Source organism: Massilia sp. P1_C10, assembly GCF_056406475.1.
The window spans coordinates 279,874-335,255 of record NZ_JBFUAC010000004.1; the positions used below are offsets into that span (position 1 = coordinate 279,874).

The following is a 55,382-nucleotide window of genomic DNA, read 5'->3' on the forward strand; positions in this document are numbered from 1 at the left end:
GCGATGCGCGACAGGTCTTCCAGCGTCAGCCCGCGCGCCAGCCGCAGGCGTTGCAACGTCGCGCCCACCTCAGGCGGAGAATTGGTCGAAACAGGTGTTTTCATCAATGTTCGGCGCTCTTGTTCAAATTGTATGTTCAGGGGAATTCCACGGTGGCACTTGCCAAGTTCAACAGGCTTGGGTAGTATCCATTATATTGAATTTGTGTTCGAGATAGCGGAATTGGCTTTAAGCTATCGAACCGGTGCAAGATACGCAACAACGGTACAGCATACCGAGACAGTCGGTCAAGCCGGCATTCACCCACGACGAGGATAACAATGAGCGACCAAGCGAAGAACGCGTTTTTCAGCGGCCTGCAAACCAACCTGGAGACGCTGCGCGAGCAGGGCCTGTACAAGCCTGAGCGCGTGCTCGCTTCGCGCCAGGGCGCCGAAGTCGATGGCGCCGACGGCAGCCACCTGATTAATATGTGCGCCAACAACTACCTCGGCCTGTCGGGCGACCTGCAGACCCAGGAAGCGGCCGCCGAAGCGCTGAAAAAATACGGCTACGGCCTGTCGTCGGTGCGCTTCATCTGCGGCACCCAGACCGTGCACAAGGAACTCGAGCGGGCGATCTCCGAATTCCTCGGCATGGAAGACACCATCCTGTACGCGGCGGCCTTCGACGCCAACGGCGGCCTGTTCGAGCCGCTGTTCGACGAGAACGACGCGATCATCTCGGACGCGCTGAACCACGCCTCGATCATCGACGGCATCCGCCTGTGCAAGGCCGCGCGCTACCGCTACCAGAACAACGACATGGCCGACCTCGAAGTGCAGCTGCAGGCCGCCACCGCGGCCGGCAAGCGCCACAAGGTCATCGCCACCGACGGCGCGTTCTCGATGGACGGCACCATCGCCAAGCTGAACGAAATCTGCGACCTGGCCGACAAGTACGGCGCGCTGGTGATGATCGATGAGTCGCACGCTTCCGGCTTCATGGGCAAGACCGGCCGCGGCACCCACGAGCACCACAATGTCATGGGCCGCATCGACATCATCACCGGCACCCTCGGCAAGGCCCTGGGCGGCGCGATGGGCGGCTTTACCTCGGCGCGCAAGGAAGTGATCGACACGCTGCGCCAGAAGTCGCGCCCGTACCTGTTCTCGAACACGCTGGCCCCGATGATCGCCGGCGCCTCGCTGTCGGTCCTCAAGCGCATCGCCGGCTCGACCGAGCTGCGCGATCGCCTGGAAGAGAACACCGCCTACTTCCGCAAGGAGATCGAGCGCATCGGCTTTACCATCAAGCCGGGCACGCACCCGGTGGTGCCGGTGATGCTGTTCGACGCGCCGGTGGCGCAGAAATTCGCCGCCCGCATGTACGAACTGGGCGTGCTGCTGTCCGGCTTCTTCTACCCGGTGGTGCCGATGGGCCAGGCGCGCGTGCGTGTCCAGCTGTCGGCGGCGCACACCCGCGAGCAGCTCGACACCGTCCTCAAGGCATTCGAACAGGCCGGCCGCGAACTGGGCATCCTGAAGAACTGATCCACCTCATTTTTACAGTAAAAGAACAAGGCATTTACATGGAACGCATCCTCATCATCGGCGCCAACGGCCAAATCGGCAGTGAACTGGTCGGCGCGCTGGCAGCGCAACACGGCGCGCAGAACGTCATCGCATCGGACATCGGCGCCAGCAACGTCTACCACGCCGAGCGCTACACCCAGCTCGACGTGCTGGACAAGGCTCGCCTGGCGCAACTGGTGGCCGACGAAGGCATCACCCAGGTCTACCAGCTGGCGGCGCTGCTGTCGGCGACCGGCGAACAGGCGCCGCTGAAGGCGTGGACGCTGAACATGGATGGCCTGCTGAACATCCTCGAAGTGGCGCGCGAGCGCGGCGAAGCGGGCAAGCCGCTTCGCATTTTCTGGCCATCGTCGATCGCCGCCTTCGGCCCGAACACCCCGGCCGTCAACACGCCGCAATTCACGGTGATGGATCCGACCACGATCTACGGCATCAGCAAGCTGGCCGGCGAACGACTGTGCGAGTACTACTTCACCAAGTACGGCGTGGACGTGCGCAGCATCCGCTACCCAGGCATCATCAGCTACAAGTCGCCTCCGGGCGGCGGCACCACCGACTACGCGATCGCGATCTTCCATTCGGCGCTCAAGGGCGAGACCTACGAGTGCTTCCTCGAAGCCGAGACCACGCTGCCGATGATCTACATGCCCGACGCGATCCGCGCCACCATCGAACTGATGGAAGCGCCGGCCGACTCGGTGGCGATCCGCTCGTCGTACAATGTGGCGGGCGTGTCGTTCAACCCGCGCGAACTGGCTGCGGCCATCAAGCGCGTGCTGCCTGATTTCGCGATTGCCTACAAGCCGGACAGCCGCCAGGCGATCGCCGCAACGTGGCCGCAAAGCCTGGACGACAGCGTGGCGACGGCCGACTGGGGCTGGAAGCCGCAGGTGGGCATCGAGAAGATGGTCGCCGACATGCTGGAAAATATCGACGTCGGCCAAACCGCCTGATCGTCACATAAAAACTATAAAAGCACCGGAGACAAAAAGATGGACATGAGCGTATTCGATCTGTTCAAGATCGGCATCGGGCCATCGAGCTCCCACACGGTGGGGCCGATGGTCGCCGCGCGCCGCTTTCTGGTCGAATGCGGACCGCTGGACAACGCGGTCGGCGTCGAAGTCGCGCTGTATGGCTCGCTCGCGCTCACCGGCATCGGCCACGCGACCGACAAGGCCGTCATCCTCGGCCTGATGGGCGAGACGCCGCAGGGCGTCAACCCGGACGAGGTGGAAGACAAGCTGGCCGAAGTCGAACTCGATGGCGCCATCAAGCTGCTCGGACAGAAGGAAGTGCCGTTCAGCGCCAGGACCGGGCTCATTTGGAACCGCGCCTCGTCGCTGCCCGAGCACCCGAACGGCATGCGCTTCACGCTGAAGCTGGCCGACGGCAGCGTCATCGAGCGCGTGTTCTATTCGGTGGGCGGTGGATTCATCCATGCCGCCGGCGAATCGCAGGCGCGCCAGGGCGCGGGCACGTCCCACAACCCGGTGCCGTACCCGTTCGACACGATGGACCAGCTGCTCGCCCTTGGCCGCAGCAGCGGGCTGTCGATTCCGCAGATGCTGCGCGCGAATGAAGTGGCGAACATCAGCAACGAAGACCTCGACGCGGGCCTGGACAACATCTGGCAGGTGATGCGCGACTGTATCGCCCACGGCCTGGTCACGGACGGGAAGCTTCCCGGCGGCCTGAATGTGAAGCGTCGCGCCGCAAACCTGTGGCGCCAGGTGCTCGCCGCGAAGAATGGCGACAGCCGCGCCAACGACTTGCCGCACGATGCAGTCCAGCAGGTGACCCTGTATGCGATGGCGGTCAACGAGGAAAATGCCGCCGGCGGGCGCGTCGTTACGGCGCCGACCAACGGCGCGGCCGGCATCATCCCCGCGGTGCTGCGCTACTACGCCGAAGATTGCCGTCCGAGCGATCCGGTCAAGGGCGTGCGCGACTTCATGCTGACATCGGCCGCCATCGGCATGCTGTGCAAGAAGAACGCATCGATTTCCGGCGCCGAAGTGGGCTGCCAGGGCGAAGTCGGCGTGGCGTGCGCGATGGCCGCCGCCGGCCTGGTCGCTGCGCTGGGTGGCTCCAACGAACAGATCGAAAATGCCGCCGAAATCGGCATCGAGCACCACCTCGGCATGACCTGCGATCCGATCGGCGGCCTGGTACAGATTCCGTGCATCGAGCGCAACGGCATGGGCGCGATCAAGGCGATCACCGCGGCTTCGCTGGCCCTGAAGGGCGACGGCACCCACTTCGTCAGCCTCGACTCGGTCATCGAAACGATGCGCCAGACCGGCGCCGACATGCAGGACAAGTACAAGGAAACCTCCTTGGGCGGACTGGCGATCCACGTCGTCACCGTCAACCACGCCGCCTGCTGAAAGCTGTGGTCAGGTCCGCCGGACCTGATCCCATTTTCCACCCGCCGCAAGAAATCGCCGGTCGCACTATAATTAACGCTCGATCGCAGCGTCAACCGGACTTTCCACAGCATGCAATACGTCTCCACCCGCGCCGCCTCGGCGTCCGAATCCCAGCCATTTTCGAAGATCCTGCTCGGCGGGCTCGCGCCGGACGGGGGGTTGTACCTGCCCGCCGAATATCCGCAGGTCACCGGCGAGGAGCTGAACGCCTGGCGCAAGCTGTCGTACGCGGACCTAGCCTATGAGATCCTGAAGAAGTTCGCGACCGACATCCCGGACGCCGACCTGAAGGCGCTGACCGCGAAGACCTACACCGCCGACGTCTACCGCAATGCGCGCGAAGGCGAGTCGACGAAGGAGATCACCCCGCTGCGCACCCTGGAACAGGACGGCGACAAATCGCTGCTGCTGCAGGCGCTGTCGAACGGCCCGACGCTGGCGTTCAAGGACATGGCGATGCAGCTGCTCGGAAACCTGTTCGAGTACGCGCTGGCCAAGGACAAGGCGGAACTGAATATTTTCGGCGCCACCTCGGGCGACACCGGGAGCGCCGCCGAGTACGCGATGCGCGGCAAGCAGGGGATCCGTGTGTTCATGCTGTCGCCGCACAAGAAGATGAGCGCCTTCCAGACCGCGCAGATGTTCAGCCTTCAGGACCCGAACATCTTCAACATCGCCGTCGAAGGCGTGTTCGACGACTGCCAGGACATGGTCAAGGCGGTGTCGAACGATTTGCCGTTCAAGGCGAAGCAGAAGATCGGCACGGTTAACTCCATCAACTGGGCGCGCGTGGTCGCGCAGGTCGTGTACTACTTCCGCGGCTACCTCGCAGCGACGACCGACAACACCCAGAAGGTGTCGTTCACGGTCCCGTCTGGGAACTTCGGCAATATCTGCGCCGGCCACATCGCGCGCATGATGGGGCTGCCGATCGACAAGCTGGTCGCAGCGACGAACGAAAACGACGTGCTCGACGAATTTTTCCGCACCGGCGTCTACCGCGTGCGCAAGTCGGCCGAGACCTATCACACCAGCAGCCCGTCGATGGACATCTCGAAGGCATCGAACTTCGAGCGCTTCGTCTACGACCTGGTCGGCCGCGACCCGGCCCGCGTGCGCGCGCTGTTCCAGAAGGTCGATACCGCCGGTGGCTTCGATTTGTCGGGCAAGCCTGGCAGCGACGGCGACGAGTGGAAGAATGTGGCGCAGTACGGCTTCCTGTCCGGTCGCTCGACCCACAAGGATCGCGTGAACACCATCCGCGACGTGCAGGACGACTACGGCATCACGATCGACACGCACACCGCCGACGGCGTCAAGGTCGCGCGCGAATTTATGGAAGCCGGCGTCCCCATGATCGTGCTGGAAACCGCGCTGGCCGCGAAATTCAACGAGACCATCCTGGAAGCGATCGGCGTTAACGCCGAGCGTCCGGCCGGCTTCGAAGACATCGAATCGCTGCCGCAGAAGTTCGTCGTCATGCCAGCCGACGTCGAGAAGGTGAAAGCTTTCATCGCGCAGAATACGGGCCTGTGACATGAGCGACGCAACCATCAAGCGGCCAATGCTGGCGGTGCGCGAGGCGCTCGACTTCATGATGAGCGCCGCGCGTCCGATCGTCGATTCCGAGATCGTGCCGACGCTGTGCGCCAACGGCCGCGTGCTCGCGGCGCCGCAGGCATCGACCATCGACGTGCCGTCGGCAGACAACACCCACATGGACGGTTATGCGGTGCGCGCGGCCGACTGCGCCAGCGGTGAGGCGAGGCTGAAGGTGACCCAGCGCATCCCGGCCGGCCATGTCGGCGTGCCTCTCGAAGCCGGCTGCGCCGCGCGCATCTTCACCGGCGCGATGATTCCCGAGGGCGCCGACGCCGTCGTGATGCAGGAGCAGTGCGAGGCAAACGACGACGGCACGGTCACGATCAGGCATGCGCCGCCGGCCGGGGAATGGATCCGCCGCGCCGGCGAGGACATCGTCGCGGGCGCCGTCATCCTGCCGGCCGGAACGCGCCTGCGCAGCCAGGAGCTTGGCCTTGCCGCTTCGGTCGGCCTGGCCGCGCTGCCGGTGGTGCGCAAGCTGCGCGTGGCAGTGTTCTTCACCGGCGACGAACTGACCATGCCTGGCGAGGCGCCCGGCGGCCAGCTTGCTCCCGGCGCGATCTACAACTCGAACCGTTTCACCCTGCGCGCGCTGCTGGAAAACCTTGGCTGCACGATCACCGATTACGGCATCGTGCCCGATACGCTCGAAGCCACGCGCTACACTTTGCGTAGCGCCGCGCGCGAGAACGACCTGATCATCACCTCGGGCGGCGTGTCGGTCGGCGAAGAGGATCACATCAAGCCGGCGGTGGAAGCGGAAGGGCGCCTGAACATGTGGCAAATCGCCGTCAAGCCGGGCAAGCCGCTGGCGTTCGGCGAAGTGCGGCGCGAGGGCGGCGACGCGTTCTTCCTCGGCCTGCCGGGCAATCCCGTGTCGAGTTTCATCACCTTCCTGCTGTTCGTGCGGCCGTTCATCCTGCGCTTGCAGGGCGTGCCGGTGCAGGAACCGCGCGGCTTCGCGATGCGCGCCGACTTCGACTGGCCCAAGCCGGACCGGCGCAACGAATTCCTGCGCGCGCGCATCAACGCCGAGGGCGGCCTCGATCTGTTCCCCAACCAGAGCTCGGGCGTGCTGACGTCCACCGTGTGGGGCGACGGCCTGATCGACAATCCACCAAACCAGGCGATCGCGCGTGGAGACAGCGTGCGCTTCATCCCGTTCAGCGAATTACTGCATTAGGCAATCAATGAAAATTAACCTGCGTTTTTTTGCCAGCGTCCGCGAGACGCTCGACCTGTCGCAAGAGTCGCTGGAAGTGCCGGCCGACGTGACGACCGTGGGCGCGGTGCGCACACTCCTGGCCGCGCGCGGCAGCGTGTGGGCCGAGGCCCTGGCGCCCGAGCGTTCGCTGCGCATGGCCTACAACCAGATCATGTGCGGCCCCCAGACCAGGCTGACCGAAGGCTGCGAAGTGGCGTTTTTCCCGCCGGTGACCGGCGGCTAGCGCTTGCGCGACTGGCTGTAGCGCGCGCCGATGAAGATCGCCGCGATGCCGAGCGCGTAGGCCAGCGAGGTCCACACGACGTCGGCGAGCTTCGCTCCGCTGGCGAGGTCGATGACGAGCATGATCGCGAACATTGTGCCTGCGGCCAGCAGGTACTGCATGATCCAATATCGTATCGGGTGCATGGTCGCTCCGGAATGGTGAGGTGCTATCTTAACCCGCGCGGCCGACCCAGGCTACTATGCCGTCGATGCTGCGGAAATCCGCCACCGAGCGGCACGGGATGTGCGGGTGACGCGCTTGAAGCATGCGCGCCAGCGCGGCGCCGGGTCCCAGTTCCAGCGCCACCGTGACGCCGGCTTCGATGGCGGCGTCCATGCACGCGTCCCACACGATGGTCTCCACCAGCTGGCGCGACAGTGCTTCGATCGCGCGCCGCTTGCCGACGATCGATTCGGCGGCGATTCCCGACAGCACTGGACACGTTTGCGAGGCGAAGTTCGCCGCTTCCAGTTCGGCCGCGAACGACGCCACCGCGCCGGCCATCAATGGGGTGTGCGAGGCAATGCCGACTGGAAGCCGCTGCAGTTTCGCGCCGGACTGCGAGACGATTTGTTCGAGGCCTGGAAGCGAGGCTTCAAGACCGCCGGCGATGCAGGTGTCGTGGCCGGTCACGATGGCGACCGCATAACCGTGAGCGCTGGCCACAGCGCGAACACCATCGATGGGGATGCCGGTGATGGCGACGAGTGCCTGGGGTTCGGTAACCGATGCATCCATCAACTCCGCGCGCCGCGCCGCGATCCGGATCGCGTCGGCAGGCGCCAGCGCGCCGGCCACTCCGTAGGCCGACAGCTCGCCGACGCTGTAGCCGGCAACCAGCGAAGGCGCCGGCAAGCGTGTCTTCAGCGCTTCCCACATCGCCAGCGTCGCGCCGACCACCGCAGGCTGCGCAACGCGATTGTCGAACAAGGTATCCGGGTCTGCCTTGGCCAGGCTGTCGATCAGCGCCGCGGCGTTTGCATCGGTTCGGGCCAGCTCGAACATCGAGACGCTTTGCCCGCCCTGGCCGGGACACAGCAGCAGCAAGCGTACGCTCATCGGGCGATGCCGCTCAGGTAGGCGTGGACCAGGCAGGTGGCGGCCAGCAGGTCCGCGGCGCCGCCAGGGGAAATTCGCTCGGCGACGAAGGCCTGGTGGCAGGCGATGGCGTAGCTGCGCCATTCCGGATGCGCGGTGCCGCCCATCTCGATGAAACAGGAGGCGTGCTGGCGCACCGTCGATGCGGCCAGCGCACCGCCGCGATACAGCACGTTGGTGTCGCTGACATGCGCCATCAGCGCGAAAAGGGCGTCGATGCGTGCGAACTGCATGCTGCGGCCCGCGGTCAGCGTTCGGCGCAGCGCCGGCAATCCGATTTCGAAAACAGACGGCAGGCCGAGGGCGCCTTCCTCGCGTGCTCCGCTGGCCGAATGCAGGGCGGCCGCCTGCAATCCATGCGACGTCGCGCCGGCGGGGCGGGTGTGTGCCGCCAGGTCTTCGCCCCAGCGGATCAGCATCACGGCGCGCAGTCCGTTGGCGCTTGGCGCCATGCCTTGCGCATGGGCGCGGCCGATCGACGCGCACAGCATGCCCAGGCTGAAGATCGCGCCGCGGTGCGTGTTGACGCCGCCGGTTGCGCGCATCATGCGCGCTTCGGCGTCGATGCCGAGCTGCTTCAGGATAGAAAAAGGCGCGTCGTCGAATCCAGCGCGGCAGATGCGGGCGAAGTAATGCCGCAGCGCGAACATGCTGCGCACGAAGGTCGCCGCCGTCATGTCGGTGTGGCTGCCATTGTCGACCAGCGACACCAGGCCTGGCTTGGGATACAGGACCAATTCGGCGTGCAGGCAACCGATGGCGATGCGCGCGGTCTCGGCGCAGAATCGGCGTGGATCGAGCTTCGGGCGCGCCACGGGCGCGCGCATGGCGGGGACGGCGAAACTCATGCGTCCTCCAGGGTTGCCAGCAGTTCAGCGACTGGCGCCAGGCGCACCGATGCGACGCTTTTGACCAGCACGCGCTCCGCGCCAGTCCATTCTTTCCATGCCACCGCGTCGCCCGAAGGGAAAACGATTTCGCCGTCCAGCGGCAAAGGGCAAGCCGCCATCGCGGCCAGTCCGGCATCGAGCATGCTTCGGCTGCTGGGATGAAACAGCAGGTCGATATCGGATTTCGCGGTCAGGTAGGATTGTCCGGTGATCGCCTGCAGCGCCAGGGATCCGAAGGCCCGCAACGGGAGCGCTTGCGCCAGCATGTCGAGCGTTGGTCGCCAGTGCGCGGGAGCCGCATCGGCCGCATCGGGAAGCGGCAACGCCGGCGCGCTTTTGGCGATTTCCATTTCAGGTGCGTGCAACGCGATCCTGCGCTTGACGCCGTCGGCGTCGGGAGGCAGCGCCAGGCCCAGGCTGACATTGCCCGGCGCAGCGCCGGCTTCGTCGCGGCGCACCACAACCGGCCAGCCTTGCCGCTGCCACTGTTCGATGGCTTCGTGCTGGCCGGGGAGGGCGCGAGCGAGCGCCGCCTCCCATCCGCGAGGCGTCAGCCAGACCAGGTCATGGCGCGAGTACATCGCTTCCCGAAACGATGGCGTCGATCACGCGTTGCGTGAATTTGCGGCCGCCGCGGGACTGTCCGAGCACGCCGCGCAGGTCGCCGCCGGGCGAGGCATCGAGCGCCTGCTGCAGCTGGACCGCCAGGTCGCCGCTCCAGATTTCCTGGACGCCGCCCATGCGCAGGTAGTTTTCCGGACCCGGCGCGAACACGGGATTGGAGCCCGCGAGTTCGACCAGCCGTTCTTCAGGCACCTTGGTGATGCGCGCCATGGCCGGCAGGCCCATCACACGGATGGTGGCGTCGGGCAGCGCGTAGCACGCGTCTGCCATCAGGCCGCTGGTGATGAAGCCGCCCGACAGCGCCTGGTCGTACACCAGGGCGACGACCTTGTGGCCTTGGCGCCGCGCCAGTTCGACGCATTTGCCGAGGTGCGCCATGTAGCTGTTGATGCCCAACATCTCGTCGCGATGACGCAGCCGCTGGCCCTGGGTATCGACCAGCATGAGGATCGGCCGGCCCGGATGCTCGCGCACCGTCGCCAGCACGAAGCGCGCCTGCGCCAGCGCGATTTCGACGCCGATCGGCGCGTGGCCGGTGGTGCCCACCACCGCAATGGTTTGTTCGCCCACCTGCGCGCTGCCGCTCAGGAAGTTGTCTGCTTCGGTGATCGCGTGACCGCGCGGGAACAGCGCGCCGGCGAGTACTTTCCAGTCCATCAGCGGCCTCCCATGCGGTGCGGGCCGGCGGCGGCCATGAATTCGGCGGCGTCGAGCATCGGGATTGCTGCCGGCTGTTCGACGCCGAGCGCGGCCCAGATATCGAGCGGCTCGGTCATCGCGCCGAATCGCTCGATCCGCTCGCCGAGCATCGCCTGCTCCGCCTCCAGATCCTGCAAGGTCAACCCGGCCGGCTCTGCACGGAAGGCCGCGACCAGGTCGATTGCGGCTTTGCGGAACGCGTCCACGGAGTCGGCCACCACCGCCTGGCAGTCGCCCAGCAGGTAGCGGTGCTTGCCGCCGGTGGTGCGCCACACCAGCGCGCGGTCGCGCGAGTCGAATTCCTCGACGCCGCCGGCGGTTTCGATCACTTCGGGGCCGGACATGGCAAGGCGGCCTTCTTCGGACATGACGATGGCGTTGGTGCAGCGGGCGACGATGCCCATGCCGCCGAACACGCCGTTGCTGCCGCCGGCTAGAGTGATCACCGCGACGCCGGCCGCGCGCGCGTCAAGCACGGCGCGCATCACTTCGGAGACTGCGATCAAGCCGGCATTGGCTTCGTGCAGGCGCACGCCGCCGGTCTCCAACAGCAGCACCACCGCGCCGGTCTTCTCGATGACTGCGCGCTTGAGCAGGCCAACCAGCTTGGCTCCGTGGACTTCGCCCACCGCGCCGCCCATGAAGCCGCCTTCCTGCGCCGCCGCGAATACCGGCTGTCCAGCCAGCAGCGCGCGGCCGACGATGACGCCGTCGTCGAACGACACCGGCGCATCGAGCTGTCCCAGGTGCGGGCTGACGATGCGCGCCGACGGCGGCAGGAATTCGACGAAGCTGCCGGCGTCGAACACGCGGCCGATGCGCTCGCGCGCGGTCAGTTCCAGATAGCTGCTCATGGCGCCGTCCCCAGCATCGTCTCAACCGCCTGGTCCAGGCGCAGGCTCACCACGGCGGGCGTGGCGCCCATGTCGTTGATGGCGATGCGCGTGTCCTTCAGCTGCCAGCGCTGGTGGAAGTCCTGCATCACGGCCTTCCAGGTGGCGCCGAAGCCGATCGCCGCGGTCTTGATCTCGATGGTGCAGGCGCCGGCCAGCGGCGCCGATTCGATCAGCACCTCGAGGTTGCCCGAGCCGACCACGCCGACCACCTTCGGCTGCGGGGGCAAGGCGCGGGTGCCGTGTTCAAACCGATATTCCAGCGTTTCCATTGTTCGATCCTTACCAGTTCCGGAAGCGGCGCGGCGGTGCGTACAGCCCCCCCGACGCGCGCACCAGGTCTTTCATGTTCTTGGCCGCCAGCAGGTCGCGCGAAGCGAGCCGCTTGTCCACGCCGATGTCCTCGGCGCGCTGGATGATGCCGCGGTCGCGCAGGTTCTCGACCATGCGCTTGTCGCGCGCCATGCCCACCGGCGTGTAGCCGGCCACGCCGCGGATCGCCTGCTCGCGCTCCTCGTCGGAGCGGCACAGCAGGAGGTTGGCGATGCCTTCCTCGGTGAGGATGTGGGTAACGTCGTCACCATAGATCATCACCGGCGGGATGTCGAAGCCGGCCTGTTCGGCCAGCTCCCACGCATCGAGCCTGTCGACGAAGGCTGGCTGCATGTGTTCGCGGAAGGTCTCGACGATCTGCACCACCAGCTTCTGGCCGCGCGGAATGGTGTTGCGGCCTTCGCGCGCCTGGCGGCCGGCCTTCAGCCAGGCCTCGCTGGCGTGGCGACGGCCGCGCGCGTCGGCGCCCATGTTCGGTGCGCCGCCGAAGCCGGCGATGCGCCCGGCGGTGGCGGTCGAGGAATTGCCCTGCATGTCGATCTGAAGCGTCGAGCCGATGAACATGTCGCAGGCGTAGTGGCCGGCTGCCTGGCACAGCGCACGGTTGCTGCGCATGCTGCCGTCCAGGCCCACCGCGAAGACGTCGGGCCGCGCGCGGATGTAGTCTTCCATTCCCAGCTCGGAGCCGAAGGAGTGGACCGATTCGACGAAGCCGGCTTCGATCGCCGGGATCAGCGCAGGGTGCGGGTTGAGCGCCCAGTGGCGGCAGATCTTGCCCTTCAGGCCCAGCGACTCGGCGTAGGTGGGCAGCAGCAGCTCGATCGCCGCAGTGTCGAAGCCGATGCCGTGGTTCAGGCGCTGCACGCCGTACTCGGCGTAGATGCCCTTGATGGCCATCATCGCCATCAGCACCTGGATCTCGGAGATCAGGGCCGGGTCGCGCGTGAACAGCGGCTCGATGTAATAGGGATCCGGCGACTGCACCACGAAGTCGACCCAGTCGCCGGGGATGTCGACGCGCGGCAGTTTCTCCATGATGCGGTTCACCTGAACGATCACGATGCCATTCTTGAAGGCGGTGGCCTCGACGATCGGCGGCGTGTCTTCGGTATTCGGGCCGGTGTACAGGTTGCCGTGGCGGTCGGCCGCTTCGGCCGCGACCAGGCAGACGCGCGGCGGCAGGTCGATGAAATAGCGGCTGAACAGCTCGAGGTAGGTATGAATGGCGCCGATATTGAGCTTGCCCGCCGCGACCAGCTTGGCCACGCGGCCGGACTGCGGCCCCGAGAACGAAAAGTCGAGCCGCGAGGCGACGCCGCGCTCGAACACGTCGAGGTGCTCGGGCAGCGCCAGCACCGACTGCAGCATGTGCAGCTGGTTGATACGCGCCGGGTCCAGCGACGCCAGCGCTTTGCCGAGGAAGTCGGCCTGCTTCTGGTTGTTCCCTTCGAGGCAGACCCGGTCGCCGCATTCGAGCACGTTGTGCAGCAGGTCGCCGATGCGCGCCGCCGGGACAGCCTTGCCGTCGAGGGCGTCGCCCAGCACGCTGCGCGCGCGCGCCAACCTGCCGGCGCGGTTGGTCTCGAGGGTGTTCCAGGCTTTCGGCGGCGCGTTCACTACTTCGCTCCCATCAGGATGTTGGGCAGGCCGGTGGCGATGCCGGGGAAGAGGCACAGCAGGATCACGGCGACGAACATCAGGCCGACGAACGGCATCACGCCCCAGATCACGTCCTTGAGCGGTATGTCGGGCGCGATGTTCTTGATGACGAAGATGTTCAGCCCCACCGGCGGGTGAATCAGTCCCATCTCCATCACCACCGTCATGACCACGCCGAACCAGATCAGGTCGAAGCCGGCGGCTTTCAGCGGCGGCAGGATGATCGGCGCCGTCATCAGGATGATCGACACCGGCGGCAGGAAGAAGCCGAACACGATCACCATCAGCAGGATCACCGCCAACAGCAGCCAGCGCGACAGGTGCATGTCGACCACCCACTGGGCGGCGGACTGGCTGATGTGCAGGTAGCTCATGACGTAGGAGTAGAGCAGCGACATGCCGATAATTAGCAGCAGCATCGTCGATTCCTTGATGGTCGACGTGAGGATCGGCGCCAGGTCGCGCGGGCGCCAGACCTGGTAGACGATGGCGATCAGGACCATCGCCAGCATCGCGCCGAGGCCCGCGGTTTCGGACGGGGTGGCGTAGCCGCCGTACAGCGCGATCATCACGCCGATCAGCAGGACGATGAAGGGCAGCACGCGCGGCAGCATTTCGACTTTTTCGCGCAGCGTGAAGTGTTCCACTTCGAGATAGGCCGACTTGGCGCCGCCGCCTTCGTACAGGGCCAGCGCCATCGCGTATTCCTTGCGGGCGCGGTAGACGGCATAGCCGGCGAACAGGATCACCAGCAGCAGGCCGGGGCCGATCCCGGCGAGGAACAGGCGTCCCAGCGACTGTTCCGCCGCGACCGCGTACAGGATCATCGTGATCGACGGCGGCAGCAGGATGCCGAGCGTGCCGCCGGCGGCGATGATGCCGGCTGCGAAGCCGGGCGAGTAGCCGCGCTTGCGCATCTCGGGGATGCCGGCCGAGCCGATCGCCGAGCAGGTGGCCGGCGAGGAGCCGGCCATCGCGGCGAACAGGGCGCAGGCGAACACGTTGGCGATACCGAGGCCGCCGGGAACCTTGTGCAGCCAGGTGTGGATGGCCGAATACAGGTCCTTGCCGGCCGGTGACTTGCCGATCGCCGCTCCCTTCAGGATGAACAAGGGGATCGACAGCAGGGTGATCGACGCCATCTCCTCGTAGACGTTCTGGGTGATCGTGTCGAGCGACGACGCCGGCATGAAGAAGTACATGAAACCGGTCGCGACGACGCCCAGCGCGAACGCGATCGGCATCCCGGAGAACATCACGAGCAGCGTGACGGCGCCGTACAGGGCGCCCAAAGACAAATCGCTCATCGAACGCTCCGCTTGTTGGTGATATGGGTGAGGACCTGCACCAGGATCTGCAGCGCGAGGATCGAGATCCCGGCCGCCATCATCGAGTAAGGGATCCACAGCGGCGGCGCGAAGGTCGACGAGGTGGTCATGCCGTCCACCCAGGCTTCGTGGCACAGGGCCCAGGACTTCCACGCGAAGAACGCGCAGAACACGAAGGAGACCAGGTCGACGATGAACAGGCGCACCGCGTTGACCCGCGGCGACAGCAACGAGGACAGGGCCTCGATGCCGATGTGGCCGCGGTACGACTGCACGTAGGCGGTGCAGAAAAAGGTCACGCCGACCAGCATGAACACTGACGCTTCATCCTGCCAGTCGGTCGGGGTCTTGAAGAAGTAGCGGACCACGACCGAGTAGGTGAGAATGAGGGCGGTCAGGATCATCGCGACCATCGACAGCTTCAGCAGCAGGTTGTTGAAGCGGTCGAGGACGAGCGAGAACCCGGCCAGCGCGGGCAGGTCGGGAACGGCCGGTCCCTTGGCCGGCTCCAGCTCGAACCCATGGCTCATAAGGTCTTCTCAGCCAGGGCCAGCAGCTTGGCGCAGTTGGCGTTCTTGTCGGCGTAGTCCTTCCAGACGTTGGCGCGCGCGATCGCCTGCCATTTCTTGACGATGGCGGGGTTCAGGTCGACCACCTTGGCGCCGGCCTTCTGGTACACGGCGGCCACGGCCTGGTCGTCTTCCATCGCGGCCTTGCGCGCGAACGTTTCGAGTTCGCCGCCGACAGTCAGGATCAGCGCCTGCTGTTCCTTGGTCAGCTTGTCGAACACCGCCTTCGACATCATCAGCGGCTCGAACATAAACCAGTAGGCGCCGCCGCGGCCGGTGGTCAGCGCCTTCGAGACTTCTTCGAGGCGGAACGAGATCAGCGAGGTGGAGGAGGTGAGGGCCGCTTCCATCGCGCCGGTCTGCATCGCGGCGTAGATTTCATTGGACGGCAGGGTGACGACAGCGGCGCCGGCGGCCTTGAGCATCAGGTCCATCTCGCGCGAGCCGCCGCGCACTTTCATGCCCTTGGCGTCTTCCGGCTCGACGATCGGCTTGGTGCGCGAAGCGACGCCGCCGGCCTGCCAGATCCAGCTCACCAGCACGATGCCTTTTTCGAGCAGGATGCGATTGAGCTCCTTGCCCACTTCGGCATTCTTCCAGCCGTAGCCCTGGTCGTAGGAGGTGACCAGGCCGGGCATCAGGCCAATGTTCACTTCCGGGACTTCGCCGCCGGCATACGACAGGGGCACCAGCGACATGTCGAGTGCGCCCTTGCGCATGGCGGAGAACTGGGCATTGGTCTTCATCAGCGACGAACCCGGGTAGATCTCGAATTTCAGGGCGCCCTTGCTGCGCTTTTCGACCTCGGCGGCGAACATGCGGACCAGGCGGTCGCGGAAGTCGCCTTCGGTGACGGTGCCACCCGGGAACTGGTGCGAGATCTTGATTTTGCTGCCTTGTGCCCAGGCGGTGTTCAGCCAGAGCGGGCTGGTGGCGAGTGCGCCCAATACGGTCCTGCGGGTCATTACCGACATGTCATCCTCCAAGATGGTTTTTTGTGAACTTCGGGTGAATCGCGACAGACGCTTGCCGAGGCGCAACGTATGCAGCGTTCTTTCTTATGTATACAAGATTAAACTTAAAAAATACGTTGTCAAGCTCATTTGTGCTTTTATAATGAATCACTATATACAAGTGTATGGAAGATTCAACATGAAAAGCCGTTCCGAAAGCCTGCGCGAAACGATCGAGGAGATGATCGCGGTCGGCACGCTGCAGCCTGGCCAGCATCTCGATGAAACGGAGCTCGCGGCCCAGTTCGGCGTGTCGCGCACGCCGATCAGGGAGACCTTGATCCAGCTGGCGTCGATGGGACTGGTGGTGATCCGGCCGCGGCGCGGCGCGCTGGTGGCCGAACTCGGGCCGCAGCAGCTGGTGGAGATGTTCGAGGTGATGTCGGAGCTTGAGGCGGTGTGCGCGCGGCTCGGCGCCCGCCGCATGGCGCCGGCCGAACAGGCGGCGCTGCTGGCCGCGCACGAAGCGTGCAAGCAGGCCAGCCTGACCAGGGATCCGGACGACTACTATTACAAGAACGAGGAATTTCACTATGCCGTTTATGCCGGCAGCCACAATCAGTTCCTGATCGAGCAGGCGCGCAGCCTGTCGCGCCGGCTGCGGCCATACCGGCGCCTTCAGCTGCGGGTGCGGGACAGGATCGGCACTTCGTTCGACGAACACGATGCGATGGTGCAGGCGATCGTCAAGGGCGATGGCGAGCTGGCCGCGCAGCTGGCGCGCGAACACGTGATGATCCAGGGCGAGCGCTTCGCGGACCTGATGGCGTCGCTGCCGCAGCTGACGGCTGCGGCGGGCTGACGTTGCGGTGATGGCGGCAGTCATGGGATGCCCGGTCAGGCTCGGGACGAGCCTTACTGGTTAGGCATCGGGCAGGCCGTTCGGTTCCGTGGTATCGAGTGAGATTTGCGCTCGATCAGATCAAGATGGGGTAAGGTCCGCAGGACCAGACCCCGGCGCTCCGCTTACAGGGAATTGAGGAAGCCGCGCAGGGTGTCGGCCAGCATGTCGGGCTGGTCGAACATCACGAAATGGCGCGACGGCGCGATCGACACCACCTGGACCTTCGGCGTGCCGGCCATCAGCGAGGTGTAGTAGCCCGTCGCCATGTCGCGCGTGAGGCCGCGCTGCGATCCGTCGGCCTCGAAGTAGGGCGCAACCAGCAGCACCGGCACGGTGATGTCCTTCAGGCCGGGACGGAAATCAGCCGCCAGCAATGCTGCCGCCGCTTCGCCCACCGCGACCTGGTCGCTGCGGGCGGAGAGCTTCGCCAATTCGTCGGCCTTACATGTCCATCACGCCGATGCCGCGCATGTATGACTGCTGGCCGAGGGCGAATTGCTCCTTCGTGCCGCCGGCCATGCGCTCCTTCATCGACGCGCCGAACGCCACCCGCTGCGCTGCCGGCATGTTCTCGGTTCCGGGCATCACGGGCAGGCCGTCGATGGCGACCACGCCGCGGATCAGGTTCGAATCGTGCTCGGCGAAGGCGATCGACAGCGCGCCGCCCAGGCTGTGGCCGACCAGTACCGGCTTGTCCAGCTTGCGCGAGACGATCAGCTGGCGCAGCGACTGGCGCGCATTGTCGATCGGGTTGCCGGCGATCGGGGCGCGGCCGTCGAACCCGGCCAGCGTGACGACGTAGACCGCATGCTCGCCGCTGAACCGGCGCACGGTGTCCTGCCAGGCCCACGCGCCGCTGCCCAGTCCCGGGATCAGGATCAACGGTGTGCCGCGCTGGCCGTGGCGCTCGACTAGCATGCCGTTCACTTCGAAGCGTTCGGCCGGCGCGATGGTCGCTGCATAGCGGCTTTGCGGCGCGGGCGCATCGGTGGCGAATGCGGGCGCGCAGGCGCCGAGGATCATTGCAAACAACAATGCTGCTTTCATGATGACTCCTGGTCAGGGTTAAAAATCGATTCGATCGGTTTGCCGAACAGCCGGGAAATGGCGAAGGCGAGCGGCAGGCTGGGGTCGTAACGGCCCGTCTCCAGCGCATTGACGGTTTGGCGCGACACGTCGAGCAGGTCGGCCAGGTGGGCCTGGCTCCAGCCATGCTCGGCGCGCAACTGGCGGATGATGTTGTTCATCGCTTGAGCAGGGCCCGCACTGCGCCCACCAGGCCCCACGAGGACCCCATCACGATCCACACCGTGAACATCGAGATCTTTGGGAAGCCGGCGGTTTCGAGGAAGCCGTAGGTGAAACTGAGGCCCGCGGTGATCGCCGCGGCGATGGCGAAGGTTTCGAGCATGCGCATGCGCTGGTATTCGTCGATGCGCGACAGGTGGCGCGCCATCGCCCAGATCATCAGGCCGAAGCCGATCATCGGCGTGACCAGGATTGCGGTGCGAAGGACACCGTCGGCCATCGGACGACCGAGCTTGATGGAGCCGAACAGCAGCACCATGTAAACCAGTACCGACGTCCACAGGTCACGGTGATAAGCCCTTCCGACGCGTTTTTCGTGCTGCATGCTGGATCTCCATGTAGTAAAGTATGCTTTACATATTAGGCGCGTCCAAATCGGATGTCAAGTAAGCTTTACATCTATTTTCGCGTGCTGGTATCGACTACAATTCGGCCCTTCCCACGCTCCGATCGAAAGCCCGCATGGCGCCCAGCACTTCAAAGAATCCCCGCGTCGCCGTGATCGGCGGCGGCCCGGCCGGCCTGATGGCGGCCGAGGTGCTGAGCCAGGCCGGCATTCGCGTCGACCTGTACGACGCAATGCCCTCGGTCGGCCGCAAGTTCCTGCTGGCGGGGAAGGGCGGCATGAACATCACGCATTCGGAAGCTGCGGCGGACTTCGTGCGGCGCTACGGCGCGCGCTCGGAGCAGGTCGGCGCATGGCTGGCGCAATTCGACGCGGCGGCGGTGCGCGAATGGGTCCACGGCCTCGGCATCGACACCTTCATCGGCAGCTCGGGCCGCGTGTTCCCGACCGATATGAAGGCGGCGCCGCTGTTGCGCGCCTGGCTGCACCGCCTGCGCGAAGCCGGCGCGCAGTTTCACATGCGCCATCGCTGGCTGGGATGGCGCGGCGAACAGCTGGTGTTTTCGAGTCCCGACGGCGAGCAGCTTGTCACGGCCGACGCGGTGGTGCTCGCGCTGGGCGGCGCGAGCTGGGCGCGGCTCGGATCGGACGGCGCCTGGGTCCCGCTATTGGAAGAGAAATCGGTTGCGGTCGCGCCGCTGGCGCCGTCCAATTGCGGCTTCGACGTCGACTGGAGCGGGCATTTCAGCAGCCGCCATGCCGGCGACCCGCTGCTGACGGTGGCGATCGAATCGACCGGCGCGGACGGCAAGCCGGTGCGCCGCAAGGGCCAGTTCGTCATCACGGCGACCGGCGTTGAAGGCAGCCTGATTTATGCGCTGTCGGCGCCGCTGCGGGACCAGATCGCGGAGCACGGCAGCACCACGATCTGGCTCGACCTGGCGCCGGATTTCAGCGAGGACCGGGTGCACGACGAAGTGACGCATCCGCGCGGCGCGCGCTCGATGTCGAGCCACCTGCAAAGCCGGCTCGGGATCAAGGGCGTGAAATCAGGCTTGCTGCGCGAGTGCCTGGACAAAGAGGAATTCAGCGATCCGGCGCGGCTGGCGGGGGCGATCAAGCGGCTGCCGGTGGTGTTGAAGCGCGCGCGTCCGATCGACGAGGCGATCAGCAGCGCCGGCGGGATTCGCTTCGATGCGCTGGAACCGGACATGCTTATGATGCGCGCCTTGCCTGGCGTGTTCGTGGCGGGCGAGATGATCGACTGGGAAGCGCCGACCGGCGGCTATTTGCTGACGGCGTGCTTTGCGAGCGGCCGCGCGGCTGCGCGTGGCGTACTCGCCTGGCTCAAGGTTTAAACGCGACTTCGCCGGAACCGTTGCGGCTCACATTGCGCTGCGTCGGGCCGCCGTAGACCACCGCGTCGCCGCTGCCGCGCAGCGTCACTTCCACCGCCTTGAGCGCGGTGACGACGGCGTCGCCCGAACCCATCATCTGCAGGTTGACCTCGTCGGCGCTGAGGTGGCGCGCGATGACGTCGCCCGAGCCGGTCTGCTCGGCCTTGAACAGCCTGGTGGAGCCCACCACGGTCATCCGGCCCGAACCGACCAGCGCGACTTCGACCTTGTCGCTGGCGCCGCCGTTCATTTCCAGCTCGCCGCTGCCGTGGATCTCGGCCTTGACCTCCTTGAAGCGGCCATTGAACTTGACGTTGCCGGAGCCGTCCAGGTTGACCTCGATGCGATCGCCGCTGAAGCCGTTGACGGTGCTGTCACCATTGCCGCGCACCGAAATATCTTCGATCGACGGCAGCACCAGCGTGACCTGCAAGGGCTGGCGATGGTGCAGCAGCATGCCGGTGGTGCCGATGTGCAGGGTGCCGTCGGTGCCGCGCGTGGTGTCGATGTTGCCGAGCAGGCGCTGTTCGCCGCGTACGACCAGCGAGGGCACGGCGCCCTGGCGCAGGGTCAGGTCGATCGGTCCGCTCAGGTCGATGCCGCGGACGTCGCCGTTGATCGCGCGCGTTTCGCTTTGCACGGCCCGGCCTGCGCCGCTCGACGGATTGCTGATTCCCTGGGCCCTCAGCATGCTGTAGGACAGGCCGATCAACAGGAAGGCCAGCACCAGCAGGCTGAATCCGACTTTCATTAATGCGCGCATGGGTGTCTCCGGTGCTGTCAGCTGCCCTTGAGCAGCGAGAAATTCATTTGAACGTAACGCTTGATGCCGATGAAGGTGTACTTCGTCACGACGAGGCTAAGCAGGAACAGGATGATGGCGCCTACCACCATCGACAGGCCGAAGAAGGTCTGGGTGGTGCGCGAGCCGGCGTCCATGTCGGTGGAGATGCGGATGCCGCCGCCGGCTACTTCCTCGGCGCGCTTGACGACGTCCCGGGACGCCTCCCCGTCGCTGTCGTCGGCGGCGTGCGCCTGCGGCAGCGGATCCGGCGCCTTTTCCTGGAACACGCGGATGCCGGTGTCGCCGATCGTCACCTTGGTCTGGGCGTCGCCCATGTCCTTGCCGCGGATGAGGAAGTGGCGCAGCGGGCCGTCGAGCACCAGCTCGTTGGCGCCGGACAGGCCGCTCGCGGTAATCGCGATGCCGCCGATGTAAAACGCGAACGAGGCGGCGTACATCGAGGCCAGCAGCGAAGCGTAGACCGCGGCCGGCACGATCATGAAGAGGTTGAAGATCGCCAGCCCGAGTCCCGATACGATCAGGCGCAGCAGGTTGGCCGGGTTGCGCTTTTGTTCGAATGCGGACAGGTGCGAGCTGGCGCGCAAGGTCATCGCGATTTTTTTCGGGTCGTCGAGCTCCTGCGCGATGTCCTGCTCGGTGCGGCCGACCGAGACGCCGTCGACGAAGCGCTGTTCGTAATACGCCAGCGTCTTGGCCTGCAGCTCCGGCGCCAGGCCGGTCATGGCACGCTTTAGCGCGTCGAGAAATTCCAGTTTGCCCATTTCAATTTCCGTGTGGTGCTACAAATGCAATGTAGGCTGCCGTCTTCGTGCCGCCGACCAGTTCCGGCTTGACAATCACAACTGTGCTTGCGGCAACGATTGCCAGCAGCGCCAGGGTGCGAATTCCAAGTTGCAGATTCATGATGGGGGCCGGAGAAACAGCGGTTGTCGATGGTGCTACTGTACCGACCGCGCCCATGCGATACCACCGGCATGCGACAGGCTGCAAGATTCGCGGGGTGGGCGACCATATACCGGGATAATTGCGTGCGGCGGTGACCAGCGCGGCTCATCGGAGAGCACGCGCTGCCGCGACGCCGCTGCGCACGGCAGTTTCCAATGTTGCCGGATAGTCACTGGCGGTGTAGTCGCCGGCCAGCACCAGGCCGGGTAATCCGGTCTGCGTCGACAGCCGCTGAAGGCCGGGCGTGCAGGAAAACGTTGCGCGCTTTTCGGTGATCACCTGGGTCCATTGCGGGTTGGACAAGCCGAATACCGCTGTCATTTGCTGGGCAATCGCCTGCGCCAGCACGGCCTGGTCGAGCGCCGCCGCGTCGAGCGAGGCGCTGACCACCACCGACAGCAGGCCCGCCTGGCCGGCGTCGAGCTGGCCACGGTCGAACACGAACTGGCCCCAGTGGCCGGATTCGGGATCGTCGATCAGCGCGCAGAACGGCAGGTCCAGTTTTACTTCCTGTCCGTACTGGAGGTAGCAGGTGGTGATCGGCTCATAGTCGAACGCCGACAGCTGTGGCGCCAGCGCGGGCACCAGGGCTGCTGCGGCGGGCGGCGCCGCCGCCAGAACCACGGCATCGAAGCGCTCGCTGCTGGCGCCGCCGACCGCGGCGCCGGTCGCGTCCACCCGCCAGCCACCGTCGTGCCCAGAGATCGCGCCGACTTTTGCGCCGCAGCGGACCACGCCGCCGTGCTGTTCGACGAAGCGTGCGGCCGCGCGCGGGAACAAGGTTTGCAGGTCGAGTCGCGGCAGCAGCATGTCCGACGCCGCGCGCCGCGCGCCCAGGCTGTCGCGCAGCACGGCAAGGAAGACGCGGGCCGAGGCGCGCTCGGGTGGCGTGTTGAGCGCGGCGAGGCACAGCGGGCGCCACATCAGCCGGATCAGCCGCGGGGTCTGGTCAAAGCGCTCCAACAATTCAGTGACGCTGCAATCGACGTTCAGCTGCCAGCCCATCCAGCGCGCGGTGGACGAGAAGCGCGCCAGCGCCATCTTGTCGGCGAAGGCGAGGCCTTTTGCCCGCAGCAGCGCCACCGCCATGTGCCATGGCGCGGGGACGCGCGGCGCAACGAAATCCATGCCGCCGCTGGCCGGCGGGTAGCGCATTTGCAGTGGGAGGTTCAGCAGCGCGGACTTCGGATCGACGCCTACCCGGTTCAGCAGCCGCAGCGTGTCGTGGTAGGCGCCGAGCAGGATGTGCTGGCCGTTGTCGAGCATCCGTCCATGCAGTTCGACCGCGCGGGCGCGTCCGCCGAGGGTGCGCGCGGCCTCGAACAGCGTGACGGCGCAGCCGGCGCCGGCCAGCTCCACCGCCGCCGCGCAGCCCGCCCAGCCGCCGCCGACGACGGCGACGCGTTTGCCCTTGTCAGCCACGGATGTAGGTTTTCCACGCCAGCCAGAGCTTGCGCAGCGGTGTCAGCGAAGTGCGCTGGGCCAGCACCTTGAAATCGTCGCGCTCGATCTCGTCGAGCACCGCGCGGTAGATCGCGGCCATCATCAGGCCGGGACGCTGGGCGCGCCGGTCTTCATTGGGCAGCAGCGCGAACGCTTCGTCGTAGGTCGCCTGCGCGCGCTCCGACTGGAACTTCATCAGCGCTTCAAACTTGTCGCTGTGGCGCGCGTTGAGCAGGTCGGCCGCGGTCACGCCGAACTGCTGCAGTTCGCTGATCGGAAGATAGATGCGGCCCTTGCGCGCGTCTTCGCCGACGTCGCGGATGATGTTCGTCAGCTGGAACGCGAGGCCGAGCCTCTCGGCGTATTCCAGCGTGCGCGGATTGGTCACGCCGAAGATGCTGGCCGACAGGATGCCAACCACGCTGGCCACGTGCCAGCAGTATTTTTTGAGGGCGGGGTAGTCGAGGTAGCGCGACTGGTTCAGGTCCATCTCCATGCCGTCGATGATGGCCTGGATGTGCTGCTCCTGCAGGTTGTAGGTCGACAGGTGCGGCTGCAGCGCCAGCATCACCGGATGGGTGCCGCCGCCTTTGTACATCGCCGACACTTCGGTGCGCCACCAGGCCAGCTTGATGCGCGCGATCGATTCGTCGGTGCACTCGTCCACCGTGTCGTCGACTTCCCGGCAGAACGCGTACAGCGCGGTGATGGCGCGGCGCCGTTCGACAGGGAGGAACAGGAAACTGTAGTAGAAACTGGAGCCGCTCTGGACGGTTTTTTGTTGGCAGTATTCGTCGGGGGACATGGATAAAAGTGCAATGATTGGCGAATCGAAGCCGCTATTCTATAGGTCCGGCGGGCAATGCGGGCTGTGCGGCCATGGTTTTTTGCTACCGAGCGGTCAGCGCATCCACATCGCGCGCCACCCGAGGATCAGCCAGTCGAGCGGGCCGAGTTTCGGCCGGCGCGTAAAGACGTCGTAATCGACGCGCTCGATGGCGTCGAGGATGCGCAGGCCGCCTTGCACCACCAGCCGCAGTTCCCAGCCGATGCGGCCCGGCAGGCGCAGCGCCAGCGGGGCGCCGGACAGCATCAGCGCGCGCGCCCGCGCCACTTCGAACGCCATCAGTTCGCGAAAGCGGGCATCGGCGCGCCACTCGGCCAGCTTTTCGTGATCGACGCCGAAACGCGCCAGGTCATCGAGCGGGATGTAGATGCGGTCCTTTTCGCGGTCGATGGCGACATCCTGCAAGAAGTTGATGAGTTGTAAGGAAGAGCAGATGGCGTCGGATTGACGTACATTATGCGCATCGGCTGCGCCGTACAGGGTCAGCATCAGCAGGCCGACCGGGTTGGCCGATCGCCGGCAATAGTCGAGAAGGGCGTCGAAATCGGGGTAGCGCCGCACGGCGACGTCCTGCTTGAAGGCCGACAGCAAGTCGCGAAACGGCTGCAGCGGCAGCTGGTACTGGACAATCACGGCGGCCAGGCGCGCAAACATGGGGTCGTCGGCCGGCTCGCCACGGGCGATTGCGTCAAGCGCCTGCTCGTAGCGCGCAAGCGCGACCAGCCGTTCGGCCGGCGCGGCGTCGCCCTCATCGGCGAGGTCGTCGGCGCTGCGGGCGAACGCGTAGATCGCCTCGACCGCCGGGACCAGCCGTTTCGGCAGCAGAAACGACGCAACCGGGAAATTTTCGTAGTGATCGACGGGCATGAATGTTAAATGACGCGAAAGTCATTTGGAGTGTGATAACGGTTATAATATTTCATTATAGAAAGCTTGTCGCAGCTGCCGCATAATAAAGGAAATAATCGTGTCCGCTTCCAGATTCTCGCTCCGGGGCTTCGCCCTCGTTGTTAGTGCGTGCCTGTTGTCCGCCTGTTCCAAAGCACCCGACAAGACCGAAGAAATCCGCCCAGTGCGGACCATGACGCTGGCCGCCGGCAATGTCGGCGTCAACGCCGAGTTCTCGGGCGAGGTCAAGCCGCGCTTCGAGTCGCGGCTCGGTTTCCGTGTCGGCGGCAAGATCACGGCGCGCAAGGTGGACGTCGGCAGCGTGGTCAAGCGCGGCACGGTGCTGATGCAGCTCGATCCGCAGGACCTGAAACTGTCGGCGGCGCAGGGCCTGGCCAACCTGCGCGCGGCCGAAACCAGCCGCGACCTCGCGCGCGCCGAGATGAAACGCTACCAGGAACTGCGCAGCAAGAACTTCGTCAGCGAGGCGGTGATCGACGCGAAGGTGTCGGCGTACAAGGCGGCGCAGGCCAGCGTCGACGCGGCGCAGGCGGGCTACCGCGGCCAGTCGAACCAGGCCGGCTACGCCACGCTGGTGTCCGACATCGATGGGGTGGTGACGGCGATCGACGCCGAAGTCGGCCAGGTGGTCACGCCCGGCGCGCCGGTGGTGCGGGTGGCGCGGCTGGACGAAAAGGAAATCGTCATCGGCGTCCCCGAAGACAAGGTCGACACCTTGCGCAAGGTGTCCGACGTGACGGTGCGCCTGTGGGCCAATCCGGGCGCGGTCATTCCCGGCAAGGTGCGTGAAGTGTCGCCGGTGGCCGATCCGGCCACGCGCACCTACCAGATCAAGGTGTCGATTCCGGCGGCCGCGAAAGACGTCAAGCTGGGCATGACGGCGCAGGTGCAGTTCTCGTCGAGCACCGCGACGCCCCGCATCGTCGTGCCTTTGAGCGCGCTGGTGCAGGAGAAGGGCGTCACGTCGGTGTGGGTGGTCGAAAACGGCGCGGTGCGCATGGCGCCGGTGCAAATCGGCGGCGTCACCGGCAACGACATCGTCCTGGTGTCGGGCGCCGCGCCCGGCCAGGTGGTGGTGACCGCGGGCGCCAACCTGCTCAAGGCCGGCCAGAAAGTCAAGCTGATGCCCGCCGAGGGCGCGAAATGAAAGGCTTCAATCTCTCGCGCTGGGCGCTCGAGCACATTCCGCTGACCCGCTACCTGATCGCCGCGCTGCTGATCGGCGGGATCGTCAGCTACGCCAGCCTGGGCCAGGACGAGGATCCGCCGTTCACCTTCCGGAACATGATCGTGCGCGCCGTGTGGCCGGGCGCCACGGCGGTGCAGATGGCCGAGCAGGTCACGGACAAGCTTGAACGCAAACTGCAGGAAACGCCGTACATCGACAAGATCAAGAGCTACTCCAAGCCGGGCGAGACGCTGATCATCCTGCAGCTGCGCGAGTCGACGCCGCCGAAAGAGACCGCGGCCTCGTGGTACCAGGTGCGCAAGAAGCTGGGCGACATCGCCGGCACTTTGCCCGCAGGCGTGCGCGGGCCGTTCTTCAACGACGAATTCGGCGATACCTACGGTTCGATCGTCGCGCTGTCGGGCGAGGGCTTCAGCTATAAGGAAGTAAAGGATTACGCCGACTTCGTGCGCCAGCAGCTGTTGCGGGTGCCGCTGGTGGCCAAGGTCGAACAGTTCGGCGTGCAGGAAGAGAGGATCAATATCCTGCTGTCGCACAAAAAGTTCGCCCAGTTAGGGTTGCCGTTCGATGCGATCGTCAGCCAGATCGCGACCCAGAATGCGGTGGAGTCGACCGGCGTGCTGGTGACGCCGACCGACAACCTGCAGGTGCGCGTCACCGGCGCGCTGAAAACGGTCAAAGAGCTGGAAGACCTGGAGCTGCGCGCCGGCGCCTCCAGCGTGAGGCTCGGCGACATCGCCACCATCAAGCGCGAATACCAGGATCCGCCGCAGGACAAGATGCGCTTCAACGGCCAGGAAGTGATCGGGCTCGGCGTGTCGATGGAGAAGGGCGGGAACATCATCGACATGGGCAAGGGCCTCGACGCGACGCTGGCGCGGATCAAGTCGCAGCTGCCGGTCGGGATCGAGCTGCACCGCGTGTCGAACCAGCCGCGCGCGGTCACCGAGTCGGTCAGCGAATTCATACATACGCTGATCGAGGCGGTGCTGATCGTGCTGGCGGTGAGCTTCGTCGCGCTCGGCCTGCACACCAAGCCGCTGCGCCTCGACGTGCGCCCCGGCCTGGTGGTGGCGCTGACCATCCCCCTGGTGCTGGCGATCACCTTCCTGTTCATGAACGTGCTGTCGATCGACCTGCACAAAATTTCCCTCGGCGCCCTGATCATCGCGCTCGGCCTGCTGGTCGACGACGCCATCATCGCGGTCGAGATGATGGTGCGGAAAATGGAGGAGGGCCTGTCGCGCTTCGAGGCGGCGACCTTTGCCTTCACGTCGACCGCGATGCCGATGCTGACCGGGACCCTGATCACCGCAGCTGGATTCCTGCCGATCGGGCTGGCCAAGTCGGCCGCCGGCGAGTACACCTTCACGATGTTCTCGGTGAACGCGATCGCGCTGCTGGTGTCGTGGGTGGCCGCGGTGATGTTCACGCCCTACATCGGTTTTTTGCTGCTGAAGGTGAAGCCGCATTCGCACGGCGAGAGCGAGCATGACGTCTTCGATACCGAGAATTACCGCCGGTTCCGGCGCCTGGTGGGCCGCTGCGTCGAGTGGCGCAAGAGCACCATCGCGTTGACCTTGCTGGTGTTCGCGCTGGGCGTGTTCGGCTTTAACTTCATCGAGAAGCAGTTCTTCCCCGATTCGAGCCGGCGCGAGCTGATGGTCGAGATGTGGCTGCCGGAAGGCGCGGCATTCCAGGCCAATGAGGCGCAGGCGAAGAAGTTCGAGGCCTTCATTCGCAAGCAGCCGGGCGTGGAAAGCGTGACCAGTTATGTGGGCACGGGCAGCCCGCGCTTCTACCTGCCGCTGGACCAGATTTTCCCGCAGACGAACGTGTCGCAGATCGTGGTGCTGCCGACCGACCTGGCGGCGCGCGAGACGCTGCGCAAGAAGATCGTCGAAGTGTTCAAGACCGATTTCCCGGAAGTGCGCGGGCGCGTGAAGCTGCTGCCGAACGGACCGCCGGTGCCGTATCCGGTGCAGTTCCTGGTGGCCGGACCGGAAGTGGCGACCGTGCGCAAGCTGGCCGACCAGGTCAAGGACATCATGCGCGCCAATCCGAATGCGATAGGCGTCAACGACAACTGGAACGAATCGGTGAAGGTGCTGCGGCTGGAACTGGACCAGGACAAGCTGCGCGCGCTGGGCGTGTCGTCGCAAAGCGTGATGCGCACGGCGAACACGATCCTGTCCGGCACGCCGATCGGCCAGTTCCGCGAAGAGAACCGGCTGATCGACATCGTGGTGCGGGCGCCGCTGGACGAGCGCGCGACGATGGAGCTGCTGAACGATTCGACCATCGCGACGGCGTCCGGCAAGACCATCACGATTTCGCAGATTGCCCGCCCGCGCTTCGTCTGGGAGCCGGGCGTGGTGTGGCGCGAAGGGCGCGAATGGGCGATCACGGTGCAGTCGGACGTGGTGGACGGCATCCAGGGCCCGACCGTTTCGGCCCAGGTCGGCGAGAAGCTGACGGGCCTGCGCGCCAGCCTGCCGCCGGGTTACACCATCAAGCTGGCCGGCGCCGCGGCCGACAGCAAGGCCGCCGAAGCGTCGATCACGGCCAATGTGCCGCTGGTGCTGTTCATTGTGTTTACCCTGCTGATGCTTCAGCTGCACAGCTTCTCGCGCGCGGTGATGGTGTTCCTGACCGGGCCGCTGGGCATTGCCGGCGCCGCGATGGCGCTGCTGATATTGCACCGTCCGTTCGGCTTTGTCGCCAATCTCGGCGTGATCGCGCTGTTCGGCATGATCATCCGGAATTCGGTGATCCTGGTCGACCAGATCGAGAAGGACATCGCCAGCGGCGCCGAGGCGTGGGACGCGATCGTCGAAGCGGCGGTGCGGCGCTGCCGGCCGATCATCCTCACGGCGGCCGCGGCGGCGCTGGCGATGATCCCGCTGTCGCGCTCCGTGTTCTGGGGGCCGATGGCGGTGGCGATCATGGGCGGGCTCGTGGTGGCGACGGCGCTGACCTTGCTGTTCCTGCCGGCGCTGTACGCGGCCTGGTTCCGCGTCAAGAAGCCGACGCGCTAAACGCCTGTCGTTCCTGCGCAGGCAGGAACCCATGCCGAGTAACTCAAGCTCAGTATAGGTTCCTGCCTGCGCAGGAACGACACCCTCGAAAAAAGCCCTGTCGTGTCAGAAAATACAGTAAAATACCGGGTTGAAGTTGTAGCCCCTAACCAAGGCAGTGCAGGGCGGCCGGTTTCATCGTCGGGCGCCCTTTGTATTTTCCGGCAGCTGGTAACGGCCGGCTGACCAGGTGCATCCGGTACAATCCGGCTGCGATCCCGCGAGGATGGCGAAATTGGTAGACGCACCAGGTTTAGGTCCTGACGCCAGCAATGGTGTGGGGGTTCGAGTCCCCCTCCTCGCACCACGAATGATATTGACACTTTTTTTGGACGATTTTTACAATGGCAACTGCAGTCGAAACCCTGGGTAAACTCGAGCGTCGCATGACGATCTCTTTTCCGCTGGCTGACGTCCGTACGGAAGTTGAAAAGCGCTTGAAGCAGCAGGCCAAAACGGCCAAGGCGCCGGGCTTCCGCCCAGGCAAGGTGCCGCTGAAGATGGTCGCGGCCCAATACGGCTACCAGATCGAATCCGACGTGCTGAACGACAAAGTCGGCCGCGCCTTTAACCAGGCCGCCAACGAGAACGAACTGCGCGTTGCCGGTTTCCCGAAAATCGAGCCAAAAGAAGACAGCGCCGACGGCGTGCTGAGCTTTGACGCGACCTTCGAAGTCTATCCGGACGTGGTCGTCGGCGACCTGTCGCAAGTCGAAATCGAGACCGTCAAGGCCGACGTGTCGGACGCCGAGATCGACAAGACCATCGACATCCTGCGCAAGCAGCGCGTGCACTATCACACCAAGGGCGAAGCCGGCGAACACGGCGACGGCGGCGAGCCAGTCGCCGCCAAGGGCGACCGGGTCACCGTCGACTTCGTCGGCGTCATCGACGGCGTCGAATTCCCGGGCGGCAAAGCCGAAGACTACGCATTCGTGCTCGGCGAAGGCCGCATGCTGCCGGAATTCGAAGCGGCGACCGTCGGCCTCAAAGTAGGCGAGTCGAAGACCTTCGACCTGGCCTTCCCGGCGGACTACCATGGCAAGGACGTGGCCGGCAAGACCGCCCAGTTCACGATCACCCTGAAGGCGCTCGAATGGGCCCACCTGCCGGAAGTCGATGCTGAATTCGCCAAGTCGCTGGGCATCGAAGACGGCGACGCCGCCAAGATGCGCGCCGACATCAAGACCAACCTCGAGCGCGAAGTCGCCGGCCGCGTCAAGGCCCGCAACAAGGAAGCCGTGATGGACGCCCTGGTCAAGGTCACCGACATGGAAGTGCCGAAAGTCATGATCGCCCAGGATACCGAGCGCCTGGCCGAAATGACCCGCCAGGACATGGCGCAGCGCGGCATGGACGTCAAGAATATGCCATTCCCGCCGGAACTGTTCGCCGAAAAGGCAGAGCGCCGCGTGCGCCTCGGCCTGATCCTGTCGAGCCTGGTCGCGGAGAACAAGCTGCAAGCGACGCAAGAGCAGGTCAAGGCCCAGATCGAAGATTTTGCGCAGAGCTACGAAGATCCGAAGGAAGTGCTGAAGTACTACTACAGCGATCGTCGCCGCCTGGCCGAAGTCGAAGCCCTTGTATTGGAAGAAAACGTCGTCAACTACGTGCTGGGCAAGGCGAAAGTCACGGCCAAGGACGTCGCTTTCGACGAATTGATGGGCAGCAACGCACAAGCTTAAACTTGCTTTAAGCTTCTGTCAGACAACGAGGAAAGATTAGCCATGAATCACAATCCGGCATTGGACACACAAGCACTCGGCCTGGTGCCGATGGTCGTCGAGCAGAGTGGGCGCGGCGAGCGCGCCTACGACATTTACTCGCGCCTGCTGAAGGAACGCGTGATTTTCCTGGTGGGCCCGGTCAATGACCAGATGGCGAACCTGATCGTGGCGCAGCTGCTGTTCCTGGAGAGCGAGAATCCCGACAAGGACATCTCGCTGTACATCAACTCGCCTGGCGGCTCGGTGTCGGCCGGACTGGCGATCTTCGATACCATGAACTTCATCAAGCCCGACGTCTCGACGCTGTGCACCGGCATGGCCGCCTCGATGGGCGCGTTCCTGCTGGCCGCCGGCGCCAAGGGCAAGCGTTTCTCGTTGCCGAACTCGCGCATCATGATTCACCAGCCGTCGGGCGGCTCGCAAGGGCAGGCCTCGGACATCGAAATCCAGGCCAAGGAAATCCTGTACCTGCGCGAGCGCCTGAACAAGATCCTCGCCGACCGCACCGGCAAGACGATGGAACAGATCCACAAGGATACCGACCGCGATCGTTTCATGTCCGGCGAAGAAGCCGCCGACTATGGCCTGATCGACAAGGTATTGACCAGCCGAGCATGATGCACGCCGGGGTCAGGCTTCTGGTCGGGCCCCGGGTGGTGTTGCTGAAAACGCCCGAGCGCTTCAACGTTCGGGCGTTTCGTTTTTATTTCGGGTAGCATGGCGTTTATCGGCACCTTGTTGCGCTCCCGTATTAGCGTTATATTCACAGCAATCTTTTAGAAATCTGCCCCATGTCAGACAAAAAATCCTCCAGCGGCGAAAAACTCCTGTACTGCTCGTTCTGCGGCAAGAGCCAGCACGAGGTGAAAAAGCTCATCGCCGGCCCGTCCGTGTTCATTTGCGACGAGTGCATCGATTTGTGCAACGACATCATCCGCGACGAGACCACCAGCGTCGAGGCGGTCACGGGCGCCAAGTCCGACCTGCCGACCCCGCACGAGATCGCCGAGTTGCTCGACCAGTACGTGATCGGCCAGCAGACTGCCAAGCGCATCCTGTCGGTGGCGGTCTACAACCATTACAAGCGCCTCAAGCACCTGGGCAAGAAGGATGACGTCGAGCTGGCCAAGTCGAACATCCTGCTGGTGGGCCCGACCGGCTCCGGCAAGACCCTGCTGGCCCAGACCCTGGCGCGCATGCTCAACGTGCCGTTCGTGATCGCCGACGCGACCACGCTGACCGAAGCCGGCTATGTCGGCGAGGACGTCGAGAACATCATCCAGAAGCTGCTGCAAAGCTGCAACTACGAAGTCGAGAAGGCCCAGCGCGGCATCGTCTACATCGACGAGATCGACAAGATTTCGCGCAAGTCGGACAATCCGTCGATCACCCGCGACGTGTCGGGCGAGGGCGTGCAGCAGGCGCTGCTCAAGCTGATCGAAGGCACGATGGCGTCGGTGCCGCCGCAGGGCGGGCGCAAGCATCCGAACCAGGACTTCGTCCAGATCGACACGACCAACATCATGTTCATCTGCGGCGGCGCTTTCGACGGCCTGGTCAAGATCATCCAGAACCGTTCGGAAAAGAGCGGCATCGGCTTTTCGGCCAGCGTCAAGAGCCAGACCCAGCGCGCCAACAGCGAAATCCTGCTCGAAGCCGAGCCCGAAGACCTGATCAAGTTCGGCCTGATTCCGGAACTGGTCGGCCGCCTGCCGGTGGTCGCCACGCTGAACGAATTGACCGAAGACGCGCTGATCCAGATTCTGGTCGAGCCGAAAAACGCGCTGATCAAGCAATATTCCAAATTGCTGGAAATGGAAGGCGCCGAGCTGGAAATTCGCCCGGCCGCGATGCACGCAATTGCTCGAAAAGCATTGGCGCGCAAGACCGGCGCGCGCGGTTTGCGTTCGATCCTGGAACACGCTTTGCTCGATGTAATGTACGAATTGCCGAATCAGCAAAACGTCATCAAGGTCGTGATTGATGAAAATACGATCACGAACGGTGCAAAACCTTTACTGATTTACAGCGAACCGGCCAAAGTATCGGGCGAAAACTGAAATTTCCCCGCACAAAAGCGACAAAATCACTGTGCGGGCTAATTCTTGGCGGTACAATTTATCTCAATAAAAGAAGCAGGCTTCAATCGAAAAGCCACTCGCGGATCGCTCCGCGTGGTGGCTTTTTTCTTTAGTGTTCAATAAACCTTTCGGACCGTGCCGGTAATTCACGTAATAATCGTCGACATGCAATAGAATTACTTGTCGAAAATATTTTTGCAGACCGGCCTTGTTTTCAGGCAGCGAGTGCCAACATCGTAATCACGCTTTCTATAAGGTATGCCATGACAACTTCGAAATTAACCGAGCAAACGACGCTGCCCTTACTGCCGTTGCGCGACGTCGTCGTGTTTCCGCATATGGTCATACCCCTGTTTGTCGGCCGCCCTAAATCGATCAAGGCCCTCGAGGCCGCGATGGAGCAGGGCAAGAGCATCATGCTGGCCGCCCAGAAGGCCGCCGCCAAGGACGAGCCGTCGGCGTCCGACATCTACGAAATCGGCTGCGTGGCCAACATCCTGCAGATGCTGAAGCTGCCGGACGGCACCGTCAAGGTGCTGGTCGAAGGATCCCAGCGCGCCCGCATCAACCACATCAGCGATTCGCCGACCCATTTCATCGCCGACCTGACCCCGATCAACTCGGAAATCGGCGACGATTCCGAAGTCGAGGCGATGCGCCGCGCGATCGTCCAGCAGTTCGACCAGTACGTCAAACTGAACAAGAAGATCCCGCCCGAGATCCTGGCTTCGCTGGCCGGCATCGACGACGCCGGCCGCCTGGCCGACACCGTGGCCGCCCACCTGCCGCTGAAACTCGAGCAGAAACAGGTCATCCTCGAAATCTTCAACGTCGCCAAGCGCCTCGAGCACCTGCTCGGCCAGCTGGAAGGCGAACTCGACATCCTGCAGGTCGAAAAGCGCATCCGCGGCCGCGTCAAGCGCCAGATGGAAAAGTCGCAGCGCGAGTACTACCTGAACGAGCAGGTCAAGGCGATCCAGAAGGAACTGGGCGAAGGCGAAGACGGCGCCGACATCGACGAGCTCGAGAAGAAGGTGATCGCCGCCAAGATGCCGAAAGAGGCGCTCGACAAGGCCACCAACGAACTCAAGAAGCTCAAGCTGATGTCGCCGATGTCGGCCGAAGCGACGGTGGTGCGCAACTACATCGACACCCTGGTCGGCCTGCCGTGGAAGAAGAAGTCCAAGGTCAACAACGACCTGTCGAATGCCGAGAAGGTGCTCGAGGGCGACCACTACGGCCTCGACAAGGTCAAGGAACGCATCCTGGAATACCTCGCGGTCCAGCAGCGCGTCGACAAGCTGAAGGCCCCGATCCTGTGCTTCGTCGGCCCTCCGGGCGTCGGCAAGACCTCGCTCGGCCAGTCGATCGCGCGCGCCACGAACCGCAAGTTCGTGCGCATGGCGCTGGGCGGCGTGCGCGACGAAGCCGAGATCCGCGGCCACCGCCGCACCTACATCGGCTCGATGCCGGGCAAGGTGCTGCAGTCGCTGTCGAAGGTCGGCGTGCGCAACCCGCTGTTCCTGCTCGACGAAATCGACAAGATGGGCGCGGACTTCCGCGGCGATCCGTCGTCGGCGCTGCTCGAGGTGCTCGATCCGGAGCAGAACCACACGTTCTCGGACCACTACATCGAAGTCGACTTCGACCTGTCGGACGTGATGTTCGTGGCGACCTCGAACTCGTACAACATCCCGCCGGCGCTGCTCGACCGCATGGAAGTCATTCGCCTGTCCGGTTACACGGAAGACGAGAAGACCAGCATCGCCCAGCGCTACCTGCTGCCGAAGCAGGTCAAGGCGAACGGCCTGAAAGAGGACGAGATCAGCGTCGCTGAATCGGCGATCCGCGACATCATCCGCTACTACACCCGCGAAGCTGGCGTGCGTTCGCTCGAGCGCGAAATCTCGAAGATCTGCCGCAAGGTCGTCAAGATGCTGCTGCTGAAGAAGTCCGACAAGAAGGTCATCGTCAGCAACAAGAACCTCGACAAATTCCTCGGCGTGCGGCGCTACGATTTCGGCGTCGCCGAAAAGGAAAACCAGGTCGGCCAGGTGGTCGGCCTGGCGTGGACCGAAGTGGGCGGCGATTTGCTGACCATCGAAGCGGTGCAGATCCCGGGCAAGGGCGCCGTCGTGCGCACCGGTACCCTGGGCGACGTGATGAAGGAGTCGATCGAAGCGGCCCGCACGGTGGTGCGTTCGCGCGCCAACCGCCTCGGCATCAAGAACGAAGTGTTCGAGAAGAGCGACATTCACATCCACGTGCCGGAAGGCGCGACGCCGAAGGATGGTCCGTCGGCCGGCATCGCGATGACGACTGCGCTCGTGTCGGTATTTACCGGCATTCCGGTGCGCGCCGATGTGGCGATGACGGGCGAGATCACGCTGCGCGGCGAAGTGCTGCCGATCGGCGGCCTGAAAGAGAAGCTGCTGGCGGCTCAGCGCGGCGGCATCAAGACGGTCCTGATCCCGGAGCAGAACGTCAAGGACCTCGCCGAGATCCCTGACACGGTGAAGAACAAGCTCGAAATCGTGCCGGTGCGCTGGATCGACAAGGTGCTCGAGATCGCGCTGGAGCGTCGTCCCGAGGCGATCGTCGAAGCGGCGCCGGTGGCCGCGGTGCCGGCGGCCGCGCAGGCCGACGGCCAGACCGGGGTCGTCAAGCACTAAGCGGCTTTTCAAGCTGTCGAACAGGCGCCTTCGTGGCGCCTGTTTTTTTGGGGTGTCGGCGATCGCGCTTGACACATGCGGTGGCGGCTTGTTTAATACGCCCTGCGGATTTTTTCCGCCGTGCGAAAATCGCGCGAAATTAAAAATGGATGGGGAATCGAGTGAACAAGACAGAACTAATCGAAGAAATCGCGAAGTCGGCGGACATCACCAAGGCCTCCGCCACGCGCGCACTCGACGCCATGATGGAAGCGGTCACGACCAGCCTGAAGAACAACGACAGCGTCACGCTGGTCGGCTTCGGCACCTTCACCGTGGGCGAGCGCGCCGCGCGCACCGGCCGCAATCCGCGCACCAATGAAGCGATCAAGATCGCCGCCGCCAAAGTTCCTAAATTTAAAGCTGGCAAAGCACTCAAAGATGCAGTAAACTAATTGCCTTTGGCGAGGTGACAATCGCCAGAAGCAGCCGGGAGTGACATCCTGGTTGGCAGTACCATGTGTTTAACGGAGCGGTAGTTCAGTTGGTTAGAATACCGGCCTGTCACGTCGGGGGTCGCGGGTTCGAGTCCCGTCCGCTCCGCCATCAAACACACCGAATTAGGAGTGGTAGTTCAGTTGGTTAGAATACCGGCCTGTCACGTCGGGGGTCGCGGGTTCGAGTCCCGTCCGCTCCGCCAGCATTAAGAAAGAAAGGCGAACGTGAGTTCGTCTTTTTTTTTGTCTGAAATTTAATCGCATTCTCTCGACAAGAATTGGTTGACCATGTTTGAATTTATTCGTACCCACAAGCGTCTGATGCAGCTTTTGCTGGCCTTGCTGATCCTGCCGTCGTTCGTGCTGGTCGGCGTCTCCAGCTACCAGGACAAGGGCGGCCGCGCCAACGCCGTCGCCAACGTCGATGGCCTGCCCGTCACGCAGCAGGAGTGGGAATCGGCGCAGCGCAGCCAGATCGACCGCTATCGCCAGGCGATGGGCGCGCAATTCGACCAGAAGTTGTTCGACACGCCGGAAGCCAAGCGCGCCACGCTCGACAACCTGATCGCCCAGCGCGCGCTGACCGGCGAAGTGGCACGCAATCACCTGACCATCACCGACGCCATGCTGGCCGGGTTTTACACCGAACAGTTTCAGGGCGACGTCGAGCGCTACAAGGCGGTCGCCGCCGCGCAGGGCCTGACCACGCTGGGCCTCGACGCCCGCGTGCGCCGCGACCTGGCGATGCAGCAGCTGACCAGCGCCGTCGAAGCGACCGCGTTCGCGCCGCGCTCGATCGCCACGCGCCTGTCCGACATCAACGACCAGGAACGCGAAGTGCAGGAGCTGGTATTCCCGGCCGCCGAGTACGCGTCGCAGGTCAAGGTCACCGACGAGATGGTCAAGGCGTTCTACGACAAGAACGCCGCGATGTTCGCGATCCCCGAGCAGGTGAAGGCCGAATACGTGCTGTTCACGCCGGAATCGCTGGAAGGCCAGGTCGCCGTCAGCGACGCCGAAATCGCCGACTTCTATTCCAAGAACCAGCCGCGCTTCGCCACCAAGGAAGAGCGCAAGGCCAGCCACATCCTGATCACGGTGAAGAAGGACGCGCCGGCCGCCGAGAAAGCCGCCGCCAAGGCCAAGGCCGAGGCGCTGCTCGCGCAACTGAAAAAGGCTCCGGGCGATTTCGCCAGGCTGGCCAAGGAAAACTCGCAGGACCCGGGTTCGGCTGAACTGGGCGGCGACCTGGGCGTGGTGGAGAAGGGCGCCTTCGTCAAGTCGGTCGAAGACGCGATCTACCAGCTCAAGCAGGGCGAGATCAGCGGCGTGGTGCCGTCGGAGTACGGTTTCCACATCATCACCGTCACCTCGCTCAAGCCGGCGACGCAGAAGCCGCTCGAGCAGGCCAAGGACGAAATCGCCGCAGAGCTGAAGAAGCAGAAGATGTCGAAGAAGTACTCGGAACTGGCGGAGCAGTTCAGCAACACGCTGTACGAGCAGTCGGACAGCTTGAAGCCGGCCGCCGACAAGCTGAAGCTGAAGATCGAAACGATCGACAACCTGACCCGTACGCCAGCGCCGGCCCTGGCCTCGGCGCCGTACAACAACGCGAAGTTCATCGCCGCGATCTTCGGCGACGACGCCGTCAAGAACAAGCGCAATACCGAAGCGGTGCAGGCCGGCCCGAACACCCTGATCGCCGGCCGCGTGGTTGAATTCAAACCGGCGAGCAAGCGTCCGCTGGCTGAAGTCGAGGCGGTGATTCGCCAGCGCGTGATGGTGGAAGAAGCCGTCAAGTTGGCGCACAAGGCCGGCGAAGCCAAGCTGGCAGCGGCCAGGGCATCGGGCGACGCGGCCGGTTTCGGCGAAGCGAAGATCGTCAGCCGCACCAAGCAGCCGACCATCAATCCGGTCGCCGCGATGGCGGTGCTGAAGGCAGACGTGTCCAAGCTGCCGGCGTATGTGGGCGTGGACCTGCCGGGCCAGGGTTATGGCGTGTACCGCATCGGCAAGGTGAGCCAGGCCGCGGCGCCGGATGCCGCGCGCCGCAAGTTGGAGCAGGAGCAGATCACCGGCGCGCTGGGCCAGCAGGACATGTACAACTACACCGAAGCGATCAAGGTCAAGGCTAAAGCCAAAGTGCTGCACCAGCCGGTGGACAGCGCCGCCAAGTAAAGCAGGCATGCCACAAAAAGCCCGGACGCGACAGCGGACCGGGCTTTTTCATTTGGAACCGACCCCAATCCCCATCCGTTCGCGCGCGCACAGAGTCTGTCCATGACAGCGGCTATGATCGACCTTCGCTACACTGATCCCACAACCGAGTGAAGGAAATACCATGTCCGCATACGACCATTCCGCCCATGTCGCCGAGCTGCGCGACAAGATCAAGCCGGTGCGCTTCGCCATGTTCACCACCGTCGACCAGCACGGGCACCTGACGAGCCAGCCGATGACCAACCAGGAAGTCGACGCCGACGGCGGGCTGTGGTTCTACACCTCGACCGCAACCGACCTGTGGGAGAACATCGCCGCCAATCCGAAGGTCAACCTGAGCTTCGCCGAACCGGCCGACAGCCTGTACGTATCGATCAGCGGCACCGCCGAACGGGTGGTCGACCGCGAGCGGATCAGGGCCTTGTGGAATCCGATGGTGGCCGCCTGGTTCCCGAACGGCGTCGAAGACCCTCACGTGGTGCTGGTCCGGGTCGCCGCGCGGACGGTGCACTTCTGGGACTCGAACGACAACAAGGTGACGCAGATGTTCGAGATGGCCAAGGCGGCCATCACCGGCACGCGCCCGGAGATCGAGCCGGGCGAGCACGGCAAGATCAGGCTGTAGCCGCTCAGCGCACCAGCTGCCCCACGCGCGGGTGCAGTGCGACGAAGCGCGCTGCTGCGCCGCACACCAGCGCGAAGCCGACGATGATGGCCAGTTCCACGGCGGCCACGCACAGCGCAAGCTGGAGCGCGCCGGGCTGGTGGCCGCGGATTAACTGCAACAGCGCTGCCGCGACAGCGGACACTGTCGCCAGCAGGATGGCCTGCGCCAGCACGTCGGTGGCCAGCCATCGCGCCAGCGCCCGCGCCGGCATGCCGATGCAGGCGCGCAGCGAGGTCTCGCGCCGCACCGCGCCGTAGACCCCGTGCACGTACAGGCCGATGCCCGCAAGCAGGCTCGCCGCGGCGAACCATCCCGACAGCCGCGACACCGACATCAGGCGCGACGCCTGGCCCTGCACCTGCAGGCCGACGGGTTGCACTTTCAGGTCGAGCCGGTACTTGGTGCGCGCCCGCTCCGACAGGACGCGCAGTTCATCGGGATCATTAAAACTGAGCCATACAGTTTCGATTTTGCCGAGCGCGCCGCTGCCGGCAATGTCCGACAGCGCGGCCAGCGGCATCGCCAGCGTGCCGCGCGCGCCTTCGTGGTCTAGCAGGTGCAGGCCGGCGGGGAAGGGCGCCACCAGGCAGCGCCAGTTCGGCGGCAGGTACAGCAGGCGTCCCGGCCCATAGGACGCATCATCGGCGTGCAGCAGGGCGCAGGACGGGAAGGACGCCGCGGGTTCGCCGTCGCTTGCCTCGATGCGGTAGAACAGGGCGTCGACCAGCGTGGTGCGGGCATCGCGCGAGCCGCGGATCGCGAAGCTGCCGCGGATCTTCAGGATGCTCGCGGCCGAATTGAGCAGGGCGAATTCGACGAACTCGCGCGGGAACAGCGACACGTGCTTCCTGCCGTCGGCCTGCCAGGATTTCTCGATCGAGATCCGGTACGCCTGGTGGCCGCCGAGCCGGCCGGCCTGGGCCTGCATCGATTCGAGCAACTGGCGCTGCGCGGCGGCGTCGAACAGGGCCAGCCAGGCCAGCATGCATGCGGCAATCGCAATCGCCGAGCGCGCCGGCACGCGCCAGGCGCGCCGCAAGGCGTGACGCACCTGGCCGTTCACAGCGCCAGGTCGGCCGTTGCGCTGATCCGTCCGCCGTCGACGTGAATGGTGCGCGCCATCGCCTGCTGGACCTGCTGGCTGTGGGTCACCACCACAATGGTCGTGCCTTCGCGGGCGAGTGAGTTGAGCAGCGACAGCACCTCGGCGGCGCTGTCGTCGTCAAGGCTGCCGGTCGGTTCGTCCGCGAGGATCAGCGGCGGCGCGCGCATCATCGCGCGGGCGATCGCCGCTCGTTGCGCCTGTCCGCCCGACACTTCGCCCGGAAACCGGTCGGCCAGCTCCAGGATGCCGACCCGGTCGAGCAGGGCGTGCGCGCGCGGAATCGCATCGCGCGCCTTGCCCGGCAGATGCTCGACCGGCACCAGCAGGTTCTCGGTCAGGGTCAGGTGCGGCAGCAGGGAGAAGTTCTGGAAGACGAATCCGACCTGTTCGCCGCGGTAGGCCGCCAGTTCGGCCGGCGACTTCCGCGCCAGGTCCATGCCGCGAAACAGGCAGGAGCCGCTATTGGGCCGCATCAAGCCGCCGATCACCGACAACAGCGTGGATTTGCCGCTGCCGCTTGGGCCCATGATTGCGACACGGTCGTTTTCGGCGATCGCCAGGCTGATGTTGGCGAGCGCCGGCCAGCGGGTCTGCCGTCCGTAAAATACCGACAGGTCGCGTATTTCGATTAAGTCCATCAAGCTCTCCACGTCATCGTCATTTGAGGGTGAACGCGGTTGGCGTGTCGATCACCACTTCCGCATTCATCCCGGGCAGCAGGCCACCCTTCATGGCGCCTTTCAGCCCCACCTGGAATTCGCGCCGCGAGATGCCGCCGTCGGCGGCGATCACCGGCGAGATCGACGTGATCTTCGCGTCGACCGAGTTATTCAGGACGCCGTTCACCTGCAGGCTGACCGGGCTGCCGATCGAGAGAAGCAGCGCATCGCTTTCCTTGACCGCGCAGCTGGCGACGAGGCGCGAGGGATCGGCGATCTCGAACAGCACGTCGCCGCCGCCCATGCCTTCGCTGCCGGACCCGATCACCATGCCCGCTTCGACAGAGCGCGACAGGACGATGCCGTCGAACGGCGACAGCACCAGCGATTTGCGCAGCTGTTCGTCGAGCGTTTTCAGGTCCAGCTGGCTGAGCGACTGGCTCAATTCGTTGTCGCGCAAATCCGAGCGCCGCTCCGCCAGGCTGGCCATCTCCTTGCCGTATTTGGGCAGGAAGGGCGATTTGACGCCGGCCAGGTCCTGCACCACCGAGAACTCCTTTTCGGCGCGGGTGATTTGGAAACGCAGCAATTCGGCCTTGCCGGCGAGGCGCCGCAATTCGATCTGGGCGCGTGCCTTTTTGAGGTTGAGGTCCGCGATGTTAATCGACGCCAGCACGTCGCCTTTCTTGACGCGCGCGCCTTGTTCGACTTTCACTTCCTTGACCTCGCCGCCGATCTGCGACTTGAGCCGCACCACGCGCGAGGGCTTGATCACGCACGTCCCCTGGACGTGATACGTGGACAGCTGGCGCGGCGACGCGTCCGGATCCGGGCCGCGCGCCTTTTCGTCCGAGCGGGTATTGCAGCCCGAGACGACGGCGAACGTAGCGGCGATGCCGAGGCAGGCGATGGCGTGAATGCGCATGGCGTCAGGCGTTGAGTTGGGCGAGCAGCCGATTGCGCGCGCCGTATCCCGTGATCCCCATCAGGAGCAGGTTGGCCGCCATCGCAATCGCGATCAGGCAGGCCACGACGGGAGCCAGGGACGCGGGGTGGACGCGGGACGACCCGGCGATTATCACCAGCATGCCGACTGCGCATCCCGCCGCCAGTCCGAGCGAGATTGCCGATACCGCGGGACGGATGCTGATCCAGACCGCATGGCGCGCCGAGGCGCCCACCGCGACGCGCAACGCGCACTCATGGCGCATGCGCGCCTGCAGGGTGAAGGCGAGCATCGTCAGAAGCAGGGCCGATATTCCCGCCAGCGCGAGCAGCAGGCGCCGGGCCCAATCGGCGAGCACACTCAAGCCCAGTTCCTCGGCAAAATGATCGGACAGCAGCGCCACGGACAATGTGGTTTTCGGCCTTGCTGGTTGCGCGTTCGCGACGAATTCCTTCATCGATTTCATGGCGCCGGCGATATCCTCGTCATCCCTTATTCTGACAAACAGATTTACCGAGGGGATCAGGAATATCCCCGGTATCGAGAATTTCGGCTCGCGGCCGGTGGTAAACAGGGCGTCGTCGAAAATATGCGCGCCACGCGGAAGTTCATAGGCGGCGCCAGGCAGGCGGATCGCGTATTTCGCCTTGGACCAGTCGATCGCATCGCGCAGTTCCGCCGGCAAGGCGTCGACCATTTCGCCGGGCAGGCCGAGCGTCGCGGCACTGGATTCGGTGCCGGTATGCAGCCGTTCTTTCAGCCGCGCGGACGGAATATATTCACCCTGGCGCAAAAGTTTCGGATTGCCGAGGCCGAATAAATTCACAAATTCGGGCGCCACATTAAACACGGTGACGTCCGCCGACAGCCCGCCGGCCAGCTGCAGTTTCCCATTGCTTTTACCCACGGCCATAATCGCCGCGACTCCGGGCATATGCGCCAGGCGCGCCAGCGATTCATCCGCCAGCACCGCGCGCGGCCCCTCCGCGGCGCTCGGCTTGTTCGCGATCAGGCTCCTGGCATCGGCGCCGCTTGTTTCGGCCTGGCCGTTTTCGGCCGATATCACGATGGTGCGATCGAATCCCCATTGGGTCAATTCTCCTTCGATGGCGCCGCGCTGGTGACTGACCAGGCCCATGAATATGATTGCGGCCATCGACAAGGCGCCGGTGGTTAACAGAATTGACTTTTCGCGCAACAGAGCCATGGCTAGCCGGTCAAGAAAAGGAGAGAGGGGCAGAAACGGATCGATGGACCGACCGCCTCCGATCAATGTCAAGCCAGAAGAATGGGGGAGTTTACTTTCACACCGGAGACGTAGGGTGGACGGGGCGGTAAGGCGCCGCCAAAACAGCGGCAGAAATGTCCGCCAATACGCTCCGGTGAAAAATGACTAGGGTCGGCCCCGATCTGGCGCCGACATTATCTGCACACGGTACACGCGCACAGTTGCGTGCCCTTGACTTTCACACAGCTGCAGCCGGAGCAGGATTGGGCCGCGATCGCGGCTGCCGAGAGGCACAGCAATGCGATAGTCGCGATCAGTTTCTTATTGAGAATCATGATTTCTCCTTCGTCGAGTGGGCGCCGAATACCAAAGTCCGTGGCGCAATTGCCGTTGTTGAGTTCGGCACGAGGAAATCATACCGTCGCATCAGATCCATCGATTGCCTGTTTGCTCAAGCCATGTGCTTGGTTTACGCAGCGAACAGCAAGGGAAGGTCGATGGAGGGTGTTGCTTTGAGATTGTTGGTCGACGGCGGTGCTGATGGCCGGGGAAAAAATGTGGGAGCTAAATTTCTGAATGGACCGCGCCAACAATTTAGCTACTTGCCACGGTCGCCCGTTCATCCACACCTGGAATGGACCAATACCAATTGCTATTCGGTCCCTGTTGCCCATAATGAGTTAAGGCGGCACATTTTTCCGACAACGTTCCTAAGGAAATCCGGCACAAAAAGGAGAATCGGCCATGCGCATTGCGAAAGAAGACGTCGACGTGAAAATGGAAATTCCAGGTGCGTTGATCTGTCAGCGGACGGAGTTCGGTGACGCAACGGGATTAGGCAAGATGAGCGGCGAGTATTTCAAACTATCCGCCGGCGTTGACACGACGCCGCTGTTTCAAGGGCTGGAAGGCAACTTGTGCCAGTGTCCGCATTGGGGGTTCGTCTTGCGCGGCGAGCTGACTACCACCGACGCGGATGGTGAGCATGAGACCGTGAAGGCGAACGATCTCTTTTACTGGCCACCCGGGCATAACGTGAAGGTCGACGCCGATGCGGAAATCATCATGTTCAGCCCTCAGCGCGAACACAGCCATGTCATCAACCACATGATCGATAAGGTAAAAGGTTAGTGTGGAAGATCGGGCTGCTGTCCATCCAGTAGTACAAGGCCTCGAACAGCTGTAGCCATGGGATCATCGCAAAAACGCTATTTGACATAATATAAATTATGCGAAATACGGCCATACTGAAAAGAAGCGGGGTTCCTGGCCAAATATCGCCTCAGCGTGCGTCCAAGCCGCACGCTGACGAAAGTCGACCAATACCGATACGCGGCTTGCCGGGGGTGTTAGCTGGAAGCGGCTGCCACTTTTGCGCGCGCGACGTGCAATTTCCTGTAGCTGTCAATCAGGCGCTCGTGCCTGTCGAGCCCCTCCAGCTTCATGCTCGTTGGCGTCAAGCCGAAAAAGCGCACGCTGCCGTCGACAGAGCCGATCACCGCGTCCATCCGGGGATTCCCAAACATCCGGCGGAAATTGACCACGTAATCTTCGAGCTCCAGATCGTCGTCCAGAATGACTTCCAGCACCACATTCATCGCTTGGTAAAACAATCGACGCTCGACGGTGTTGTCGTTGTACTGCAGGAAGGCGCCGACAAGATCATGAGCCTCCTCGAATTGCTGTAGCGCGAGATTTATCAGCAGCTTCAACTCGAGCACGGTTAACTGGCCCCAATCCGTGTTCTCGTCAAATTCGACGCCGATCAGCGTGGCGATGTCGCCGTAATCGTCGAGCTCATTGTTCTCCAGACGCTCAAGCAGCGCCTCCAGGCTGGCATCGTCCAACTGATGCAGGTTCAGGATATCGGACCGGAACAACAGCGCTTTGTTGGTGTTATCCCAGACTAAATCGTCTACCGGGTAAATTTCAGAGTAACCGGGCACCAGAATCCGGCACGCCGTGGCGCCCAGATCGTCGTACACCGCTTGGTACACCTCTTTGCCCATTTCTTCGAGAATGCCGAACAAGGTCGCGGCTTCCTGGGCATTGGAGTCTTCGCCATGGCCGGAAAAATCCCATTCAACGAAATCGTGGTCGGCTTTGGCGCTGAAAAAGCGCCACGACACGATGCCGCTGGAATCGATGAAATGTTCGACAAAGTTGTTTGGCTCCGTCACGGCGTGGCTGGTAAAGGTCGGCGGCGGCAGATCATTTAGGCCTTCGAAGCTGCGGCCCTGCAGCAATTCCGTCAGGCTGCGTTCCAGCGCCACCTCGAAACTTGGGTGCGCTCCGAACGAAGCGAACACGCCGCCTGTGCGCGGATTCATCAATGTCACGCACATCACCGGGTACAGGCCTCCCAGCGATGCATCCTTGACCAGTACCGGAAAGCCTTGCTCTTCCAATCCCTGAATGCCCGCGACGATGCCAGGGTATTTCGCCAGAACTTCCTGCGGCACGTCCGGCAAGGCGATTTCACCTTCCAGAATTTCGCGTTTGACCGCCCTTTCGAAAATCTCCGACAGGCATTGCACCTGAGCTTCGACCAGCGTATTACCCGCACTCATGCCATTGCTGACGTACAGGTTTTCGATCAGGTTGGACGGAAAATAAACGATCTCGCCGTCCGATTTCCGCTCGAACGGCAACGAGCAAATGCCCCGCTTCACATTGCCGGAGTTGGTGTCGACCAGGTGCGAACCGCGCAATTCACCGTCGGGATTGTAAATTTCGAGGCAATATTCATCCAGAATTTCAGCCGGCAGCGCATCTTTACGGCCCGGCTTGAACCAACGCTCGTTCGGATAATGGACGAAGGCCGCGTTGGCGATGTCCTCACCCCAAAACGAACCGGCGTAGAAATGGTTGTTGTTCAGTCGCTCGATATATTCTCCCAGCGCCGACGCCAATGCGCTTTCTTTGGTAGCGCCCTTCCCGTTGGTAAAACACATTGGCGAATGCGCATCGCGGATATGCAGCGACCACACGTTGGGAACGATATTGCGCCACGAGGCGATTTCGATCTTGATGCCCAGGTCCGCCAGCACACCCGACATATTGGCGATGGTTTGCTCCAGCGGCAGATCCTTGCCGGCGATATAGGTGCTCGAGTCAGAGTCAGGATTCACCATCAGCAAGGCCTGCGCATCCGCATCGAGATTATCAACCTGCTCGATCACGAACTCCGGCCCGGCTTGCACCACTTTTTTCACCGTACAGCGGTCGATCGAACGCAGGATACCTTCGCGATCCTTGTCGGAGATATCCGCTGGCAGCTCGACCTGGATCTTGAAAATCTGCTGATACCGGTTTTCGGGATCCACGATATTGTTTTGCGACAGGCGGATATTTTCGGTCGGAATATTGCGAGTTACGCAATACAGCTTGACGAAATACGCCGCGCACAAGGCCGACGAGGCGAGGAAATAGTCGAACGGGCCGGGCGCGGAGCCGTCGCCCTTGTAGCGGATCGGCTGGTCGGCGACGACCGTGAAATCATCGAACTTGGCTTCGAGACGTAGCTTGTCGAGAAAGTTGACCTTAATTTCCATGGGAGAATTCCAAAAACAGTGCTCAAAATGGCGTGGCAGCTATTATCGGTTGTTTCCTCCCCCGGGGCCATGGCGATTTCACCGCGCGGCGCCTACGCTTTCTTCCTGCGCGCCGCTGCCGCGTCTGCGTTCAATGCAACGGCCGAGCGCACGAGCGCTTTAAATGCGGTTTCATTCATGTCGTCGGCTTCATGGATGTCGATCGCGCGCCGCGTGTTACCGTCGAGGCTGGAATTGAACAGCCCCGCGGGATCCTCCAGCGCCGCGCCCTTGGCGAACGTCAGCTTGACGGCGGTCTTGTAGGTCTCGCCGGTGCAGATGATGCCGTCGCGCTCCCACACCGGAACACCGCGCCATTTCACCGTTTCGACGGCGTCGGGAACGGCTTGCCTGATCAGCGCCCGCACGCGCGCCAGCGTCTCGCCGCGCCAGTCGCCCAGCGCCTTGATTTTCGCGTCGATTAATTGCGATGCGGATTCCTCTGACTGCGATTCGCTCGAAGCGGCTGTCCTGGTGGCCATGCGCGGTGTCCTTCATGGTGATGTGGTAGCGATAGTCTACCTCGTCAGGAAGGCTCCGGCCCGAAAAAGCAATCAGCCGGCGCCCGATGAACGGGGGCCGGCTGACGGGAGCGAGCGACGCGTAGTGTTTAATGCAGCGAAGTGACTGCGTAGCCTTTTTCAGCAATTTGCTCGGACACGTGATTGATCTCGTAATCTTCCAGGTGCTCGGCGCCGTCTTCGACTTCGATCGCCCTCGCCTCGACTTGCCAATCGGTATTGGTGGCTTCTTCGGGAATATTGCGGGTTTCCGGGACGGCCAAATAGGAGAACTTGCCGTCGTTCTCGGCCCTGCGGTAGATGTCCAAGCGCATGATGATTTTTCCTATAGTCAAGACAGACCGACGCATTCGGGGTGAAAGTCGGGTCCGAGTCTTACCTTAGGCCGGTGACGACGCTCCGTCTGTTAGATGCAGCACACTGGAGCACTAGCGGCCGGGACTGCCGCGCAAGATCCGCGCAGGCAACATGACGATCGCGCGCAGCAGCTCGAAGACGGCTTCGACGCCGACGCCGATGATGCGGAACGGCAGCAAGATCAGCCAAGCCAACGGATACAGCACCAGCGCGAGCAAGGCCAGCGGCCAGCACAGGAACAGCAGCACCAACCACACCAGAAAACTCATCACGGCGATCTCCTTTCGGGAAGACGATTTACGTGAGGCTACTGTAAGGCGCGCCCAGCAGGCATGCAAACCGCATGCGACGAACTGCATGCTGGCGCGAATGGGGGGCGAAATCCGGCGACGAACGGGAGCCTATTGCCCCAGGCAGATGATCTTGGTGGCGTACTCCTTCGAATTGGGCTTCTTGCTCAGCGCCCAGTCGATTGCCTCCTGTGCCTCGGCAACCGTCATCACGGTCGCCTTTTCCTTGTTTTTGATAAAGGAAACGCCCTCGAACTTTCCGTCCTTGCCGCGCATGACCTTGGCGAACACGGGCGGCCTGGTCTCGCCGTCGGCGACCTTATTTTGTTGAACGAGATAGCGCTGGTCGATGTTTTCCATGGGAGAAGCTCAAAAATGTAGATCCGAAGACCCACATTTTACGGCCTGACGGCCGCCGGTGTCGGGAAAAACGGTCGGGCCGCGCAGGCCGGACCGTCACATGCAGAAAAGTCAGGCAAATTCGGCGGTGCGCGGCGCCGCTTGCGCGACCGCCTGCGTGACCACTTCGGCGCGCATGGTCGCCTCGAGCGAAGGCAGAGAGCCGCCGGCGCGGTAATGGAAGCTCACCTGCAGCACGTCGCCCGCCAGCACCGCGACCGGCGTTGCCAGCGGCATCGCCATGTAATGGTTGAGCCAGTCGATCGTGCCTGATTCCTCCGGCACCACCGCCAGGATGTTCTTGGTGATGAAGCGCAGCGCATTCAGCGTGCCGGCTTTCTCGACCAGGAACTGGCCTTCGAACGCGATCAGCGAATCGGTCGGCTGGCTGAAGTCCATGACGCTGTACACCGCCGGCGCCGACAGCTCGACCGTGCCCGGATAGATGACGGCGGTTTCCTGGAACTGCACGATCGGCGCGTAGAAGCCTTCGAAATCATATTCCAGCTGCAGCGGCTGGACCGCCATGATGACCGCTTCCGGCATGAAGATCGGCAGCGGGCCGCCGAAGCGCGCCAGGTAGCGGCGCTTGAACGATTCCATCACTTCGACCTGCTTTTCGCGCAACATGCCGACATGGATCATCTCGCAGATGACGACATCGACCGGCTCCGGCGGCAGGTACTCGAAGGCGTCGGCATGGATCACCTCGACCTTGTGGCCGTTCGGATTCATCGCCATGAACTTGCGCGCTTCCTTGACCATGTCCGGGTTGAACTCGACGCAATACACTTTGTCGGCCTTGGCCGCGGCGAACCACGACAGCACGCCGGTGCCGCCGCCTAGCTCGAGGACCTTGGCGCCCGGCTTGACCGCGTAATTGATCGCCGACTTGAAACCGTGCATCCGGTTCTGGTCCATCAGCATGTTGTGATGGTAATGGACGGGGATGAATTGCCCCAGGTAGCAGCTTTCGATTTCGCGTTCGTTCAACATGGTTTTCCTTTTGACGCCTGTTATCGGTTCGACATAGTCATTATCGGCAATCGGAAGGAAGTACCATGCGGCAAGGTCAGTTGCTTTTCCCCGCCAGTTCGGCGTTTGGATCAGCGCTTCGCCAGGTGGGACTCGATGTCGGCGGCGATGCGCGGCTTGTCGGCGCGCAGCGCGATCTGCGCCGCCGTCAGCGCTTCGCTGTTCTTGCGGGTGGCGTCGGCGCCCTCTTCCAGCAGCAGCCGGACCGTCGATTCCTGGCCTTCGCGGGCGGCGATCATCAGCGGCGTGAACTTCGCCGGCGCCTCCGCGTCGATTTTTGCGCCATGCCGCAGCAGGAGTTGGGCGATCTCGTCGTCGCCGCTGGCCGCCGCGTAATGCAGCGCGGTCCAGCCCGGCCGGTTGACGACCGCGCCCTTGACCAGCATGGCGACCACGGCCGGCTTGTTGTGCTTGAACGCGGCCATCATCAGCGCCGTGTTGGTGTTGGGGGCGTTGAGTTCGAGGTCGATCGCCGGTTCGGCCAGCAAGGCGTCGATCACCCGGTTCGAGCCTTCGCGCAGCGCCAGGATCAGCGCCGGCTCGCCGCTGCGCGGATCGATCGCGTTGGGCCCGAGGGTGCGGGCGGCGATCATCCGCTTGACCGTGGTGGCGTCGTCCATCTGCACCGCGCGGAAAAAGCTGGTGACGTCGTCGGACCGGTCAGCCGATGCCGCGGCGGCCGATCCGATACAGCCCAGCAATACGATACACAGGAAATGGCGCAAGCGGCGGATCAGTATCGACATGAGCTTGTCACCGTACCACGTTGAAAAGATTGAAGAAATTGTCGGTCGTCTGCTTCGCGACCTGCTCCAGCGGCACGTCCTTGAGCGTGGCGATGTATTCGGCCACATGGCGCACGTAGCCCGGCTCGTTCATGCGGCCGCGGAACGGCACCGGCGCCAGGTAGGGCGAATCGGTCTCGATCAGCATGCGCTCGAGCGGCACCTCGCGCGCCACCGCCTGCAAGTCCTTCGCGCTCTTGAAGGTCACGATGCCGGAAAACGAAATGTAGAAGCCCATCGCCAGCGCCGCCTGCGCGACTTCCAGCGACTCGGTGAAGCAGTGCATCACGCCGGCGACGCCGCCCTTGTCGGTGCCGGCGCCCTCTTCCTGCATGATGCGGATCGTGTCTTCGCTTGCCGCTCTTGTGTGAATAATCAAGGGCTTACGGGTGATTCTTGATGCTTTGATGTGAGTCCGGAAGCGCTCGCGTTGCCACTCGAGGTCGCCCTCGAGGCGATAATAATCGAGGCCGGTCTCGCCGATCGCGATGATTTTCGGGTGGTCCGCCAGTTTGACCAGCATTTCGACCGATGGTTCCGGCGTGTCCTCGTAATCGGGATGCACGCCGACCGAGGCGTAAATGTGGTGGTACTGCTCGGCCAGGGCAAGAACGCTGGGGAAATCCGGCAGGTCGACCGAGACGCACAAGGCGTGGGTGACCTTGTTCTCATCCATCTTGGCCAGCAGCTCCGGCATGCGAGCGGCCAGCTCGGGGAAATTGATGTGGCAGTGGGAGTCGATAAACATCCCGCGATTGTAGCCGGATGCCGGGCGACGCGCTTGCCCGGATCAGAGGGTGTGGGTGGCACGCGCCGACCGCAGCGCGGCGCCGAGGATTTCTTCGATGCGCAGCTTAGCGCGCTGGCCGGTTTCGTCGTCGGGGAAATGCACGCCGATGCCCTGCGCCTTGTTGTTGTTGGCGGCCGGCGGCGTGATCCAGGCGACCTTGCCGGCGATCGGGTACTTGTTCGGGTCGTCCATCAGGGCCAGGATCAGGTAGATCTCGTCGCCGATCTTGTACGGCTTGGCGGTGGGCACGAACATGCCGCCGTTCTTGAGGAACGGCATATACGCGGCGTACAGCGCCGCCTTTTCCTTGATGGCAAGCGACAGCACCGATGGCCGAGGAATGCTCGGTGCGCTCGGGTCGGTTGGGTTGCCAGTCATTCCTATCCTTTCATGCGAACCGCGTAGGGGCCCCGCTCAGGGCGCAGGGGCGCAACATCCAGTGTAATCAAGCAGCATCGCTTCGACAAACAGTTTTGGCGACAGCGGATGGTCCGCCGTCGCCCGCCGGTCGTTGGTATTCTTGATTGCCAGCAACAATTTAGCAGTGTGCACGGACTCGGCCAAAGCTGCAAGTTCCCTTTTGTAGCGGGGGTAATAGCGGATGCTGCCGGACAGCTTGTACGAAAACACGTCGTACAGCCACCGCTGCTGCCACGACACCAGCGCGGCGAGCGGGGTCTTGCTCAATTTTTCGGCCGTGCGCAGGGCGCTTTCCACATTCGGGCGCGCCAGCATTTGCAGCAGGATGTCCATTTCCTCCCGGTTACCCGCTTCCGACTGGGCCAGCGCGGCCAGCGGCGCGCCACCCTGCTCGCGCAGCCAGCTGTCGGCGTCGGCCAGCCCCTGCTCCTTGAGCCAGCCGAGTGCGGCGGCCTGGTCCGGCATCGGCAGCGCGAACTTGCGGCAGCGCGACAGGATGGTCGGCAGCAGCCGGTCCAGGCTGTTCGACGACAGCAGGAACACGGTGCCCGGCGGCGGTTCTTCCAGCGTCTTCAGCAGCGCGTTCGAAGCGGGCGTGTTGAGCGCCTCGGCCGGATACAGCACCACCACGCGCAAGCCCTGGCGGTGGGTGGAAATGTTCATGAAATCAGCCAGCTGGCGGATTTGCTCGATCTTGATTTCCTTCGACGGCGCCTTGGTCGACTTGGCCTTCTTGCCGGCGTCGGCGTCGGCGCCCTCCTCGCCTTCGGCCGGCGGCTCGTCTTCCAGCGCTTCCGGGCGCACGCGGCGGTAGTCGGGATGATTGTGCTGCGAAAACCAGCCACAGGACACGCAGGCGCCGCAGGCGAAGCCGTCGGCCTGGACGTTTTCGCACAGCAGCGACTGGGCGAAGGCTTCGATGAAATCGGCCTTGCCGGTGCCGGCTTCGCCGTAGAACAGGATCGCATGCGGCATGCGGGCGCGCAGCTCCTGCAACTGCTGCCAGGCGCCGGTTTGCCACGGGTAGATCGGATTATTCATCAATTAATCGGTCGCTTGAAGACGCACGCATTGTATCGTGCCGCGGCAAACGAACGGGACATATAAATAAATCGCCGGGGCCGAATTTATCCCGGCGCGCGCAGTCCAACCTTGCGCAATGCCGGGATCCAGCCACGCCCAGGGGATTAGTCCTTCGAACAAGAACGAAAATGGTGGCAGCACAATGGCTTGTGGCACCACGAAAGGAGAATCAGTGATGGACGACGCGACCACGATCGAAGCGCCCGCCGCGCTGAAAGCGTCCGGCGGCGGCATCCGGATGGAGAAGATTATCGTTGCTATCCACGGGGTGGGCAGCCAGATACGCAGCAGCACAATCCGCTCGGTCGCGCGCCGCTTTGGCGCACGCAGCGAGCCGCCGCTGCCGGTGATGCCACTTGGGTACTTCAATAATGCGGAAGGCAGCAATATCCGCTGGAGCCGGCTCGACGCCAAACCATCGGACCCGCTGGCCAAAATCGGCTTTGCGGAAGTGTATTGGGCCGACATCCCCAGGAAGGTGGTCAGCTCCAATGACACGCTTGAAGAAACCAAGGCCTGGGCCCGCACCGTGGTCAGCCGCGCCGAGGCCGTTTATCGGCAAGCCAGGGTGCCCGACCCGCAACTGACGCGCCAGGACTTCGCTCTGGGCATCGGCGTCGTCGAGGAAATCACGGAAACGGTCAGCGTCCTCGAAAACCTTCTTTTCCTGGCCAACAAGGCCGGCCTGTTCAAATTTGAACTTGGCGAGCTGCTGCGCGATTACGTCGGCGATGTGCAGGTCGTGACCGATTTCGCGTATTACCGGAACAAGATCCTGTTCAAGTTCCATAGCGCCTTGGCGGCGGTCGTCGCCACATATCAGGAAACCTACCCCGGCAAGGCGCCCGAAATTTACCTGGTAGCGCACAGCGAAGGGTCCGTTATCAGCTTCCTGGGGCTGCTGCAGGCGCTGGCCGGCCAGCCCATTGCCGACCCCGACGATCCCGGCACGGTGGTGAACGGATCGTGGATTAGCTTCGTGCGCGGCTTCATGACGATCGGGTCGCCCATCGACAAGCACATCGCCTTGTGGCCGAAATTGTGGGAAGGATTTTCGTACAAGAGCAATGTCGACCAGGCCGGTGCGGTGACCATCGCGCCGAAGGGCGGCGGCGCCGCGATAGTCAAGCTCCCAAGCAAAATCGAGTGGCGCAACTATTTCGATTACGGCGATCCGATCGGCTTCAGGCTGGAATCGGCGGTCCGGCTTCTGCAAGACCGGGGCTGTGACGCGTTCGAATTCAAAACGGCGGACCATGATTTTGGCTTCAGCCGCTACTGGCTGCCGGGGAAGGCCCACAACGACTATTGGGATGACGGCGAAGTCTTCGGTCATTTCATCGATGACGTGATGCTCCGTTCCGCCAGGGCCGCGGTTCCGCCCGCCAGTTCCCTGTTGGTCCAGTATGCGTCCAAGACGGCACTCTACTCGGTGACGTTCCTGCTGCACCTGGCCGCCGTGTTCTTGCTATACTGGGCACTGACCGATCCGGGGCCGGGCTTTCCCTCGCTGTTCGGCCCCAAGACCGTGCTGGCCATGATCGCGCTCGGTGGCGTGTTGATGAGCATCACCGTGGCGACCCGCATCCCTCGGCTGGTCAAACTGCGCGGCGTGCGATGGGAGCTGGCGTCCCTGGCCGCTTTCCTGGTGGGCGCCGGCCTGATCTGGATACTGCCGGATGACGTGGCCAATTTCCTCGGGGGAAAGCTGCCCGTGCTGCCGATGCTGTCCGGCCTCGACGCCGACGCCCAGGTCCGCGCCTTGCTGATCGGCGCCAGCTTCGCGGTGGTGCTCCTTGCCGGATGGATGGTGCCGCGCCGGCCGAAGTGGAGCCGCCGGACACTGATCGGCGCCGGCGTATTCGCGGTGGGCGCCATCATCATCGGCCGATTGACCGGCGTGGAACACCCTCCTCCCGTCTGGCCGGTTGTCCTGGCGAGCCTGATATTCATCTACCTGTGGTGGCTGGGCATCCTGTTGTTCGACCTGACCTTCATCTGGCACCGGTACGTCCGCGAGGCGGTGTTCGTCCAGGTGCTGCGATGCTGGGGCCGTGGCCAGGACGCGAAGCCGCGTCCGCTGATGGGAATTGGGCCGGATGAGTTCGCGCAGCAGAAGAAGTCGGCTGCGGGAAGCCGCCGGCCTGCCGGTGCGAAGGTATGAAGATCGTACCAGGGGCAAAATCACGCCCCGCTATTGAATGCGCCCGGCTTACAGCAGCGTTTCCAGAATCGCGATGAGCGTCGCGCGGGTTTCCTCGATCGATTTGGTCGAATCGACGACCACGATGCGCTCCGGGAACTGGGCGGCGCGGCGCAGGTACTCGTTGCGGCAGGCGGCAAAGAAATCGGCCTGCTCCTGCTCGAACTTGTCGAGGGTGCGGGTGGCGTCGAGGCGCGCGCGCGCGACGTCCAGCGGCACGTCGAACAGGAAGGTCAGCGCCGGCTGCAGGTGCGGATGCACCCATTGCTCCAGCGCCTCCATCTTGGCGCGGTCCAGGCCGCGGCCGCCGCCCTGGTAGGCGAAGCTGGCGTCGGTGAAGCGGTCCGAAATCACCCACTCGCCGCGCGCCAGGGCCGGCTCGATGACCTGCGCCATGTGCTCGCGGCGGCTGGCGAACATCAGCAAGGCTTCGGTTTCCAGGTGCATCTTCTCGTGCAGCAGCATGTCGCGCAGCTTTTCGCCGACGGAGGTGCCGCCCGGCTCGCGCGACGACACCACGGCCTTGCCGCGCGACTTCAGGAAGTCGGCCACGAAGGCGATGTGGGTCGATTTTCCGGCGCCGTCGATGCCTTCGAAACTGATGAACTTGCCGGGTGCTGCGGTGCTGTCGTGGGTCATGAAACGCTTATCGTTGAAATTGATTGACTGCTTTGTTGTGGTCGCTCAGGTTGCCGGAAAACTTGCTGGTGCCGTCGCCGCGCGAGACGAAATACAGCGCGTCGGTCTTGGCCGGTCCCAGCGCCGCGTCGAGCGACTGCACGCCCGGCAAGGCGATCGGCGTCGGCGGCAG

The 55,382-nt window shown here is 63.8% G+C and carries 57 protein-coding genes and 3 tRNA genes (2 of these 60 only partly in view); 22 read left to right on the forward strand and 38 right to left on the reverse strand.

Going from position 1 to position 55,382, the window contains the following annotated elements; translation table 11 throughout:
* Positions 1-104 carry the 5' end (the start) of a helix-turn-helix domain-containing protein gene (locus AC1D02_RS11305; protein ID WP_477316774.1) on the reverse strand. The gene continues 472 nt to the left of window position 1, outside the view, so the window shows 104 of its 576 coding nt (coding positions 1-104); its start codon is at positions 102-104; its stop codon lies off the left edge, out of view.
* Positions 105-320: 216 nt separating this feature from the next.
* On the opposite strand from AC1D02_RS11305, the gene kbl reads away from it, so the two are divergent.
* From kbl to moaD, 6 genes are all read left to right on the forward strand, one after another.
* Positions 321-1,532 (forward strand): glycine C-acetyltransferase, encoded by a 1,212-nt coding sequence (kbl, locus tag AC1D02_RS11310; RefSeq protein WP_477316776.1) that lies wholly within the window; start codon positions 321-323, stop codon positions 1,530-1,532.
* Between the two features lie 38 nt (positions 1,533-1,570).
* Entirely contained in the window at positions 1,571-2,527 is a 957-nt protein-coding gene (locus AC1D02_RS11315; protein WP_477316778.1) for an NAD-dependent epimerase/dehydratase family protein, read from the forward strand.
* A gap of 39 nt (positions 2,528-2,566) precedes the next feature.
* Complete coding sequence (locus AC1D02_RS11320) at positions 2,567-3,964, forward strand: L-serine ammonia-lyase (protein WP_477316780.1); 1,398 nt, start codon at positions 2,567-2,569, stop codon at positions 3,962-3,964.
* A gap of 111 nt (positions 3,965-4,075) precedes the next feature.
* Positions 4,076-5,542 (forward strand): threonine synthase, encoded by a 1,467-nt coding sequence (gene thrC, locus AC1D02_RS11325; RefSeq protein WP_477316782.1) that lies wholly within the window; start codon positions 4,076-4,078, stop codon positions 5,540-5,542.
* A gap of 1 nt (position 5,543) precedes the next feature.
* Positions 5,544-6,791 carry a molybdopterin molybdotransferase MoeA gene (locus tag AC1D02_RS11330; RefSeq protein ID WP_477316784.1) on the forward strand — a complete coding sequence of 416 codons (1,248 nt, stop codon included), beginning with the start codon at positions 5,544-5,546 and terminating at the stop codon, positions 6,789-6,791.
* A gap of 7 nt (positions 6,792-6,798) precedes the next feature.
* Positions 6,799-7,056 (forward strand): molybdopterin converting factor subunit 1, encoded by a 258-nt coding sequence (gene moaD / locus AC1D02_RS11335; protein ID WP_477316786.1) that lies wholly within the window; start codon positions 6,799-6,801, stop codon positions 7,054-7,056.
* On the opposite strand, the gene AC1D02_RS11340 is transcribed toward moaD, so the two are convergent.
* From AC1D02_RS11340 to AC1D02_RS11390, 11 genes are read right to left on the reverse strand one after another with little or no spacing between them, the layout of a single operon-like run.
* Positions 7,053-7,241 (reverse strand): hypothetical protein, encoded by a 189-nt coding sequence (locus AC1D02_RS11340; protein ID WP_477316788.1) that lies wholly within the window; start codon positions 7,239-7,241, stop codon positions 7,053-7,055. The two genes, moaD and AC1D02_RS11340, sit on opposite strands and share 4 nt — an antisense overlap.
* 28 nt (positions 7,242-7,269) lie before the next feature.
* The gene (locus AC1D02_RS11345; protein ID WP_477316790.1) at positions 7,270-8,157 is read right to left on the reverse strand and encodes an ACP S-malonyltransferase; all 888 of its coding nucleotides are present in this window, start codon (positions 8,155-8,157) and stop codon (positions 7,270-7,272) included.
* A complete protein-coding gene (gene mdcB / locus AC1D02_RS11350) occupies positions 8,154-9,044 on the reverse strand; it encodes a triphosphoribosyl-dephospho-CoA synthase MdcB (protein WP_477316792.1) in 891 nt (296 codons plus the stop codon). The genes AC1D02_RS11345 and mdcB overlap by 4 nt, the downstream gene beginning before the upstream one ends.
* Positions 9,041-9,667 (reverse strand): malonate decarboxylase holo-[acyl-carrier-protein] synthase, encoded by a 627-nt coding sequence (gene mdcG / locus AC1D02_RS11355; RefSeq protein ID WP_477316794.1) that lies wholly within the window; start codon positions 9,665-9,667, stop codon positions 9,041-9,043. Before mdcG ends, mdcB begins: the two co-directional genes overlap by 4 nt.
* Positions 9,651-10,367, reverse strand: a complete 717-nt coding sequence (gene mdcE, locus AC1D02_RS11360; RefSeq protein WP_477316796.1) for a biotin-independent malonate decarboxylase subunit gamma — start codon at positions 10,365-10,367, stop codon at positions 9,651-9,653. The genes mdcG and mdcE overlap by 17 nt, the downstream gene beginning before the upstream one ends.
* Positions 10,367-11,263 (reverse strand): biotin-independent malonate decarboxylase subunit beta, encoded by an 897-nt coding sequence (locus AC1D02_RS11365; RefSeq protein ID WP_477316798.1) that lies wholly within the window; start codon positions 11,261-11,263, stop codon positions 10,367-10,369. The genes mdcE and AC1D02_RS11365 overlap by 1 nt, the downstream gene beginning before the upstream one ends.
* The gene (gene mdcC / locus AC1D02_RS11370) at positions 11,260-11,574 is read right to left on the reverse strand and encodes a malonate decarboxylase acyl carrier protein (RefSeq protein ID WP_477316800.1); all 315 of its coding nucleotides are present in this window, start codon (positions 11,572-11,574) and stop codon (positions 11,260-11,262) included. Before mdcC ends, AC1D02_RS11365 begins: the two co-directional genes overlap by 4 nt.
* Before the next feature lie 10 nt (positions 11,575-11,584).
* Positions 11,585-13,252 (reverse strand): malonate decarboxylase subunit alpha, encoded by a 1,668-nt coding sequence (mdcA, locus tag AC1D02_RS11375; RefSeq protein WP_477316802.1) that lies wholly within the window; start codon positions 13,250-13,252, stop codon positions 11,585-11,587.
* The gene (locus AC1D02_RS11380; protein ID WP_477316804.1) at positions 13,252-14,601 is read right to left on the reverse strand and encodes a TRAP transporter large permease; all 1,350 of its coding nucleotides are present in this window, start codon (positions 14,599-14,601) and stop codon (positions 13,252-13,254) included. The genes mdcA and AC1D02_RS11380 overlap by 1 nt, the downstream gene beginning before the upstream one ends.
* Complete coding sequence (locus AC1D02_RS11385) at positions 14,598-15,152, reverse strand: TRAP transporter small permease (RefSeq protein WP_477316806.1); 555 nt, start codon at positions 15,150-15,152, stop codon at positions 14,598-14,600. Before AC1D02_RS11385 ends, AC1D02_RS11380 begins: the two co-directional genes overlap by 4 nt.
* Positions 15,149-16,165 (reverse strand): TRAP transporter substrate-binding protein, encoded by a 1,017-nt coding sequence (locus tag AC1D02_RS11390; RefSeq protein ID WP_477316808.1) that lies wholly within the window; start codon positions 16,163-16,165, stop codon positions 15,149-15,151. The genes AC1D02_RS11385 and AC1D02_RS11390 overlap by 4 nt, the downstream gene beginning before the upstream one ends.
* A 178-nt stretch (positions 16,166-16,343) precedes the next feature.
* Here AC1D02_RS11390 and AC1D02_RS11395 point away from each other — a divergent pair, with 178 nt between their 5' ends.
* Positions 16,344-17,006, forward strand: a complete 663-nt coding sequence (locus AC1D02_RS11395) for a GntR family transcriptional regulator (protein ID WP_477316810.1) — start codon at positions 16,344-16,346, stop codon at positions 17,004-17,006.
* Positions 17,007-17,170: 164 nt separating this feature from the next.
* On the opposite strand, the gene AC1D02_RS11400 is transcribed toward AC1D02_RS11395, so the two are convergent.
* Genes AC1D02_RS11400 through AC1D02_RS11415 form a run of 4 tightly spaced genes read right to left on the reverse strand, consistent with a single transcriptional unit; the run spans position 17,171 to position 18,681 of the window.
* Positions 17,171-17,479, reverse strand: a complete 309-nt coding sequence (locus AC1D02_RS11400) for an alpha/beta fold hydrolase (RefSeq protein ID WP_477316812.1) — start codon at positions 17,477-17,479, stop codon at positions 17,171-17,173.
* A 10-nt stretch (positions 17,480-17,489) separates the two neighbouring features.
* On the reverse strand, positions 17,490-18,095 hold the full coding sequence (locus AC1D02_RS11405; RefSeq protein ID WP_477316814.1) for an alpha/beta fold hydrolase: 606 nt from the start codon (positions 18,093-18,095) through the stop codon (positions 17,490-17,492).
* Positions 18,092-18,295 carry a helix-turn-helix transcriptional regulator gene (locus tag AC1D02_RS11410; protein ID WP_305511094.1) on the reverse strand — a complete coding sequence of 68 codons (204 nt, stop codon included), beginning with the start codon at positions 18,293-18,295 and terminating at the stop codon, positions 18,092-18,094. Before AC1D02_RS11410 ends, AC1D02_RS11405 begins: the two co-directional genes overlap by 4 nt.
* On the reverse strand, positions 18,292-18,681 hold the full coding sequence (locus AC1D02_RS11415) for a hypothetical protein (RefSeq protein WP_477316816.1): 390 nt from the start codon (positions 18,679-18,681) through the stop codon (positions 18,292-18,294). Before AC1D02_RS11415 ends, AC1D02_RS11410 begins: the two co-directional genes overlap by 4 nt.
* Positions 18,682-18,818: 137 nt before the next feature.
* On the opposite strand from AC1D02_RS11415, the gene AC1D02_RS11420 reads away from it, so the two are divergent.
* Positions 18,819-20,060: a TIGR03862 family flavoprotein gene (locus AC1D02_RS11420; protein WP_477316818.1), complete on the forward strand. Its 1,242-nt coding sequence runs from the start codon at positions 18,819-18,821 to the stop codon at positions 20,058-20,060.
* Here the strand turns inward: AC1D02_RS11420 and AC1D02_RS11425 are convergent.
* The 6 genes from AC1D02_RS11425 to hpnC form a co-directional block, all read right to left on the reverse strand.
* On the reverse strand, positions 20,050-20,862 hold the full coding sequence (locus AC1D02_RS11425) for a GIN domain-containing protein (protein WP_477316820.1): 813 nt from the start codon (positions 20,860-20,862) through the stop codon (positions 20,050-20,052). The two genes, AC1D02_RS11420 and AC1D02_RS11425, sit on opposite strands and share 11 nt — an antisense overlap.
* A 17-nt stretch (positions 20,863-20,879) precedes the next feature.
* On the reverse strand, positions 20,880-21,665 hold the full coding sequence (locus AC1D02_RS11430) for a DUF1700 domain-containing protein (protein WP_477316822.1): 786 nt from the start codon (positions 21,663-21,665) through the stop codon (positions 20,880-20,882).
* A gap of 1 nt (position 21,666) precedes the next feature.
* Positions 21,667-21,807: a hypothetical protein gene (locus AC1D02_RS11435; RefSeq protein WP_477316824.1), complete on the reverse strand. Its 141-nt coding sequence runs from the start codon at positions 21,805-21,807 to the stop codon at positions 21,667-21,669.
* A 147-nt stretch (positions 21,808-21,954) separates the two neighbouring features.
* Complete coding sequence (gene hpnE, locus AC1D02_RS11440) at positions 21,955-23,271, reverse strand: hydroxysqualene dehydroxylase HpnE (protein ID WP_477316826.1); 1,317 nt, start codon at positions 23,269-23,271, stop codon at positions 21,955-21,957.
* Positions 23,264-24,097 (reverse strand): presqualene diphosphate synthase HpnD, encoded by an 834-nt coding sequence (gene hpnD / locus AC1D02_RS11445; RefSeq protein ID WP_477316828.1) that lies wholly within the window; start codon positions 24,095-24,097, stop codon positions 23,264-23,266. Before hpnD ends, hpnE begins: the two co-directional genes overlap by 8 nt.
* Positions 24,098-24,193: 96 nt before the next feature.
* Entirely contained in the window at positions 24,194-25,006 is an 813-nt protein-coding gene (gene hpnC, locus AC1D02_RS11450; protein WP_477316830.1) for a squalene synthase HpnC, read from the reverse strand.
* Between the two features lie 100 nt (positions 25,007-25,106).
* Here hpnC and AC1D02_RS11455 point away from each other — a divergent pair, with 100 nt between their 5' ends.
* The 12 genes from AC1D02_RS11455 (at position 25,107) to AC1D02_RS11510 (ending at position 39,115) form a co-directional block, all read left to right on the forward strand.
* Positions 25,107-26,195 (forward strand): efflux RND transporter periplasmic adaptor subunit, encoded by a 1,089-nt coding sequence (locus tag AC1D02_RS11455; RefSeq protein WP_477316832.1) that lies wholly within the window; start codon positions 25,107-25,109, stop codon positions 26,193-26,195.
* A complete protein-coding gene (locus AC1D02_RS11460; protein ID WP_477316834.1) occupies positions 26,192-29,275 on the forward strand; it encodes an efflux RND transporter permease subunit in 3,084 nt (1,027 codons plus the stop codon). The genes AC1D02_RS11455 and AC1D02_RS11460 overlap by 4 nt, the downstream gene beginning before the upstream one ends.
* A gap of 259 nt (positions 29,276-29,534) precedes the next feature.
* A tRNA-Leu gene (locus tag AC1D02_RS11465) sits at positions 29,535-29,621 on the forward strand.
* A gap of 37 nt (positions 29,622-29,658) precedes the next feature.
* Complete coding sequence (gene tig / locus AC1D02_RS11470) at positions 29,659-30,999, forward strand: trigger factor (protein ID WP_477316836.1); 1,341 nt, start codon at positions 29,659-29,661, stop codon at positions 30,997-30,999.
* Positions 31,000-31,041: 42 nt separating this feature from the next.
* Positions 31,042-31,659 carry an ATP-dependent Clp endopeptidase proteolytic subunit ClpP gene (gene clpP / locus AC1D02_RS11475; RefSeq protein WP_305511116.1) on the forward strand — a complete coding sequence of 206 codons (618 nt, stop codon included), beginning with the start codon at positions 31,042-31,044 and terminating at the stop codon, positions 31,657-31,659.
* A 173-nt stretch (positions 31,660-31,832) separates the two neighbouring features.
* On the forward strand, positions 31,833-33,101 hold the full coding sequence (gene clpX, locus AC1D02_RS11480) for an ATP-dependent Clp protease ATP-binding subunit ClpX (RefSeq protein WP_477316839.1): 1,269 nt from the start codon (positions 31,833-31,835) through the stop codon (positions 33,099-33,101).
* A 284-nt stretch (positions 33,102-33,385) separates the two neighbouring features.
* Complete coding sequence (gene lon / locus AC1D02_RS11485) at positions 33,386-35,794, forward strand: endopeptidase La (protein WP_477316841.1); 2,409 nt, start codon at positions 33,386-33,388, stop codon at positions 35,792-35,794.
* A gap of 161 nt (positions 35,795-35,955) precedes the next feature.
* Positions 35,956-36,228, forward strand: coding sequence for an HU family DNA-binding protein (locus AC1D02_RS11490; protein WP_305511121.1), 273 nt, complete (start codon positions 35,956-35,958; stop codon positions 36,226-36,228).
* Positions 36,229-36,302: 74 nt separating this feature from the next.
* Positions 36,303-36,379: transfer RNA gene (locus AC1D02_RS11495), tRNA-Asp, on the forward strand.
* A 17-nt stretch (positions 36,380-36,396) separates the two neighbouring features.
* Positions 36,397-36,473: transfer RNA gene (locus tag AC1D02_RS11500), tRNA-Asp, on the forward strand.
* A gap of 118 nt (positions 36,474-36,591) precedes the next feature.
* Positions 36,592-38,448 carry a peptidylprolyl isomerase gene (locus AC1D02_RS11505; RefSeq protein ID WP_477316844.1) on the forward strand — a complete coding sequence of 619 codons (1,857 nt, stop codon included), beginning with the start codon at positions 36,592-36,594 and terminating at the stop codon, positions 38,446-38,448.
* Positions 38,449-38,611: 163 nt separating this feature from the next.
* Positions 38,612-39,115 (forward strand): pyridoxamine 5'-phosphate oxidase family protein, encoded by a 504-nt coding sequence (locus AC1D02_RS11510; protein ID WP_477316846.1) that lies wholly within the window; start codon positions 38,612-38,614, stop codon positions 39,113-39,115.
* Positions 39,116-39,119: 4 nt separating this feature from the next.
* Here the strand turns inward: AC1D02_RS11510 and AC1D02_RS11515 are convergent, their stop codons facing one another.
* Genes AC1D02_RS11515 through AC1D02_RS11530 form a run of 4 tightly spaced genes read right to left on the reverse strand, consistent with a single transcriptional unit; the run spans position 39,120 to position 43,074 of the window.
* Positions 39,120-40,208 (reverse strand): hypothetical protein, encoded by a 1,089-nt coding sequence (locus AC1D02_RS11515; protein WP_477316848.1) that lies wholly within the window; start codon positions 40,206-40,208, stop codon positions 39,120-39,122.
* An 8-nt stretch (positions 40,209-40,216) separates the two neighbouring features.
* Complete coding sequence (locus tag AC1D02_RS11520) at positions 40,217-40,900, reverse strand: ABC transporter ATP-binding protein (protein WP_477316850.1); 684 nt, start codon at positions 40,898-40,900, stop codon at positions 40,217-40,219.
* A gap of 19 nt (positions 40,901-40,919) precedes the next feature.
* Positions 40,920-41,846, reverse strand: coding sequence for an efflux RND transporter periplasmic adaptor subunit (locus AC1D02_RS11525; protein ID WP_477316852.1), 927 nt, complete (start codon positions 41,844-41,846; stop codon positions 40,920-40,922).
* Between the two features lie 4 nt (positions 41,847-41,850).
* Positions 41,851-43,074 (reverse strand): hypothetical protein, encoded by a 1,224-nt coding sequence (locus tag AC1D02_RS11530; RefSeq protein WP_477316854.1) that lies wholly within the window; start codon positions 43,072-43,074, stop codon positions 41,851-41,853.
* A gap of 765 nt (positions 43,075-43,839) precedes the next feature.
* On the opposite strand from AC1D02_RS11530, the gene AC1D02_RS11535 reads away from it, so the two are divergent.
* Positions 43,840-44,226 carry a hypothetical protein gene (locus AC1D02_RS11535; protein WP_477316856.1) on the forward strand — a complete coding sequence of 129 codons (387 nt, stop codon included), beginning with the start codon at positions 43,840-43,842 and terminating at the stop codon, positions 44,224-44,226.
* A 218-nt stretch (positions 44,227-44,444) separates the two neighbouring features.
* On the opposite strand, the gene AC1D02_RS11540 is transcribed toward AC1D02_RS11535, so the two are convergent.
* The 10 genes from AC1D02_RS11540 to AC1D02_RS11585 all read right to left on the reverse strand — a co-directional run bounded on the left by AC1D02_RS11540 (position 44,445) and on the right by AC1D02_RS11585 (position 52,326).
* A complete protein-coding gene (locus AC1D02_RS11540) occupies positions 44,445-46,649 on the reverse strand; it encodes an OsmC domain/YcaO domain-containing protein (RefSeq protein ID WP_477316858.1) in 2,205 nt (734 codons plus the stop codon).
* 92 nt (positions 46,650-46,741) lie between these two features.
* Complete coding sequence (locus tag AC1D02_RS11545) at positions 46,742-47,170, reverse strand: DUF1801 domain-containing protein (RefSeq protein ID WP_477316860.1); 429 nt, start codon at positions 47,168-47,170, stop codon at positions 46,742-46,744.
* Positions 47,171-47,298: 128 nt separating this feature from the next.
* A complete protein-coding gene (locus tag AC1D02_RS11550) occupies positions 47,299-47,523 on the reverse strand; it encodes a DUF6139 family protein (protein ID WP_477316862.1) in 225 nt (74 codons plus the stop codon).
* Between the two features lie 114 nt (positions 47,524-47,637).
* A complete protein-coding gene (locus tag AC1D02_RS11555) occupies positions 47,638-47,838 on the reverse strand; it encodes a hypothetical protein (protein ID WP_477316864.1) in 201 nt (66 codons plus the stop codon).
* Between the two features lie 129 nt (positions 47,839-47,967).
* Entirely contained in the window at positions 47,968-48,216 is a 249-nt protein-coding gene (locus AC1D02_RS11560; protein WP_477316866.1) for a hypothetical protein, read from the reverse strand.
* 111 nt (positions 48,217-48,327) lie between these two features.
* Entirely contained in the window at positions 48,328-49,251 is a 924-nt protein-coding gene (locus AC1D02_RS11565; protein ID WP_477316868.1) for a class I SAM-dependent methyltransferase, read from the reverse strand.
* Positions 49,252-49,361: 110 nt separating this feature from the next.
* Positions 49,362-50,036, reverse strand: coding sequence for an ankyrin repeat domain-containing protein (locus tag AC1D02_RS11570; RefSeq protein ID WP_477316870.1), 675 nt, complete (start codon positions 50,034-50,036; stop codon positions 49,362-49,364).
* A 7-nt stretch (positions 50,037-50,043) separates the two neighbouring features.
* Positions 50,044-50,823, reverse strand: a complete 780-nt coding sequence (locus AC1D02_RS11575; protein WP_477316872.1) for a TatD family hydrolase — start codon at positions 50,821-50,823, stop codon at positions 50,044-50,046.
* 42 nt (positions 50,824-50,865) lie between these two features.
* Positions 50,866-51,243: a PilZ domain-containing protein gene (locus AC1D02_RS11580; RefSeq protein ID WP_305511136.1), complete on the reverse strand. Its 378-nt coding sequence runs from the start codon at positions 51,241-51,243 to the stop codon at positions 50,866-50,868.
* A 36-nt stretch (positions 51,244-51,279) separates the two neighbouring features.
* Positions 51,280-52,326 (reverse strand): DNA polymerase III subunit delta', encoded by a 1,047-nt coding sequence (locus AC1D02_RS11585; RefSeq protein WP_477316874.1) that lies wholly within the window; start codon positions 52,324-52,326, stop codon positions 51,280-51,282.
* Positions 52,327-52,543: 217 nt separating this feature from the next.
* Here AC1D02_RS11585 and AC1D02_RS11590 point away from each other — a divergent pair, with 217 nt between their 5' ends.
* Entirely contained in the window at positions 52,544-54,532 is a 1,989-nt protein-coding gene (locus AC1D02_RS11590; protein ID WP_477316876.1) for an MFS transporter, read from the forward strand.
* Between the two features lie 48 nt (positions 54,533-54,580).
* Here AC1D02_RS11590 and tmk read toward each other — a convergent pair whose 3' ends face one another.
* Positions 54,581-55,210, reverse strand: a complete 630-nt coding sequence (gene tmk / locus AC1D02_RS11595) for a dTMP kinase (RefSeq protein ID WP_477316878.1) — start codon at positions 55,208-55,210, stop codon at positions 54,581-54,583.
* A 7-nt stretch (positions 55,211-55,217) separates the two neighbouring features.
* Positions 55,218-55,382: the 3' portion of an endolytic transglycosylase MltG gene (gene mltG / locus AC1D02_RS11600; RefSeq protein ID WP_477316880.1), read on the reverse strand. 822 nt of this gene lie beyond the right edge of the window; the window shows 165 of its 987 coding nt (coding positions 823-987); its start codon lies beyond the right edge, outside the window; its stop codon occupies positions 55,218-55,220.

Coding starts and splice junctions, on each gene's coding strand:
- kbl (WP_477316776.1), top strand. CDS start 321: ATGAGCGACCAAGCGAAGAACGCGTTTTTCAGCGGCCTGCAAACCAAC.
- AC1D02_RS11315 (WP_477316778.1), top strand. CDS start 1,571: ATGGAACGCATCCTCATCATCGGCGCCAACGGCCAAATCGGCAGTGAA.
- AC1D02_RS11320 (WP_477316780.1), top strand. CDS start 2,567: ATGGACATGAGCGTATTCGATCTGTTCAAGATCGGCATCGGGCCATCG.
- thrC (WP_477316782.1), top strand. CDS start 4,076: ATGCAATACGTCTCCACCCGCGCCGCCTCGGCGTCCGAATCCCAGCCA.
- AC1D02_RS11330 (WP_477316784.1), top strand. CDS start 5,544: ATGAGCGACGCAACCATCAAGCGGCCAATGCTGGCGGTGCGCGAGGCG.
- moaD (WP_477316786.1), top strand. CDS start 6,799: ATGAAAATTAACCTGCGTTTTTTTGCCAGCGTCCGCGAGACGCTCGAC.
- AC1D02_RS11340 (WP_477316788.1), bottom strand. CDS start 7,241: ATGCACCCGATACGATATTGGATCATGCAGTACCTGCTGGCCGCAGGC.
- AC1D02_RS11345 (WP_477316790.1), bottom strand. CDS start 8,157: ATGAGCGTACGCTTGCTGCTGCTGTGTCCCGGCCAGGGCGGGCAAAGC.
- mdcB (WP_477316792.1), bottom strand. CDS start 9,044: ATGAGTTTCGCCGTCCCCGCCATGCGCGCGCCCGTGGCGCGCCCGAAG.
- mdcG (WP_477316794.1), bottom strand. CDS start 9,667: ATGTACTCGCGCCATGACCTGGTCTGGCTGACGCCTCGCGGATGGGAG.
- mdcE (WP_477316796.1), bottom strand. CDS start 10,367: ATGGACTGGAAAGTACTCGCCGGCGCGCTGTTCCCGCGCGGTCACGCG.
- AC1D02_RS11365 (WP_477316798.1), bottom strand. CDS start 11,263: ATGAGCAGCTATCTGGAACTGACCGCGCGCGAGCGCATCGGCCGCGTG.
- mdcC (WP_477316800.1), bottom strand. CDS start 11,574: ATGGAAACGCTGGAATATCGGTTTGAACACGGCACCCGCGCCTTGCCC.
- AC1D02_RS11380 (WP_477316804.1), bottom strand. CDS start 14,601: ATGAGCGATTTGTCTTTGGGCGCCCTGTACGGCGCCGTCACGCTGCTC.
- AC1D02_RS11385 (WP_477316806.1), bottom strand. CDS start 15,152: ATGAGCCATGGGTTCGAGCTGGAGCCGGCCAAGGGACCGGCCGTTCCC.
- AC1D02_RS11390 (WP_477316808.1), bottom strand. CDS start 16,165: ATGTCGGTAATGACCCGCAGGACCGTATTGGGCGCACTCGCCACCAGC.
- AC1D02_RS11395 (WP_477316810.1), top strand. CDS start 16,344: ATGAAAAGCCGTTCCGAAAGCCTGCGCGAAACGATCGAGGAGATGATC.
- AC1D02_RS11405 (WP_477316814.1), bottom strand. CDS start 18,095: ATGAAAGCAGCATTGTTGTTTGCAATGATCCTCGGCGCCTGCGCGCCC.
- AC1D02_RS11410 (WP_305511094.1), bottom strand. CDS start 18,295: ATGAACAACATCATCCGCCAGTTGCGCGCCGAGCATGGCTGGAGCCAG.
- AC1D02_RS11415 (WP_477316816.1), bottom strand. CDS start 18,681: ATGCAGCACGAAAAACGCGTCGGAAGGGCTTATCACCGTGACCTGTGG.
- AC1D02_RS11420 (WP_477316818.1), top strand. CDS start 18,819: ATGGCGCCCAGCACTTCAAAGAATCCCCGCGTCGCCGTGATCGGCGGC.
- AC1D02_RS11425 (WP_477316820.1), bottom strand. CDS start 20,862: ATGCGCGCATTAATGAAAGTCGGATTCAGCCTGCTGGTGCTGGCCTTC.
- AC1D02_RS11430 (WP_477316822.1), bottom strand. CDS start 21,665: ATGGGCAAACTGGAATTTCTCGACGCGCTAAAGCGTGCCATGACCGGC.
- AC1D02_RS11435 (WP_477316824.1), bottom strand. CDS start 21,807: ATGAATCTGCAACTTGGAATTCGCACCCTGGCGCTGCTGGCAATCGTT.
- hpnD (WP_477316828.1), bottom strand. CDS start 24,097: ATGTCCCCCGACGAATACTGCCAACAAAAAACCGTCCAGAGCGGCTCC.
- hpnC (WP_477316830.1), bottom strand. CDS start 25,006: ATGCCCGTCGATCACTACGAAAATTTCCCGGTTGCGTCGTTTCTGCTG.
- AC1D02_RS11460 (WP_477316834.1), top strand. CDS start 26,192: ATGAAAGGCTTCAATCTCTCGCGCTGGGCGCTCGAGCACATTCCGCTG.
- tig (WP_477316836.1), top strand. CDS start 29,659: ATGGCAACTGCAGTCGAAACCCTGGGTAAACTCGAGCGTCGCATGACG.
- clpP (WP_305511116.1), top strand. CDS start 31,042: ATGAATCACAATCCGGCATTGGACACACAAGCACTCGGCCTGGTGCCG.
- clpX (WP_477316839.1), top strand. CDS start 31,833: ATGTCAGACAAAAAATCCTCCAGCGGCGAAAAACTCCTGTACTGCTCG.
- lon (WP_477316841.1), top strand. CDS start 33,386: ATGACAACTTCGAAATTAACCGAGCAAACGACGCTGCCCTTACTGCCG.
- AC1D02_RS11505 (WP_477316844.1), top strand. CDS start 36,592: ATGCAGCTTTTGCTGGCCTTGCTGATCCTGCCGTCGTTCGTGCTGGTC.
- AC1D02_RS11510 (WP_477316846.1), top strand. CDS start 38,612: ATGTCCGCATACGACCATTCCGCCCATGTCGCCGAGCTGCGCGACAAG.
- AC1D02_RS11520 (WP_477316850.1), bottom strand. CDS start 40,900: ATGGACTTAATCGAAATACGCGACCTGTCGGTATTTTACGGACGGCAG.
- AC1D02_RS11525 (WP_477316852.1), bottom strand. CDS start 41,846: ATGCGCATTCACGCCATCGCCTGCCTCGGCATCGCCGCTACGTTCGCC.
- AC1D02_RS11530 (WP_477316854.1), bottom strand. CDS start 43,074: ATGGCTCTGTTGCGCGAAAAGTCAATTCTGTTAACCACCGGCGCCTTG.
- AC1D02_RS11535 (WP_477316856.1), top strand. CDS start 43,840: ATGCGCATTGCGAAAGAAGACGTCGACGTGAAAATGGAAATTCCAGGT.
- AC1D02_RS11540 (WP_477316858.1), bottom strand. CDS start 46,649: ATGGAAATTAAGGTCAACTTTCTCGACAAGCTACGTCTCGAAGCCAAG.
- AC1D02_RS11545 (WP_477316860.1), bottom strand. CDS start 47,170: ATGGCCACCAGGACAGCCGCTTCGAGCGAATCGCAGTCAGAGGAATCC.
- AC1D02_RS11550 (WP_477316862.1), bottom strand. CDS start 47,523: ATGCGCTTGGACATCTACCGCAGGGCCGAGAACGACGGCAAGTTCTCC.
- AC1D02_RS11560 (WP_477316866.1), bottom strand. CDS start 48,216: ATGGAAAACATCGACCAGCGCTATCTCGTTCAACAAAATAAGGTCGCC.
- AC1D02_RS11565 (WP_477316868.1), bottom strand. CDS start 49,251: ATGTTGAACGAACGCGAAATCGAAAGCTGCTACCTGGGGCAATTCATC.
- AC1D02_RS11570 (WP_477316870.1), bottom strand. CDS start 50,036: ATGTCGATACTGATCCGCCGCTTGCGCCATTTCCTGTGTATCGTATTG.
- AC1D02_RS11575 (WP_477316872.1), bottom strand. CDS start 50,823: ATGTTTATCGACTCCCACTGCCACATCAATTTCCCCGAGCTGGCCGCT.
- AC1D02_RS11580 (WP_305511136.1), bottom strand. CDS start 51,243: ATGACTGGCAACCCAACCGACCCGAGCGCACCGAGCATTCCTCGGCCA.
- AC1D02_RS11585 (WP_477316874.1), bottom strand. CDS start 52,326: ATGAATAATCCGATCTACCCGTGGCAAACCGGCGCCTGGCAGCAGTTG.
- AC1D02_RS11590 (WP_477316876.1), top strand. CDS start 52,544: ATGGACGACGCGACCACGATCGAAGCGCCCGCCGCGCTGAAAGCGTCC.
- tmk (WP_477316878.1), bottom strand. CDS start 55,210: ATGACCCACGACAGCACCGCAGCACCCGGCAAGTTCATCAGTTTCGAA.